This window comes from Pseudomonas persica (assembly GCF_900291015.1).
In the GTDB taxonomy this organism is placed as follows: Bacteria; Pseudomonadota; Gammaproteobacteria; order Pseudomonadales; family Pseudomonadaceae; genus Aquipseudomonas.
Genome location: NZ_OLKL01000039.1, coordinates 54,516 through 110,467, shown reverse-complemented (window position 1 = coordinate 110,467; position 55,952 = coordinate 54,516). Strand labels below are relative to the sequence as shown.

At 63.7% G+C, this 55,952-nt stretch carries 52 protein-coding genes, 1 tRNA gene and 1 pseudogene (2 of these 54 cut by a window edge); 19 read left to right on the top strand and 35 right to left on the bottom strand.

The window, feature by feature from the left end:
* Positions 1 to 136 carry the 5' portion of a DUF6026 family protein gene (locus tag FQ664_RS27310; RefSeq protein ID WP_178091018.1) on the bottom strand. 32 nt of this gene lie to the left of the window's left edge, so 136 of the gene's 168 nt are visible here — the first part of the coding sequence; it begins with the start codon at positions 134 to 136; the stop codon falls past the left edge of the window.
* 201 nt (positions 137 to 337) lie between these two features.
* Between FQ664_RS27310 and gnd the strand changes: the two genes are divergently transcribed.
* The 5 genes from gnd (at position 338) to FQ664_RS18835 (ending at position 5,855) form a co-directional block, all read left to right on the top strand.
* On the top strand, positions 338 to 1,321 hold the full coding sequence (gene gnd / locus FQ664_RS18860; protein ID WP_144174033.1) for a phosphogluconate dehydrogenase (NAD(+)-dependent, decarboxylating): 984 nt from the start codon (positions 338 to 340) through the stop codon (positions 1,319 to 1,321).
* On the top strand, positions 1,318 to 2,823 hold the full coding sequence (zwf, locus tag FQ664_RS18855) for a glucose-6-phosphate dehydrogenase (RefSeq protein ID WP_144174032.1): 1,506 nt from the start codon (positions 1,318 to 1,320) through the stop codon (positions 2,821 to 2,823). Before gnd ends, zwf begins: the two co-directional genes overlap by 4 nt.
* A gap of 144 nt (positions 2,824 to 2,967) precedes the next feature.
* Positions 2,968 to 4,764: a glycoside hydrolase family 15 protein gene (locus FQ664_RS18845; protein ID WP_144174031.1), complete on the top strand. Its 1,797-nt coding sequence runs from the start codon at positions 2,968 to 2,970 to the stop codon at positions 4,762 to 4,764.
* A gap of 114 nt (positions 4,765 to 4,878) precedes the next feature.
* Positions 4,879 to 5,235: a VOC family protein gene (locus tag FQ664_RS18840; RefSeq protein ID WP_144174030.1), complete on the top strand. Its 357-nt coding sequence runs from the start codon at positions 4,879 to 4,881 to the stop codon at positions 5,233 to 5,235.
* Complete coding sequence (locus FQ664_RS18835; RefSeq protein ID WP_144174162.1) at positions 5,235 to 5,855, top strand: TetR/AcrR family transcriptional regulator; 621 nt, start codon at positions 5,235 to 5,237, stop codon at positions 5,853 to 5,855. The genes FQ664_RS18840 and FQ664_RS18835 overlap by 1 nt, the downstream gene beginning before the upstream one ends.
* 148 nt (positions 5,856 to 6,003) lie before the next feature.
* Here FQ664_RS18835 and preA read toward each other — a convergent pair whose 3' ends face one another.
* The 3 genes from preA to hydA form a co-directional block, all read right to left on the bottom strand.
* Complete coding sequence (gene preA, locus FQ664_RS18830; protein WP_144174029.1) at positions 6,004 to 7,278, bottom strand: NAD-dependent dihydropyrimidine dehydrogenase subunit PreA; 1,275 nt, start codon at positions 7,276 to 7,278, stop codon at positions 6,004 to 6,006.
* Complete coding sequence (locus FQ664_RS18825) at positions 7,279 to 8,646, bottom strand: NAD(P)-dependent oxidoreductase (protein ID WP_144174027.1); 1,368 nt, start codon at positions 8,644 to 8,646, stop codon at positions 7,279 to 7,281.
* A 216-nt stretch (positions 8,647 to 8,862) separates the two neighbouring features.
* Entirely contained in the window at positions 8,863 to 10,302 is a 1,440-nt protein-coding gene (gene hydA / locus FQ664_RS18820) for a dihydropyrimidinase (protein ID WP_144174026.1), read from the bottom strand.
* A gap of 341 nt (positions 10,303 to 10,643) precedes the next feature.
* Here hydA and FQ664_RS18815 point away from each other — a divergent pair, with 341 nt between their 5' ends.
* Complete coding sequence (locus tag FQ664_RS18815; protein ID WP_144174025.1) at positions 10,644 to 12,134, top strand: NCS1 family nucleobase:cation symporter-1; 1,491 nt, start codon at positions 10,644 to 10,646, stop codon at positions 12,132 to 12,134.
* Between the two features lie 138 nt (positions 12,135 to 12,272).
* Entirely contained in the window at positions 12,273 to 13,556 is a 1,284-nt protein-coding gene (locus FQ664_RS18805) for a Zn-dependent hydrolase (protein ID WP_144174024.1), read from the top strand.
* Between the two features lie 73 nt (positions 13,557 to 13,629).
* Here the strand turns inward: FQ664_RS18805 and FQ664_RS18800 are convergent, their stop codons facing one another.
* The 6 genes and pseudogenes from FQ664_RS18800 to nhaB form a co-directional block, all read right to left on the bottom strand.
* Complete coding sequence (locus FQ664_RS18800) at positions 13,630 to 14,157, bottom strand: P-loop NTPase family protein (protein ID WP_144174023.1); 528 nt, start codon at positions 14,155 to 14,157, stop codon at positions 13,630 to 13,632.
* A gap of 35 nt (positions 14,158 to 14,192) precedes the next feature.
* Entirely contained in the window at positions 14,193 to 15,152 is a 960-nt protein-coding gene (locus tag FQ664_RS18795) for a ribonuclease Z (protein WP_144174022.1), read from the bottom strand.
* Between the two features lie 16 nt (positions 15,153 to 15,168).
* The gene (locus FQ664_RS18790) at positions 15,169 to 15,630 is read right to left on the bottom strand and encodes an NUDIX hydrolase (protein WP_144174020.1); all 462 of its coding nucleotides are present in this window, start codon (positions 15,628 to 15,630) and stop codon (positions 15,169 to 15,171) included.
* A 69-nt stretch (positions 15,631 to 15,699) separates the two neighbouring features.
* On the bottom strand, positions 15,700 to 16,245 hold the full coding sequence (locus tag FQ664_RS18785) for a lipocalin family protein (RefSeq protein WP_144174018.1): 546 nt from the start codon (positions 16,243 to 16,245) through the stop codon (positions 15,700 to 15,702).
* 88 nt (positions 16,246 to 16,333) lie between these two features.
* A pseudogene (locus FQ664_RS18780) lies at positions 16,334 to 16,621 on the bottom strand (dihydrofolate reductase family protein); the annotation flags it as partial.
* Between the two features lie 194 nt (positions 16,622 to 16,815).
* Positions 16,816 to 18,318: a sodium/proton antiporter NhaB gene (gene nhaB, locus FQ664_RS18770; RefSeq protein ID WP_144174016.1), complete on the bottom strand. Its 1,503-nt coding sequence runs from the start codon at positions 18,316 to 18,318 to the stop codon at positions 16,816 to 16,818.
* A 150-nt stretch (positions 18,319 to 18,468) separates the two neighbouring features.
* Between nhaB and FQ664_RS18765 the strand changes: the two genes are divergently transcribed.
* Together FQ664_RS18765 and nudC are read left to right on the top strand one after the other, a co-directional pair.
* Complete coding sequence (locus FQ664_RS18765) at positions 18,469 to 19,281, top strand: crotonase/enoyl-CoA hydratase family protein (RefSeq protein WP_144174014.1); 813 nt, start codon at positions 18,469 to 18,471, stop codon at positions 19,279 to 19,281.
* Between the two features lie 36 nt (positions 19,282 to 19,317).
* Positions 19,318 to 20,148 (top strand): NAD(+) diphosphatase, encoded by an 831-nt coding sequence (nudC, locus tag FQ664_RS18760; RefSeq protein WP_144174012.1) that lies wholly within the window; start codon positions 19,318 to 19,320, stop codon positions 20,146 to 20,148.
* Here the strand turns inward: nudC and FQ664_RS18755 are convergent.
* The 11 genes from FQ664_RS18755 to FQ664_RS18690 form a co-directional block, all read right to left on the bottom strand.
* Positions 20,116 to 20,895 carry a TSUP family transporter gene (locus tag FQ664_RS18755; RefSeq protein WP_144174011.1) on the bottom strand — a complete coding sequence of 260 codons (780 nt, stop codon included), beginning with the start codon at positions 20,893 to 20,895 and terminating at the stop codon, positions 20,116 to 20,118. The genes nudC and FQ664_RS18755 overlap by 33 nt on opposite strands.
* Positions 20,896 to 21,096: 201 nt before the next feature.
* Positions 21,097 to 21,927: an alpha/beta fold hydrolase gene (locus FQ664_RS18745; protein ID WP_144174010.1), complete on the bottom strand. Its 831-nt coding sequence runs from the start codon at positions 21,925 to 21,927 to the stop codon at positions 21,097 to 21,099.
* 144 nt (positions 21,928 to 22,071) lie between these two features.
* Complete coding sequence (locus FQ664_RS18740) at positions 22,072 to 23,361, bottom strand: NAD(P)/FAD-dependent oxidoreductase (protein ID WP_144174009.1); 1,290 nt, start codon at positions 23,359 to 23,361, stop codon at positions 22,072 to 22,074.
* Between the two features lie 232 nt (positions 23,362 to 23,593).
* The gene (locus tag FQ664_RS18730; protein ID WP_144174160.1) at positions 23,594 to 25,549 is read right to left on the bottom strand and encodes a DNA topoisomerase III; all 1,956 of its coding nucleotides are present in this window, start codon (positions 25,547 to 25,549) and stop codon (positions 23,594 to 23,596) included.
* Positions 25,550 to 25,776: 227 nt separating this feature from the next.
* Positions 25,777 to 26,205, bottom strand: coding sequence for a GNAT family N-acetyltransferase (locus tag FQ664_RS18725; protein WP_144174008.1), 429 nt, complete (start codon positions 26,203 to 26,205; stop codon positions 25,777 to 25,779).
* Positions 26,198 to 27,364 carry a ribosomal protein uL16 3-hydroxylase gene (locus FQ664_RS18720; RefSeq protein ID WP_144174006.1) on the bottom strand — a complete coding sequence of 389 codons (1,167 nt, stop codon included), beginning with the start codon at positions 27,362 to 27,364 and terminating at the stop codon, positions 26,198 to 26,200. Before FQ664_RS18720 ends, FQ664_RS18725 begins: the two co-directional genes overlap by 8 nt.
* A gap of 81 nt (positions 27,365 to 27,445) precedes the next feature.
* Positions 27,446 to 28,816, bottom strand: coding sequence for an adenylosuccinate lyase (gene purB, locus FQ664_RS18715; protein ID WP_144174005.1), 1,371 nt, complete (start codon positions 28,814 to 28,816; stop codon positions 27,446 to 27,448).
* 201 nt (positions 28,817 to 29,017) lie between these two features.
* Positions 29,018 to 29,644, bottom strand: a complete 627-nt coding sequence (gene hflD, locus FQ664_RS18710; protein ID WP_144174004.1) for a high frequency lysogenization protein HflD — start codon at positions 29,642 to 29,644, stop codon at positions 29,018 to 29,020.
* Positions 29,641 to 30,765, bottom strand: a complete 1,125-nt coding sequence (gene mnmA, locus FQ664_RS18705; protein ID WP_075045646.1) for a tRNA 2-thiouridine(34) synthase MnmA — start codon at positions 30,763 to 30,765, stop codon at positions 29,641 to 29,643. The genes hflD and mnmA overlap by 4 nt, the downstream gene beginning before the upstream one ends.
* Before the next feature lie 59 nt (positions 30,766 to 30,824).
* On the bottom strand, positions 30,825 to 31,265 hold the full coding sequence (locus FQ664_RS18700) for an NUDIX hydrolase (protein ID WP_144174003.1): 441 nt from the start codon (positions 31,263 to 31,265) through the stop codon (positions 30,825 to 30,827).
* Between the two features lie 191 nt (positions 31,266 to 31,456).
* Positions 31,457 to 33,682 carry an NADP-dependent isocitrate dehydrogenase gene (locus FQ664_RS18690; RefSeq protein WP_144174001.1) on the bottom strand — a complete coding sequence of 742 codons (2,226 nt, stop codon included), beginning with the start codon at positions 33,680 to 33,682 and terminating at the stop codon, positions 31,457 to 31,459.
* A 504-nt stretch (positions 33,683 to 34,186) separates the two neighbouring features.
* Between FQ664_RS18690 and icd the strand changes: the two genes are divergently transcribed.
* Positions 34,187 to 35,443, top strand: coding sequence for an NADP-dependent isocitrate dehydrogenase (gene icd, locus FQ664_RS18685; protein WP_144174000.1), 1,257 nt, complete (start codon positions 34,187 to 34,189; stop codon positions 35,441 to 35,443).
* A gap of 73 nt (positions 35,444 to 35,516) precedes the next feature.
* On the opposite strand, the gene cspD is transcribed toward icd, so the two are convergent.
* Positions 35,517 to 35,771 carry a cold shock domain-containing protein CspD gene (gene cspD, locus FQ664_RS18680; protein WP_144173998.1) on the bottom strand — a complete coding sequence of 85 codons (255 nt, stop codon included), beginning with the start codon at positions 35,769 to 35,771 and terminating at the stop codon, positions 35,517 to 35,519.
* Between the two features lie 230 nt (positions 35,772 to 36,001).
* Here cspD and clpS point away from each other — a divergent pair, with 230 nt between their 5' ends.
* Together clpS and clpA are read left to right on the top strand one after the other, a co-directional pair.
* On the top strand, positions 36,002 to 36,364 hold the full coding sequence (clpS, locus tag FQ664_RS18675; RefSeq protein WP_013973290.1) for an ATP-dependent Clp protease adapter ClpS: 363 nt from the start codon (positions 36,002 to 36,004) through the stop codon (positions 36,362 to 36,364).
* Between the two features lie 30 nt (positions 36,365 to 36,394).
* A complete protein-coding gene (clpA, locus tag FQ664_RS18670) occupies positions 36,395 to 38,665 on the top strand; it encodes an ATP-dependent Clp protease ATP-binding subunit ClpA (RefSeq protein ID WP_144173996.1) in 2,271 nt (756 codons plus the stop codon).
* Positions 38,666 to 38,748: 83 nt separating this feature from the next.
* Here the strand turns inward: clpA and infA are convergent, their stop codons facing one another.
* The 3 genes from infA to aat all read right to left on the bottom strand — a co-directional run bounded on the left by infA (position 38,749) and on the right by aat (position 40,514).
* Positions 38,749 to 38,967, bottom strand: a complete 219-nt coding sequence (gene infA / locus FQ664_RS18665) for a translation initiation factor IF-1 (RefSeq protein ID WP_002553999.1) — start codon at positions 38,965 to 38,967, stop codon at positions 38,749 to 38,751.
* A 102-nt stretch (positions 38,968 to 39,069) separates the two neighbouring features.
* The gene (locus FQ664_RS18660; protein WP_085621932.1) at positions 39,070 to 39,777 is read right to left on the bottom strand and encodes an arginyltransferase; all 708 of its coding nucleotides are present in this window, start codon (positions 39,775 to 39,777) and stop codon (positions 39,070 to 39,072) included.
* Between the two features lie 56 nt (positions 39,778 to 39,833).
* Positions 39,834 to 40,514, bottom strand: a complete 681-nt coding sequence (gene aat / locus FQ664_RS18655) for a leucyl/phenylalanyl-tRNA--protein transferase (RefSeq protein WP_144173994.1) — start codon at positions 40,512 to 40,514, stop codon at positions 39,834 to 39,836.
* A 322-nt stretch (positions 40,515 to 40,836) separates the two neighbouring features.
* Between aat and FQ664_RS18650 the strand changes: the two genes are divergently transcribed.
* From FQ664_RS18650 to cysG, 6 genes are all read left to right on the top strand, one after another.
* On the top strand, positions 40,837 to 43,389 hold the full coding sequence (locus FQ664_RS18650) for a DNA translocase FtsK (protein ID WP_474707149.1): 2,553 nt from the start codon (positions 40,837 to 40,839) through the stop codon (positions 43,387 to 43,389).
* A gap of 62 nt (positions 43,390 to 43,451) precedes the next feature.
* Positions 43,452 to 44,087, top strand: a complete 636-nt coding sequence (gene lolA / locus FQ664_RS18645; protein WP_144173992.1) for an outer membrane lipoprotein periplasmic chaperone LolA — start codon at positions 43,452 to 43,454, stop codon at positions 44,085 to 44,087.
* Positions 44,088 to 44,099: 12 nt separating this feature from the next.
* The gene (locus FQ664_RS18640; RefSeq protein ID WP_144173990.1) at positions 44,100 to 45,425 is read left to right on the top strand and encodes a replication-associated recombination protein A; all 1,326 of its coding nucleotides are present in this window, start codon (positions 44,100 to 44,102) and stop codon (positions 45,423 to 45,425) included.
* Positions 45,422 to 45,796 (top strand): fluoride efflux transporter CrcB, encoded by a 375-nt coding sequence (crcB, locus tag FQ664_RS18635; RefSeq protein WP_144173988.1) that lies wholly within the window; start codon positions 45,422 to 45,424, stop codon positions 45,794 to 45,796. The genes FQ664_RS18640 and crcB overlap by 4 nt, the downstream gene beginning before the upstream one ends.
* A gap of 30 nt (positions 45,797 to 45,826) precedes the next feature.
* On the top strand, positions 45,827 to 47,107 hold the full coding sequence (serS, locus tag FQ664_RS18630; protein ID WP_144173986.1) for a serine--tRNA ligase: 1,281 nt from the start codon (positions 45,827 to 45,829) through the stop codon (positions 47,105 to 47,107).
* On the top strand, positions 47,108 to 48,499 hold the full coding sequence (gene cysG, locus FQ664_RS18625) for a siroheme synthase CysG (RefSeq protein ID WP_144173985.1): 1,392 nt from the start codon (positions 47,108 to 47,110) through the stop codon (positions 48,497 to 48,499).
* A 314-nt stretch (positions 48,500 to 48,813) separates the two neighbouring features.
* Here cysG and FQ664_RS18620 read toward each other — a convergent pair whose 3' ends face one another.
* The 8 genes from FQ664_RS18620 to FQ664_RS18580 form a co-directional block, all read right to left on the bottom strand.
* Positions 48,814 to 49,773, bottom strand: a complete 960-nt coding sequence (locus FQ664_RS18620) for a glutathione S-transferase family protein (RefSeq protein ID WP_144173984.1) — start codon at positions 49,771 to 49,773, stop codon at positions 48,814 to 48,816.
* A 92-nt stretch (positions 49,774 to 49,865) separates the two neighbouring features.
* Positions 49,866 to 50,870 carry a glycosyl transferase family protein gene (locus tag FQ664_RS18615; protein WP_144173983.1) on the bottom strand — a complete coding sequence of 335 codons (1,005 nt, stop codon included), beginning with the start codon at positions 50,868 to 50,870 and terminating at the stop codon, positions 49,866 to 49,868.
* Complete coding sequence (locus tag FQ664_RS18610) at positions 50,867 to 51,202, bottom strand: TusE/DsrC/DsvC family sulfur relay protein (RefSeq protein ID WP_025339766.1); 336 nt, start codon at positions 51,200 to 51,202, stop codon at positions 50,867 to 50,869. Before FQ664_RS18610 ends, FQ664_RS18615 begins: the two co-directional genes overlap by 4 nt.
* The gene (gene tusB / locus FQ664_RS18605; RefSeq protein ID WP_144173982.1) at positions 51,199 to 51,495 is read right to left on the bottom strand and encodes a sulfurtransferase complex subunit TusB; all 297 of its coding nucleotides are present in this window, start codon (positions 51,493 to 51,495) and stop codon (positions 51,199 to 51,201) included. The genes FQ664_RS18610 and tusB overlap by 4 nt, the downstream gene beginning before the upstream one ends.
* A complete protein-coding gene (tusC, locus tag FQ664_RS18600) occupies positions 51,495 to 51,854 on the bottom strand; it encodes a sulfurtransferase complex subunit TusC (RefSeq protein WP_144173980.1) in 360 nt (119 codons plus the stop codon). Before tusC ends, tusB begins: the two co-directional genes overlap by 1 nt.
* 1 nt (position 51,855) lies before the next feature.
* The gene (gene tusD / locus FQ664_RS18595; protein WP_144173979.1) at positions 51,856 to 52,248 is read right to left on the bottom strand and encodes a sulfurtransferase complex subunit TusD; all 393 of its coding nucleotides are present in this window, start codon (positions 52,246 to 52,248) and stop codon (positions 51,856 to 51,858) included.
* A gap of 203 nt (positions 52,249 to 52,451) precedes the next feature.
* Positions 52,452 to 53,831: a nucleobase:cation symporter-2 family protein gene (locus tag FQ664_RS18590; RefSeq protein ID WP_144173978.1), complete on the bottom strand. Its 1,380-nt coding sequence runs from the start codon at positions 53,829 to 53,831 to the stop codon at positions 52,452 to 52,454.
* A 307-nt stretch (positions 53,832 to 54,138) separates the two neighbouring features.
* A complete protein-coding gene (locus FQ664_RS18580; protein WP_144173976.1) occupies positions 54,139 to 54,810 on the bottom strand; it encodes a Bax inhibitor-1/YccA family protein in 672 nt (223 codons plus the stop codon).
* A gap of 133 nt (positions 54,811 to 54,943) precedes the next feature.
* Between FQ664_RS18580 and FQ664_RS18575 the strand changes: the two genes are divergently transcribed.
* Positions 54,944 to 55,031: transfer RNA gene (locus FQ664_RS18575), tRNA-Ser, on the top strand.
* A gap of 259 nt (positions 55,032 to 55,290) precedes the next feature.
* Here the strand turns inward: FQ664_RS18575 and FQ664_RS28320 are convergent.
* Positions 55,291 to 55,563, bottom strand: coding sequence for a hypothetical protein (locus tag FQ664_RS28320; protein WP_474707148.1), 273 nt, complete (start codon positions 55,561 to 55,563; stop codon positions 55,291 to 55,293).
* A 120-nt stretch (positions 55,564 to 55,683) separates the two neighbouring features.
* A protein-coding gene (locus FQ664_RS18565) for a helix-turn-helix domain-containing protein (protein WP_144173975.1) crosses the window boundary here: on the bottom strand, positions 55,684 to 55,952 show its 3' portion. Its footprint extends 313 nt past the window's final position; only the last 269 of its 582 coding nucleotides appear in the window; the start codon falls outside the window, past its right edge — the gene reads right to left on this strand; the stop codon is at positions 55,684 to 55,686.

Here is a 55,952-nt window from a genome sequence, read left to right as displayed (position 1 = left end):
GTTGCGCCAGCAGCAAGTTCAGTTGGGCGACCTGTTGACGCAGTTGGTCACGTTCGTCCTTCAATTTACGCAGCTCATCACGGCGCACGGAGACATAGAGGGTCTGGGTTGGGGTTGCAGGCATCAAGGTACCCATGAGCACACCTCGCGGTTTTGGCTAGTGACAAGTCAAAGCGTAGACGCTTCACGCGGGCGCATTCTGAATTCTTTCGCAGGCCTTGGGAACTTTTTTGTTTATCGTGGTCTCGCCGTTCGTCGCTGAACCCTCGAGTGGTTCGCTGGACTAATCTGAAAAGCTGGATTGTGTTGTCATTTATTTCAAGGGGAGCATCGGCTCATGCAACTGGGAATCATCGGGCTGGGCCGCATGGGCGGCAATATCGCAAGGCGCCTGATGCGCGCCGGCCACCGTACTGTGGTGCATGACCGCAACCGCGAGGCCATCGATGGCCTGGAGGGCGAGGGCGCCCAGGGCGCGCACGACCTCGGTGCGCTGGTACAGAAGCTGAAAGCACCGCGTGCGGTGTGGGTAATGCTGCCCGCCGGCGAACCCACCGAGCAGACCATCGCCCAACTGGCCGAACTGCTGGAGCCGGGCGATGCGATCATCGACGGCGGCAACACCTTCTACAAGGACGACGTGCGCCGAGCTGCCGAGCTGGCCAAGCGCGGGCTGCATTACCTGGACGTCGGCACCTCCGGCGGCGTGTGGGGCCTGGACCGTGGCTACTGCATGATGATCGGGGGCGAAAAGGACGTGTTCGAGCGCCTGGAGCCGCTGTTCAAGGCGTTGGCCCCGGGCGTGGGTGACATCCCGCGCACCCATGGCCGCAGCGGCGAGCACCAGCGCGCCGAGCACGGCTACATCCATGCCGGCCCAGCGGGTGCCGGGCACTATGTGAAAATGGTGCACAACGGCATCGAATACGGCCTGATGCAGGCCTATGCCGAAGGTTTCGACCTGCTGCGCAGCAAGGGCGGCAACGAACTGCCGGAAGACCAGCGTTTCGACCTGAACGTGGCCGAAATCGCCGAAGTTTGGCGGCGTGGCAGCGTGGTTACCTCGTGGCTGCTCGACCTCACCGCCGATGCGCTGGTGGCCGACCCGCAGCTGTCGCAGTTCAGTGGCTCGGTGTCCGACAGTGGTGAAGGCCGCTGGACCATCGACGCCGCCGTCGAGCAGGCGGTGCCGGTGCCGGTGCTGTCCAGCGCGCTGTTCGCCCGCTTCCGCTCGCGTCAGCAGCAGGGCACCTATGGCGACAAGATTCTCTCAGCCATGCGCCTGGGCTTCGGTGGCCATGTCGAGAAAAAAGGCGAATGACCAGACAGAGCATTCCGCCCGCACCGCCATGCACCCTGTTCCTGTTCGGCGCCAATGGCGACCTGGTCAAGCGCCTGCTGATGCCGGCGCTGTACAACCTCAGCCGTGACGGTTTGCTGGACCGCAACCTGCGCATCGTCGGTGTCGACCACAACCCGGCCACTGCCGAGGAATTCGCCGGGCGCCTGCATGCCTTCATGGTCGAGCGTGACAAAGCTGGGGACGGCACGGCCAAGTGCCTGGACGAGAAGCTCTGGGCACGCCTGGCCAAGCGCCTGGATTACCAGACCGGCGATTTTCTCGACCCGGCCACCTACCAGGCCCTTGCCAAGCGCATCGACACAACCCGCCATGGCAATGCCATCTTCTACCTGGCGACCTCGCCGCGCTTCTTCCCCGAGGTGGCGCAGCGGCTAGGGCAGGCCGGGCTGCTCGACGAGTCGGCCGGGGGCTTTCGCCGCGTCGTGGTCGAGAAGCCTTTCGGCACCGACCTGGCCAGCGCCGAAGCGCTCAACGCCTGCCTGCTGAAGGTGATGGGCGAGCGGCAGATCTACCGCATCGACCATTACCTGGGCAAAGAGACGGTGCAGAACATTCTGGTCAGCCGGTTCTCCAACGGTTTGTTCGAATCGTTCTGGAACAACCATTACATCGACCATGTGCAGATCACTGCCGCGGAAACCGTTGGTGTCGAGACTCGTGGTGCGTTCTATGACAGTACCGGGGCGCTGCGCGACATGGTGCCCAACCACCTGTTCCAGTTGCTGGCGATGGTGGCCATGGAGCCCCCGGCCGCGTTCGCTGCCGATGCCGTGCGCAGCGAAAAGGCCAAGGTGGTTGGTGCCATCCGCCCATGGTCGGCGAAGATGGCCCTGAAAAACTCCGTGCGTGGCCAGTACAGCGCCGGCAAGCAGGGGCGCAAGCAGTTGCCCGGCTACCGCCACGAGGCCAACGTCGCGGCCGATAGCCAGACCGAGACCTATGTGGCGCTGAAGGTGATGATCGATAACTGGCGCTGGGCCGGGGTGCCGTTCTACCTGCGTACCGGCAAGCGCATGAGCGTGCGTGACACCGAAATCGCCATCTGCTTCAAGCCCGCGCCTTATGCGCAGTTCCGCGAGTCGGAGCTGGAGCGGCCCAAGCCCAATTACCTGAAAATCCAGATTCAGCCCAACGAAGGCATGTGGTTCGACCTGCAGGCCAAGCGCCCCGGGCCGGAGTTGGTGATGGAGAATATCGAACTGGGCTTTGCCTACAGGGACTTCTTCAAGATGACCCCGGCGACCGGCTACGAGACGCTGATCTACGACTGCCTGACCGGTGACCAGACCCTGTTCCAGCGGGCTGACAACATCGAGAACGGCTGGCGCGCGGTGCAGCCGTTCCTCGATGCCTGGGCCCAGGGCGGTGAGGTGCATGAGTACCCGGCCGGTGAAGACGGGCCCGAGGCTGGCAATGAATTGCTGGCACGGGACAAGCGCGAGTGGCATCGCCTGGGGTGAGGTTTCTGTAAAGCCTGTGCCGGCCCTTTCGCGGGCACGCCCGCTCCCACAGGGATATCGATGGTTTCAAGGTCTGTGATGTCCCTGTGGGAGCGGGTTTACCCGCGAAGAGGCCAGCACAGGCAGCCACACAAAGGAGCCCCAATGTCTGCCCACATCGAAGACTATGCCCTGCTGGGCAACTGCCGCAGCGCCGCCCTGGTCAGCCGCGATGGCTCGCTCGACTGGCTGTGCTTGCCACGCTTCGACGCCCCCGCGGTATTCGCCGCACTGCTGGGCAACGAGGAAAACGGCCGCTGGCGCCTGGCCCCCTGCGACCCGGTCGAACACAGCAGCCGCCAATATCTGGACGACACCCTGGTGCTGGAAACCACCTGGGTCACCGCCAGCGGCCGCGCCCGCGTGCTCGACTTCATGCCACTGGGCGAGGTCAATTCGCTGGTGCGCATCGTCGAGGGCCTCGCCGGCGAAACCAATTTCGAGATGGACCTGGTGATGCGCTTCGACTATGGCCGCAGCGTGCCCTGGGTAGAACGGCTCGACCCGCTGACCCTCAGCGCCGTCGCCGGCCCCGATCGGCTGATCCTGTGCAGCACCGTCCCTCCGCATGCCCGTGACCAGCACACCGTCGCCCGCTTTCGCGTCGGCGCGGGCGAACGCCAGGTGTTCAGTCTGCGTCACCAGCCTTCGCACCTGCCGGTGCAGCCCGGCGGTGATAGCGACGAAGCGCTGGCGCAGACCATCGACCAATGGCAGGCCTTCGCCGCCCGCTGCCCAGAGGTGGGGCCATACTCTGCCTTGGTGCGCCGCTCGCTGTTGACCCTCAAGGCCATGACCTACGCGCCTACCGGCGGCATCGTTGCCGCCGTCACCACCTCACTGCCCGAGCGCATCGGCCACGAGCGCAACTGGGACTACCGCTTCTGTTGGTTGCGCGATGCGACCATGACCCTGCTGGCCTTCATGAACCTTGGCTACTTCGACGAAGCCCAGGCCTGGCGCGAGTGGCTATTGCGCTCGGTGGCCGGCAACCCCGAGCAGATGCAGATCATGTACGGCCTGGCTGGCGAACGCGACCTGCAGGAATACAGCTTGCCGTGGCTGGCCGGCTACGAACACTCGCAACCGGTGCGGGTGGGTAATGCAGCGTCCCAGCAGAGGCAGCTGGATATCTATGGCGAACTGGCCGACGCCATGACCCAGGCGATCAAGGGCGGCTTGCCCCGCCATCCGCGCAGTGCTGCCATCTCCCGGCTGATTCTGCCTTACGTCGAGCGCATCTGGCGCGCGCCGGACGAAGGCATCTGGGAAGTGCGCGGTGGGCGGCAGCAGTTCGTGCACTCCAAGGTAATGGCCTGGGTCGCCTTCGACCGTGCTGCAGGGCTGGCCGACACCACCGAGGAAGGCCGCGAGCGCGGGCGGCATTACCGCCAGGTCGCTGACGAGATTCACCGTGAAGTATGCGCGCAGGGCCTGGACCCCAGCGGCCGCTTTTTCGTCCAGGCCTATGGCTCGACCGAGATGGACGCCAGTTTGTTGCAGATCGCCCTGACCGGCTTCCTGCCGGCGGATGACCCACGTTTTTTGCGCACGCTTGATCAGATCGAACAGCGCCTGCAGAAAAACGGCCTGCTGCTGCGCTACGACAGTGACAGTTGTAGCGACGGCCTCACGCCCGGTGAGGGCACCTTCCTGGTGTGTTCGTTCTGGCTGGCCGATGTGTATGTATTGCTGGGCCGCCAGGCAGAAGCGCAAGCACTCTACGAACGCCTGACCGGCCTGTGCAACGATCTCGGCCTGCTGGCCGAACAGTACGACCCGGCGGGCCAGCGCATGCTCGGCAACTTCCCCCAGGCGTTCAGCCATATCGGCATCATCAACACCGCACTGAACCTGCACCGCGCACAGTGCCCTGTGCGTGATCGGGCGAGTAGTGGATAGCGTCGCGTCCACCGGCAATCAATGTGTGATTACCCGGTTGTTTCAGGCCGCCTGATATAAAAGTGTGAAACGACCGGAGTAGACTGGGACAAACCCCTTCGGCACGGAGCACACATGGGCATTCGCGGTACTGATCGGCAGATCGACAACATCGAGTTCAATGTCAGCGACATCGCACGGAGCAAGGCCTTCTACGGCAGTGTGTTCGGCTGGGCGTTCACCGACTACGGGCCTTGCTACACCGAGTTCAGCGATGGCCGGCTGACCGGTGGGTTCACCACGGGTGAGCCGGTGCGCCCGGGCGGGCCGCTGGTCATCTTGTACGCCGACGACCTGGAGGCCACGCAGCAGAGGATCGAAGCCGCCGGGGCGAAAATCAGCCGGGCCATTTTTGCTTTCCCCGGCGGGCGGCGCTTCCACTTCATCGACCCGGACGGTTATGAGCTGGCGGTATGGACGGCCCAAGCCTGATGGCCAACCACAAGATCGAAATTCGCCGGCGCAATATCGAGAAGATCCTGCAGGCGGCGGAAAAGGTATTTGCCGAGAAAGGCTACGGCGCTACCTCCATGGGCGATATCGCCGAGCAGGCCGAGTTGCCGCGCTCCAATCTGCATTATTACTTCAGCACCAAGGACGAGCTGTTCCGCGCGGTGCTGCAGGATTTGCTGGATGTGTGGAAGCAGGACGCGCTGTGCTTCGAGAATTTCGACGACCCGCGCGTGGTGTTGACCAGTTACATCCGGGCGAAGATGGGCCATTCACGTTCGCGGCCGCTGGGTTCGAGGATCTGGGCCGAAGAGATGCTGCACGGGGCGCCGGTGCTGGGGGTGAACCTGGATGAAAGCCTGGTGCCCTGGGCCAAGCTGAAGGAAGCCAAGATCCGCCGTTGGGTGGAGGAGGGGCGCATCCTGCCGGTGGAGCCGTCGGCGCTTTTATACATGATCTGGGCCTCGACCCAGCACTATGCCGACTTTGGTTACCAGGTGCAGTTGCTTAATGGCGGCGAGGAACTGTCGGACATGGCATTCGAGAGTGCGGTGCAGACAGTGACCAGTGTGATCTTGCGGGGGATTGGGCTGGAGCCTTGAGATCGGCGATTGCCAGAAAGATTGGGCCGCCGTGCGGCCCTTCGCGGGTCAACCCACTCCTACAGGTGTTTCGCTGCCCTCACCAACAGCGCGGTCCCTGTGGGAGCGGGTTTACCCGCGAAGGGTTGCAAGGCAGCCCCAATGGGTTTCAGCTGGCCTCGCGGTAGGGGTTGCGCGGATCCTGCGTCCAGTTCATGTACGGCTTGCCGGTATCCTGCGCCACCATCTCGATGCAGCTTTCCACCGGGCAGGTGATCTGGCACAGGTTGCAGCCTACGCATTCTTCTTCGATCACACTGTAGGCATGCGTGCCATCCGCCTTCAGGGTACTGGCGATTGCCTGGTGCGATGTATCCTCACAGGCAATATGGCAGCGTCCGCAACCAATGCACGCTTGCTGGTCGATGTGCGCCACCGACTGGTAGTTCATGTCCAGGTACTTCCAGTCGGTGGTATGCCCCACCGCCTGGCCACGGAACGCCTCGATATTGCGGTGCCCATGCTGGTCCATCCAGCGCGCCAGGCCGTCCTTCATGTCCTCGACGATACGGAAGCCGTGCAGCATCGCGGCCGTGCATACCTGCACGGCACCACTGCCCAAGGCCATGAACTCGGCGGCGTCACGCCAACTGCCGATGCCGCCAATGCCGCAGATCGGCAAGCCGCGTGTTTGCGGGTCGCGGGCGATTTCCGCCACCATGTTCAGGGCAATCGGCTTCACCGCCGAACCGCAGTAACCGCCATGGGTGCTCTGGTCACCGACGATGGGGTGGGCGACCATGCGGTCGAGGTCGACGCTGGTGATCGAGTTGATGGTATTGATCAACGACACCGCATCGGCCCCGCCACGATGCGCGGCGCGGGCCGACTGGCGGATGTCGGTGATGTTCGGCGTGAGCTTGACGATCACCGGCAGCGAGCAGTACGTCTTGCACCAGCGGGTGACCATTTCCACGTACTCCGGCACCTGGCCGACTGCCGCACCCATGCCGCGCTCCGGCATGCCGTGCGGGCAGCCGAAGTTCAGTTCGATGCCATCGGCCCCGGTGGCTTCCACCAGCGGCAGGATGAACTTCCAGGACTGCTCTTCGCACGGCACCATCAGCGACACGATCAGCGCGCGGTCGGGCCAGTCCTTCTTCACCTGGGTGATTTCGCGCAGGTTGATCTCCAACGAGCGGTCGGTGATCAGCTCGATGTTGTTGATGCCCTGCACCTGGCGGTTGGGGCCGTAGTGCGCCGAGTAGCGCGACGACACGTTGACCGCCGCCGGGTCTTCGCCGAGGGTCTTCCACACCACGCCGCCCCAGCCGGCCTCGAAGGCGCGGACCACGTTGTAGGCCTTGTCGGTTGGCGGTGCGGAGGCCAGCCAGAAGGGGTTAGGTGCCTTGATGCCGGCAAATTCGATGGACAGGTCGGCCATTTACGCAGCCTCCAGGTTGAGCATGAGTTGGGCATGGATGGCTTCGGCGGCCAGCTTGCCGTGTTGCACGGCCTGGACGGTAAGGTCCTGACCCAGGGCGGTGCAGTCGCCGCCGGCATATACACCTGGCAGGCTGGTTTGCATCGTTTCGTCGACGCGGATGCGCTCACCAATGCGAGCCAGTTGTGCAGCCACCGGGTCATCGAGGCTGGCGTCGTCGAAGCGCTGGCCGATGGCCTTGAAGATGGCATCGGCGGCCAGCTCGAAGGTTTCGCCGGTATCACGCAGGCGGCCGTCTGCCAGCTCGGTGCGGGCAAAGCGCATGCCGCGTACCTTGCCGGTGTCATCCAGCAGCACGGCATCGGGGCGCGCCCAGGTGTGCAGGCGCACCTGGTTGGCCTTGGCGATGTCCTGCTCGTGGCCGGTGGCGCCCATGTCGGCGTGGCCACGGCGGTACACCAGGTTGACGTCGCGGGCACCCAGGCGGCTCATCTGTACGGCCATGTCGATGGCGGTGTTGCCGGCGCCGATTACCAGGCAGCGGTCGGCCAGCGGTAACTGGCTGAGGTCGTCGGCCTGACGCAGTTCGCGGATGTATTCGGTGGCGGCGAGCAGGCCGGGGGCTTCCTCATCCGGCAGGCCCAACTGGCGCACGGCATTCAGGCCGAGGCCGAGGAACACCGCGTCGTACTGGTCGCGCAGCTCGCCCAGGCTGAGGTTGCTGCCCAGGCGCTGGCCATGGCGAATTTCGATGCCACCGATACCAAGCAGGAATTCCACTTCGCGCTGGGCATAGTCGTCCACCAGCTTGTAGCGGGCGATGCCGTACTCGTTGAGGCCACCGGCCTTGTCGCAGGCCTCGAACACCACCACATCATGCCCGTGCATGGCCAGGCGGTGGGCGCAGGACAGCCCGGCAGGGCCGGCACCGACCACGGCGATGCGCTTGCCGGTGGCCGGCGAGCGCTGGAACGGGTGCTCGGTGAAATGGGCGTTGTCCAGGGCATAGCGCTGCAGCTGGCCGATCAGCACCGGTGCGCATTCCTGCGCATTGTTGCGCACACAGGCTTGCTGGCAAAGGATTTCGGTGGGGCAGACGCGGGCGCAACTGCCGCCGAGGATGTTGGCCGAGAGGATGCGTTCGGCGGCGCCTTGCAGGTTTTCGTCGCTGATACGGTGGATGAACGACGGGATGTCGATGTCGCTGGGGCAGGCGTTGACGCAGGGGGCGTCATAGCAATACAGGCAGCGTGCGCTTTCGACGGCGGCCTGGCGGGCGGTGAGGGGTGGGGCCAGGTCGCTGAAGCGCTCGGCCAGCTGGTCGGCGCCGGCCCGGGGGCGCGGCAAGTGGTTCAGGGCGTCGATCACGGTTATAGCCTCTCTATTTTTATATCTGGCTTGGAGTGGGGGCGCTCTGCGCCCCAATCGCCGGCAAGCCAGCTCCCACGGGTACAGTGATGTTTTTGAGAGTGGTGCCATCCCGGTAAAACGGGTTCCTCCAGGACAGCCGCGCCGATGAGCGCAGCACCAATCCCTGTGGGAGCTGGCTTGCCGGCGATGGGCCGCTGAGCGGCCCCAATGGCTTCAGCGCTGCACGGGCGTCGGCCGCTGCACTTCGGCCCTGCGCCCCAGCACCTCATACACCGGCGGATACGCCGGCCGTTCCACATAGCGCCCAGCGCCCTTTTCCGCGCGCAGGTCGCCATCGGCCCAAAGCACCTTGCCCTGGCTGATGGTGTGGCTGGGGATGCCGCGCACGGTGCGGCCTTCGAAGATGTTGAAGTCCACCTGCTGGTGGTGGGTCTTGGCCGATATGGTGCGGGTGCCTTGTGGGTCCCACAGCACCAGGTCGGCGTCGGCGCCAACACGAATGGCACCCTTACGCGGGAACAGGTTGAAGATTTTCGCGGTGTTGGTGGAGGTCAGCGCGACGAACTCATGCATCGACAGGCGCCCGCGGTTCACCCCGGCATCCCACAGCACTGCCATGCGATCCTCGATGCCGGCAGTGCCGTTGGGGATACGGCTGAAGTCGTCGCGGCCCATGGCTTTCTGTTCGGCGCAGAAGCAGCAGTGGTCGGTGGCGGTGGTGTGCAGGTTGCCCGACTGCAGGCCGCGCCACAGCGCCTCCTGGTGTTCGCGCGGGCGGAACGGTGGGCTCATCACGTAGCCGGCGGCGGTGGCCCAGTCCGGGTCCCGGTAGACGCTGTCATCCAGCAGCAGATGGCCGGGCAGGACCTCGCCGTACACCGGCTGGCCCTTGCCCCGGGCATAGGCGATTTCATCCAGCGCTTCGCGGCTGGAAACGTGCACCAGGTACAGCGGTGTGCCCAGCGTTTCGGCAATGCGGATGGCGCGGCTGGCCGCCTCGCCCTCGACCTGGGATGGGCGTGACAGCGGATGGGCTTCCGGCCCGGTCAGGCCCTGGGCCAGCAGTTTTTTCTGCAGGTGGTACACCAGTTCGCCGTTCTCGGCATGTACGGTGGGCACCGCACCCAGTTGCAGGCAGCGCTCGAAGCTGGCCACCAGGGTGTCGTCGGCAGCCATGATCGCATTCTTGTAGGCCATGAAGTGCTTGAAGCTGTTCACTCCATGTTTGGCCACCAGTTCGCCCATCTCTTCGGCCACCTGCTCGCTCCACCAGGTGATGGCGACGTGGAAGCCATAGTCGCTGGCGCTTTTCTGCGCCCAGCCACGCCAGGTATGGAAGGCCTCCAGCAATGACTGCTGCGGGTTGGGGATGACGAAGTCGATGATCGAGGTGGTGCCACCGGCCAGGCCTGCGGCGGTGCCGCTGAAGAAGTCCTCGCTGGCCACCGTGCCCATGAACGGCAGCTGCATGTGGGTGTGCGGGTCGATGCCGCCGGGCATCAGGTACTGGCCGCTGCCGTCGAGGATCTCGCAATCGGTGGGCGGTTCGAGGTTTTGCCCAATGGCGCGGATCAGGCCATCGGCACACAGGACATCGGCGGGGTAACTCTCTTCGTGGGTGACCACGGTGGCGCCACGGATCAACAGGGACATGCCGTTTTCCTCGCAGGCTGACCGGTCTGGGCCGGTTCTTGGAATTGTCTTGGTCCAGGGCGGGCAGGGCAGTTAATCCTGTCAGGCCTGACAAGATTGGAGGCTAGATGCTGATCCTTGATTCAGCAAGAAAATTTCCCCATAAATTTTGCTGTCTTTAACTAATTGAAATTAAAGGTTTAATTTATTTCATGGTGGTGACTGCGGAGCTTTTTGAGACTTTGACTGACTTGACAAGATGAAAATCTGGTCGAGATTTTTAAGCACATAAAGCGTGTGTACTCCGGCCATCGCATTAGCCCGCTGGGCAAACAACTACAAGAACATCTGGAGAAAGCCCCATGCAGCAGAGCAGATCGGAAGTGGTCGAGCAGGATGGCCTGTTCGAGCTGTCCGAGGGCAGCGATGTCCTCGACAGCCCGCGCTACAACCACGACATCGCTCCGACCAAGGTGCACCAGCGCACCTGGAACAAATGGCACATCACCGCCCTGTGGGTGGGCATGTCCATCTGCGTGCCCACCTACACCCTCGGCGGCGTGCTCACCGCCTACTTCGGCCTCAGCGTGGGCGAGGCCTTGCTGGCGATTCTGCTGGCCAACCTGATCGTGCTGATCCCGCTCACCCTCAACGCCTTCCCTGGTACCAAGTACGGCATCCCGTTCCCGGTGCTGCTGCGTTCGTCGTTCGGCATTATCGGCTCCAACGTGCCATGCCTGATCCGCGCCGTGGTTGCCTGTGGCTGGTTCGGCATCCAGACCATGTTCGGCGGCCTGGCCATCCACCTGTTCCTTGGCTCGGTGTTCGACGGCTGGAAGGCCCTGGGCGGTACCGGCGAGGTGATCGGCTTCATGATCTTCTGGTGCCTGAACCTGTGGGTGGTGCTGCGCGGTGCCGAGTCGATCAAGTGGCTTGAAACGCTGTCGGCACCGCTGCTGGTGGCCGTGGGCGTCGGCCTGCTGTTCTGGGCCTTGCCGCACATGTCGATGAGCGAACTGCTGGCCCAGCCGCCCAAGCGCCCGGAAGGCGCCAGCGTGGTCAGTTACTTCTGCGCCGGGCTCACGGCCATGGTCGGCTTCTGGGCGACATTGTCGCTGAACATCCCCGACTTCAGCCGCTATGCCCGCAGCCAGAAGGACCAGATTCTCGGGCAGATCTTCGGCTTGCCGCTGACCATGTTCCTGTTCGCCGCGCTAGGCGTGGTGCTGACCGCTGCTTCGGCGTCGCTGGTAGGCGAGACAGTGTCCGATCCGGTCAGCCTGATCGGCAAGATCCACAGCCCGTTCTGGGTGGCGCTGGCCATGGCACTGATCGTGATCGCCACGCTGTCGACCAACACCGCGGCGAACATCGTGTCACCGACCAACGACTTCCAGAACATCGCCCCACGCCTGATCGGGCGCAACCGCGCGGTGTGGCTGACCGGCTTCATCGGTTTGGCGCTGATGGGCCATGAGCTGCTGAAGAAGCTGGGCTGGATCGTCTCCGACCTGAGCCTGGAGAGTGTGTATTCCAACTGGCTGCTGGGCTATTCCAGCCTGCTGGGGCCGATCGCCGGGATCATGGTGGTGGACTACTTCCTGATCCGCCGGCAGAAGCTGGACCTGGCCGGGCTGTACCGCGACGACGTGTACCCGGCGTGGAACTGGGCCGGGTTTGCCGCCTTTGCGCTGCCGGTGGCGCTGACTGTGATGGCCGTTGGCAACAGCAGTTTCAGCTGGTTCTACGACTACGGCTGGTTCACCGGTTCGCTGCTGGGTGGGGCACTGTATTACCTCTTCGCCGGCGTGGTCGCGCGCAGCCCGGCGCGGGTGGCCAAGCCCTTGCCATGAAATCGCGCTGGCCCCATCGCCGGCAAGCCAGCTCCCACAGGTACCCCACAGTTCTCAAGGCCTGTGGAGGCCCTGTGGGAGCTGGCTTGCCGGCGATAGGGCCCTGACAGACAACAAAAAAGCCTGAAGGAAACTCCCATGACTCCAGTGCAAGACATCATGAAGACCAGCGCCCGGCACATCGACAGCCGCCGCCTGTGGCAATCCCTGATGGACCTGGCCCGCCTCGGTGCCACCGCCAAGGGCGGCGTGTGCCGACTGGCCCTGACCGACCTCGACCGCCAGGCCCGCGACCTCTTCGTGCAGTGGTGCGAGGCCGCCGGTTGCACGGTCAGCATCGACGCCGTCGGCAACATCTTCGCCCGCCGCCCCGGGCGTAACCCCAAGTTGCCCCCGGTGATGACCGGTAGCCACATCGACACCCAGCCCACCGGCGGCAAGTTCGACGGCTGCTTCGGGGTGATGGCCGGACTGGAGGTGATCCGCACCCTCAACGACCTGGGGGTGGAAACCGAAGCGCCGCTGGAAGTGGTGGTGTGGACCAACGAGGAAGGTTCGCGCTTCGCACCGTGCATGATGGGTTCGGGGGTGTTCGCCGGCAAGTTCACCCTGGAGGAAACCCTGGCCAAGCGCGATGCCCAGGGTGTCAGTGTTGGCGAGGCGTTGAACGCCATCGGCTACGCCGGCTCGCGCGCTGTATCAGGCCACCCGGTGGGGGCCTATTTCGAAGCGCATATCGAGCAGGGCCCGATCCTGGAAGACCAGGCCAAGACCATCGGTGTGGTCCTGGGCGCCTTGGGCCAGAAGTGGTTCGACCTGACTCTGCGCGGTGTCGAAGCCCATGCCGGCCCAACACCGATGCACCTGCGCAAGGACGCCCTGGTCGGCGCGGCGGCGGTGGTGGAAGCAGTCAACCGCACCGCCCTCGGCCACCAGCCCCATGCCTGTGGCACGGTGGGTTGTCTGCAGGCTTACCCGGGCTCGCGCAACGTGATCCCGGGCGAAGTGCGCATGACCCTGGATTTCCGTCATCTGGAGGGTGAGCAACTGAATGAGATGATTGCCGATGTGCGCGCGGTGATCGAGGCGACCTGTGCCAGGCACGGCCTGAGCCATGAACTGCTACCCACGGCCGATTTCCCGGCGCTGTACTTCGACCAAGGGTGTGTCGATGCCGTGCGCGAATCGGCGCAGGCGCTGGGCCTGCCGCACATGGACATCGTCAGCGGGGCGGGGCACGACGCGATCTTCCTGGCCGAGCTGGGGCCGGCGGGGATGATTTTCGTGCCGTGCGAGAACGGTATCAGCCATAACGAGATCGAGAACGCCACGCCCGAGGACCTGGCGGCGGGCTGCGCGGTGTTGCTGCGAGCGATGCTGGCGGCGTCGGAGGCGATCGCCAGTGGGCGGTTGGCGGCCTGAGCAGAGATGCAAGGCGCCTGCGCCGGCCCTATCGCCGGCAAGTCAGCTCCCACAGGTGCTGGCTTGCCGGCGATCAGGCCGGAACAGGCAATGAGAGGCTCGCCAGAAACGCCGTAATCCGCTGTCCACCGCGCAAATGCACCACCGGCACCTGCGGCCCGATGGCCTGGCGGCTCGCTTCGATCCCCGGCCGATAGCCCCTGTCGAACGTCCACACGAACTTCAGGAAAGTCAGAAACGCCCGGTCCAGGCGCTCTGTACATCCCGCCGGCAGGTCCGGCCGGGGTTTGTTCAGCACACTGCGCAGGATTACCCGCTTCAGGCAGGTCAGCCTCGGCGTATCCAGCCAGATGACCAGGTCGGCTCGCGGCAGGCGCAGGTCGAACGTGCGGCGGGCATAGTTGCCCTCACACACCCAGGCTTCCCCAGCCACCGCATCGCGCACGCGGGTACGGAAGGCCTCGGCATCCGGCTCAACCCAGCCGGTCTCCCAGAACAACGTGTCGAGGTGTACCACCGGTACGCCCAAACGTGCGCCAATCTGTCGGGCCAGGGTCGATTTACCACTGCCGGAGTTGCCCAGAATCACGATGCGTTGCATGGCCAAGTCCTTTTGGAAAAACCGGCCATGCTAAATCATCCGGCCGGTTCAAGACAGCCATCGCGCCCGATGTGATAGCGCTGCAGGTCCTGCGCCAGGGTCAGTTGCCCGTTGTAGTGGGCAAGGGCTTCTTCACGCACGTTGTCGATGCACGGGCTGCGCCCTGGGTCGTTCTGGTAGCGGGCGCTGAAGTGCGTCAGTACCAGGTTGCGCACGCCCGCAGCTTCGGCAAAGCGGGCCACCGCAGCCGCGGTGCTGTGGCCGAAGCTGACCCCCGTGCGCTCGACCACCGCCTGGGTGAACGTGGCTTCGTGCACCAGCACGTCCGCGCCCCTGGCGACGTCGGCCAGCAGCGCGGGGTTGTCGTTGTCGCCGCACACGATCACCCGCCGTGGCGGGCGCGAAGGGCGCAGGTAGTCACTGCCGTGCAGCAGCTGCCCGCCATGCTGCACCGTCAGGCCCTTGGCCAGGTCACCCCACAGCGGGCCGCGGGGTATGCCTTCAGCTTCCAGGCGCGGGATGTCCAGACGCGGTTCGGGGTTGCGTTCGGTGAACACGAAGCCGACGCTCGGCACCCGGTGCGACAACTGCACGCTGGTCACCTGCACGGTGTCACTGCGCCACTCCACCAGGTCTTCCACGGCCAGCAGACGCAGTTCGAACGGCAGGAAGGTATCGCTGGCCAGCAGGCCCTGGCGTACCCAGCCGTGCAGGGCGGCGGGCAATACGAGGTCCAGCGGCTGGGTGCGCCCGCTCATGCCGGCACTGGCCAGCAGGCCCGGCAGGCCGAAGCAATGGTCGCCGTGGACGTGGGTGATGAAGATGGCGCGCAGGTCGCGGATCGACAGCGGCGTGTGCAGCAGCCGGTGCTGGGTGCCTTCGCCACAGTCGACCAGGTACCAGTGGCTGCCACTGGCTTCGATCACAGCGGTGGCGCTGACGTTGCGTGCCTTGGTCGGCACGCCGGCGGAGGTGCCCAGGAACAGCAGGTCCATGGTCTGGCTCCTTGTTTCAGCCCAGCAGCGACAGGTCGCGCAGCAACGCCTGCAACCCTTGTGGTACCAGCGGGCCGATGCGCGCCAGGTCGGCACTGTCGCACCAGCGGGCGCGGAACGGGTTGCCGTCGGTCTCCTGGCCGTTCAGCCAGGCTTGCTGGTACAGACCGGCGTCATCGAAGCGCGCATCGTACACCTGCACAATCTCATGCCCGGGCTTGCCGGCATAGGTGAACAGGCTCTCCAGGGTGCCGAGCAGGTGCACGTCGCTGATCGGCTGGCCCAGTTCTTCGTCGATTTCCCGGGCGATGGCATCGCGGCCCAGTTCACCGAATTCGATGCCGCCGCCCAGCGGCCGGCACAGGGTCTGGCCGCTGGCCGGGTCGTCGAAGACGTTGACCAGGATCTTGCCCTGGTGGTGGAAAACGCACAGGGCAAGAAAACGGATACGGGGTGCTTGCTGCGGCGCGGTGCTCACGGTCTCGTTCCTTCGAGGTGACAAAGGGCGCACACCTTAGCCTGATTGCCGCATGCCGTCGATGGCCCGCTACTCGGCCTGCCGCCAGATCAGCTTGCTGGTGTCATAGCCCTGTTCACGGGCAATTGTCAGTAGCTGCTCGCGCTGTTGGTCGGTGACCGCAGGCGTGCGTGAAAGCAGCCACAGGTACTCGCGGTTGGGGTGGCCGACCAGTGCCACGCGGTAATCCTGGTCGTGATACAGCACCCAGTATTCGCCCTTGGTCAAGCCCGGCGCGAGGCGGCTGAACCAGTTGTCGAAGCGCACCCAGAGTTTGTCGGTGCTGCCCGGTTGCTGGGCTTCGGCTATGCCGTTGGCTTCATTCCACTGGCCGTCCTTTTCCAGGCAGCGGTTGGTCACGTCGAGACGGCCATCTGCGCGCAGGCCGTAGTGCGCCTCGGACTGCACGCAGTTGCGCTGGAAAAACATCGGCAGCCGCGCCAGTTCGTACCAGGTGCCCTGGTAGCGTTGCAGGTCGACCTGCTGGGTACGCGGCGGCGCCGGGTGATCGTTGCCGGCGCAGCCGAGCAGGGCCAGGGTCATGCAGGAAAGCAGCAGCGTGGTGCGTAGCGCCATGGTGAAGCTCCTTGAAGCGAAATGGTGGCTTACCTGTATTTCGATGCGGGTGCGGGGTAAAAGTTGTATGGGATCGTGCCTTTCAGAACGAACCGGTCTGGACTTCGCCTGCGCGCACCGTTGCGGTAACGTCCGTGCCCAGGGCGTGGCTGTTGTGCCAGTCGAGGGTGGCCGGGGTATGGGTGGCCACGTGCTTGGGCACGCGGTTGAACAGGTTGGCGATGGAAAAGTCTTCCGAGTCGTCTTTTATCTTGGGCCAGTAGCCGGCGAAGATGTCGTAGGTGCGTCGGCCCAGCAGCAGCGCGAAGGGTTGGCTGAACAGGGCCTGCATGACACCGTCGAGACTGATGAAGGCGGCTACGATGAGTTTGCGCATGGGGACTCTCCTGATGGCAGCCGGGGTGGCTGTGGGCATGGGATAGTCGAATGGCAGGCAGCAGAATTGACAGCGTAAACCTGTGCCGGCCCTTTCGCGGGTAAACCCGCTCCCACAGGTACTGCACAGCCTTTGAGCTTGGCGCAATACCTGTGGGAGCGGGTTTACCCGCGAAGAGGCCGGTACAGGCTACATCACAGCCAGTAGGTCACCGCCCACCAGCCCAGCCCGCCCATCACTACGGTATAGGGCAGGGCCATCCACACCATCCGCCCATACGATAGCCGGATCAGCGGCGCAATCGCCGACGTCAGCAGAAACAGGAACGCCGCCTGTCCATTCGGCGTCGCCACGCTGGGCAGGTTGGTACCGGTGTTGATCGCCACCGCCAGCGTTTCGAAATGCTCACGGTTCATGCCGCCATCGAGGAACACCTGCTTCACTTCGGTGATGTAGATAGTGGCAACGAATACGTTGTCGCTGATCGCCGACAGCAGGCCGTTGGCCAGGTACAACATGCCCGGTTGCTGCTCGGCCGGCAACGCCAGCACCCAGGCAATCAACGGGATGAACAGGTGCTGCTGATGAATCACTGCCACCACGGCGAAGAACACCACCAGCAATGCGGTGAACGGCATGGCGTCCTGGAAGGCACGCCCCAGGCGGTGTTCGTCAGTGATGCCGGTACATGCCGTGATCAGCACGATCACCATCAGGCCGATCAGGCCGACCTCGGCAACGTGCAGCCCCAGGCAGATGATCAGGATCAGCGCAGCGAACCCTTGCACCCACAGCGCGATGCGCTGGGCCTGGGTACGCGCAGCATCGTCCTCGGCGGCGTAGGCGGCCAGCACCTGGCGCACCGGTTCGGGCATCAGCGTGCCGTAACCGAACAGGCGCAGCTTCTCCAGCAGCACGCAGGTCAGCAGACCGGCGCCCAGCACCGGCAGCGACACAGGCGCCACCTTCAGGAAGAAATCGGCAAAGTGCCAGCCCATCTCATGGCCAATCAGCAGGTTCTGCGGTTCGCCCACCAGCGTGCACACGCCGCCCAGTGCGGTACCCACCGCGCCATGCATCAGCAGGCTGCGCAGGAAGGCGCGGAACTGGTCGAGGTCTTCACGGTGCAACTGTGCGATCTGTTGGTCGCTGTCCAGCGCACTGTCTTCGCGCGGGTTGCCCCCGGAGGCGACGCGGTGGTACACCGCATAGAAGCCGACGGCGGCGCTGATGATCACGGCGGTGACGGTCAGCGCATCAAGGAACGCCGAAAGGAATGCCGACAGCACGCAGAACAGCAACGCCAGGGTCGCCTTCGAGCGCACCCCCAGCAAGATGCGCGAGAACAGGAACAGCAGCAGTTCCTTCATGAAGTGGATGCCGGCGACCATGAACATCAGCAGCAGGATTACCGGGAAGTTGTGTTGCAATTCTTCGTACAGGGCTTGCGGGGTGGTCATCTGCAACAGCAGGGCTTCGATCAGGAGCAGGCCACCGGGCATCAGCGGGTAGCACTTCAGGGCCATGCCCAGGGTGAAGATGAACTCGAGCACCAGTGCCCAGCCGGCCACGACCGGGCCGACGGTCAGCAGCAGCAGCGGGTTGAGTACCAGAAACAGGCAGATGACTGCCTTGTACCAAAGCGGCGACTTGCCCAGAAAGCTGTGGGCGAGGGCGCCGGTCAGGGAGCGCGACATGAATTTGTATCCTTATGATTCGGCGATGGCGCACGGTGCCGGATCAGCGCGTCTTAGGCAAGGTGTACAGTCCCGTTTTTGGCACAAGTGCGGTCATCGGGCTGAGTTACCATCCGTGCCATGAACCCTTCACCCGCAGGAGTGCCGCCCGTGACCGAGTACAGCGCATTCAAGGTCGAACTGACCGACAGCATTGCCCACGTTCAGATCAACCGCCCGGAAAAGCTCAATGCGATGAACGCGGCCTTCTGGGAAGAGATCATCGACATCTTCCAGTGGGTCGACGATACCGACGAGGTACGGGCGGTGGTGATCAGCGGTGCCGGCAAGCATTTTTCCGCCGGTATCGACTTGATGATGCTGGCCTCGCTGGCTGGGCAGATGGGCAAGGATGTGGGCCGTAATGCGCGCTTCCTGCGCAGCACCATCCTGCGCCTGCAGGCGTCGTTCAATGCCGTGGACAAGTGCCGCAAGCCGGTACTGGCCGCTGTGCAGGGTTACTGCATTGGCGGTGCCATCGACCTGATCTCGGCCTGCGACATGCGTTACTGCAGCAGCGATGCGCAGTTCTCGATCAAGGAAATCGACATGGGCATGGCCGCCGATGTCGGCACACTGCAACGTTTGCCTCGTATCATCGGAGACGGCATCATGCGTGAGCTGGCCTTCACCGGGCGCAATGTCGAGGCCGAAGAGGCGCTGCGCATTGGCCTGGTCAACCGGGTCTATGATGATCAGGCCGCGCTGATGGACGGGGTCTTTGCCATCGCCCGCGAGATTGCCGCAAAATCGCCGATCGCCGTGGCCGGCACCAAGGAAATGCTCAGCTACATGCGTGACCATCGCATCGACGATGGCCTGGAATACATCGCCACCTGGAACGCCGCGATGCTGCAGTCCGAAGACTTGCGCGTGGCCGTGGCGGCGCACATGAGCAAACAGAAACCGACGTTCGCCGACTGATCAGGCCGGGGGGCGCGCAGTAAAGGAACCCCCGACATGTCAGCACGCTGGACTACCGCAGTACTTGATCCGCAGATCACCGGGGGGCTGGCCGTGGCCCGCAGCCCGGAAGGGTTTCTGGTGGACGACAACGGCGCGCTGTTCCCCCGCGACTGGCTCAAGCGCCAGGACCTCGACGTGCTGTGCGAGCACGGCATCGGCCACTTCGACGGCCAGCCGGTGTTCCTGCTGGAGCTGCGCAGCGCCACCGACGTGCCCGGCTGCGCCTGGCGAGGCCTGCGCGCATTCATGCTCGAAGGTGACTTCGACACCTACAAAGTGCTGGGCTATGCCGCGCAGATCGGCACCTGGGCCCGCGAGCATCGCTTCTGCGGCAGCTGTGGCCAGGCGATGACGCAGATTCGCTGGGAGCGGGCGATGTACTGCCAGCCCTGCGACCTGCGCAGCTACCCGCGCATTTCGCCGAGCATGATCGTGCTGGTGACCCGTGGCGACGAGATTCTGCTGGCGCGCTCGCCGCGTTTCGTCGCCGGGGTGTACAGCACCCTGGCAGGCTTCGCCGAACCGGGCGAATCGGCCGAGGACTGCCTGGTGCGCGAAGTGCGTGAAGAGGTGGCGGTGGAAGTGCAGAACATCCAGTACGTCGGCAGCCAGTGCTGGCCGTTCCCGCACTCGATGATGCTCGGCTTCCATGCCGAGTACGCGGGGGGTGAGATCGTCATGCAGCCGGACGAAATCGAGGATGCCAGGTGGTTCAGCGTCCACGACCTGCCGCCGCTGCCGGCCGGGCGGTCGATTGCCCGGTATCTGATCGACCTTTATGTCGCCAGTCGCTTAGGGCTGCCCGAACCAGTGTTGCCACGCTAGGCGTATAGTCAGTGCCAGCACCACGGTGATGAACATCGGGCGGATGAACTTGCTGCCGCCGCTGATCGCCGTGCGTGCGCCGAAGAAGGCGCCGACCATCACCGACAGGCCCATGCACAGGCCGACGATGTAATCCACCTGCCCGGAAATGATGAACACCGTCAGCGCTGCAATGTTGCTGACGAAGTTCATGCTGCGCGCCACGCCGCTGGCACGGACCAGATCGATGGGGTAGAGCAGCAGGGTGCTGACCGTCCAGAACGCCCCGGTGCCCGGGCCGGCCACGCCGTCATAGAAGCCCAGGGTGAAGCCTTGCGGCATCTGCCACTTCTTCCTGATGGGGGCGTCGGCATCCAGCGGCGCCTTGGGCGTGCCGCCGAACAACAGGTAGATGCCGCAGGCAAAGACGATGACCGGTAGCATCTTGTTCAGCCATTCGGCTGGCATGTAGTGGGCGATGACAGCGCCCAGCAATGCTCCGGTCAAGGTGGCGAACAAGGCCGGGCGCCATTGTGCCGGGTGGAACAGCTTGCGCTTGTAGTAGGTGAAGCCGGCGGTGGCCGAGCCGAAGGTGGAGCTGAGCTTGTTGGTGCCCAGTACCAGGTGTGGCGGCATGCCGGCGGTGAGCAGCGCCGGGGTGGTGAGCAGGCCGCCGCCGCCGGCGATGGCATCGATGAAGCCGGCGACGAAGGCGACCAGGGCCAGGATCAGCAGGGTGAGGGGTTCTACGGTGAGTTCGAAGGGCATGGGGTTTTGGCAGGCAGGGAGGCAGGGAGGCGGCAAAGGGCCGCACTAGAAGGGTGACATGGTAATCCTGGGGGAAGTGTGTTGCCAGTGCCGGCCCTTTCGCGGGTAAACCCGCTCCCACAGGTTCCTGCACATTTCAAGACCTGTGCAGTACCTGTGGGAGCGGGCGTGCCCGCGAAGAGGCCGGTACAGGCGATCACATCAGCTACGGATAAACGCCAGCAAATCCGCATTGATCACCTCGGCGTGGGTGGTCGGCATGCCATGCGGGTAGCCCTTGTAGGTTTTCAGGGTGCCATTGGGCAGCAGCTTGGCCGACAGCACCCCGGAATTTTCATACGGTACGATCTGGTCATCGTCGCCGTGCATCACCAGCACCGGTTGGGTGATGCCCTTCAGGTCTTCAGTGAAGTCGGTTTGGGAAAACGCCACGATGCCATCGTAATGGGCCTTGGCACTGCCAATCATGCCCTGGCGCCACCAGTTGCCGATGATGCCTTCGCTGGCTTCGACACCGGGGCGGTTGTAGCCGTAGAACGGCCCAGCCGGCACATCCCGGTAGAACTGCGCGCGGTTGCTGGCGACCTGGGCCTGGAAGCCATCGAACACCGACTTGGGCAGGCCGCCGGGATTACCGGGCGTTTGCACCATCAGTGGCGGTACCGCGGCGATCAGTACTGCCTTGAACACCTTGTCTTCAGGGTACCGGGCCATATAGCGCACCACTTCACCTCCACCGGTCGAGTGGCCGACATGCACAGCGCCCTGGATGCCCAGGTGAGCGACGACCGCCGCCACGTCGTCGGCATAGTGGTCCATGTCGTGGCCGTCCCAGACCTGACTGGAGCGGCCATGGCCACGGCGGTCGTGGGCGACCACGCGATAACCGTGGGCGAGGAAGAACAGCAGCTGGGCATCCCAGTCGTCGGCACTGAGCGGCCAGCCATGGTGGAAGTGGATGACCGGCGCATCGCGCGGGCCCCAGTCCTTGTAGAAGATCTGTACGCCGTCCTGCGTGGTTACATAGCTCATGGTCGTGTCTCCTGTTGCAGGCACCGAAGGGAGCTATTGAGAATAGGAGGGATTTTGGCGGGTATCGGGAAGTTGTATCGCCTGTGCAGGCCTCTTTGCGGGTTCACCCGCGAAGAGGCCTGCACAGGCGATACAAACGCCCTTTCAGACGCGGTCGCGCAGCCGGTACCAGGCTTTGGCTGCGGCTTCCAGCGGTGCCGCCAGCAGATCGCCGCCGGGGAAGCGGCCGTTGTCGATACTTTGGTACAGCGTCAGCAGGTCGTTGTCACCGAGGATGGCATCGCTGACCGCCCGCGCCGCCGCCAGGGTCGGCAGCACGCCGTGGCCGGAGAACCCCTGCAGCCAATAGCGCTGGCCCTCGCAGCCCACGTCCGGAGTGCGCTGCATGCTGCAGTCGATATGGCCACCCCAGGCATAGTCGATGGCCACCCCGGCCAGCTGCGGGAACACCCGCTCCAGATAGGGGCGGGTAGCGCTGGCGACATCTTTGGGAATGCCGCCCAAATAGGTGCAGCCGCCACCGAACAGCAGGCGGTGGTCTGGGGTCAGGCGGAAGTAGTCGGGTACGAACTGGTTGTCGATCACGCAACTGTTACGTGGCAGCAGCGAGCGGGCGAAGTCGGCGTCCAGTGGTGCGGTGGCCACCTGGTAGGAGCCGACAGGTAGCAGGCGGCGTGACAGCTTGCGGTCGAGGCGGTCGATGTAGGCGTTGCAGGCCAGCACCAATACCTGGCAGCGAACTTCGCCACGGTCAGTACGGGCGACATAGCCTTCGCCAGCCTGTTGGTAGCTGAGCACCTGGCTCTGTTCGTAGATGCGTCCGCCGGCTGCTTCTATGCTGCTGGCCAAGCCTTGGGCCAGTTTCAGCGGGTTGAGGTGGGCACCCTTGGCGTCGTACAGCGCGGCCTGGTAGCGCGGACTGTCGATCCATTGCGGCAGCTCGTCGCGGCCAATCAGGCGCAGGGCATCGTAGCCCCATTTGTGTTCGGCTTCGTGCAAGGCTTCTTCGAGCATCTTCACCCGGCGCGGCAGTACGGCAGTCCACAGGCTGCCCAGCCGGTAGTCGATGTCGAAGCCATGGCGCCCGGGCAGTTCGCGCATTTCGTCAGCGGCCCAACACATGCTGGCCCACAGGCGTTGGGTACGCTCGACGCCCAGGGCCTTTTCCAGCGGGGGCATATCGCAGGACCAGCCCAGCAAGGCCTGACCACCGTTACGACCGGAAGCGGCCCAGGCCACGCGGCTGGCTTCCAGCAGCGTCACGCGCTTGCCGGCCTGGGTCAGGCGCAGGGCGGTGTGCAGGCCGCTGAAACCGGCGCCGATGATCAGTACATCGGTATCGTGGCTGCCTTGCAAGGTGGGGCGCAGGGGAATGCTGGCGGGGTAGGTCTGGGCGTAGTAGCTGGCGACGTGCTGGGCGGATTGTTTGAACATGCAGGGGCTCATGAAAATTATTTTGATTATTTTCATGAAAATTTAGCATGAAAAATTCATGCTGCCAGTATATTGGTCGGGTTTTGTGGTTTGTCTGAATTCTCTGTATTCCTGGCCTGGCCCTATCGCCGGCAAGCCAGCTCCCACAAGTCCTGCGCAGGTTTTGAAAGCTGTGTGGTACCTGTGGGAGCTGGTTTGCCGGCGATAGGGCCTCAACGACAGTGCAAAAGCCTCAGGTTGAAGCTTTTCTCTTGGGCTGCCGCGGCTTGCTGGCAGCCTTGCTGCCAGTCGCTTTACTCTTCCCACTCCCTCGACGCTTTTTCTTCCACGGCGCCGCCGCCCCGGCCGCCGGCCCGCTGATGGTCATGCGCATCCCGCTGCACCGCTCCACCAGCTTGCCCATCCACGCCGACTGCCGGGCGACGAACTCTTCCAGGGTCATCTCGCCACTTTGCACCATGTCTAGCGCCTGCTCCCAGATTGCCGTGGTACCAGGGTCGGCAATGGCGCGTGGCACGGCGTCGATCAGGCTGAAGGCCGCAGGCGTGGCGGACAGTGCCTTGCCGTTCTTTACCAGGTAACCACGGTCAAGCAGGCCCTGGATGATGCTGGCGCGGGTGGCTTCGGTGCCGATGCCGGTGGTTTCCTTGAGCTTCTGCTTCAGCCGCGGGTCATCCACCAGTTTGGCGACGTTCTTCATTGCCTTGATCAGGTCACCTTCGGTAAACGGCTTGGGCGGCTGGGTCCACAGGTCTTTCAGTTGCAGGCCCTGCACGCTGCAGCCCTGGCCTTCGCGCAGCGCTGGCAGCACCTGGGCCGGTGGCGCTTCACGGCCCTTGGCCGGGGTCAGCGCTTCGGGCAGGGCGCGGCGCCAGCCTGGTTCGACAATCTGCTTGCCTACCGCGCGCAGGGCATGGCCGGCGCAGTCGAAGTCGGCCTGGGTACGGTCGTACTCGTGGTTGGGCAGGAACTGCGCCAGGTAGCGGGCGCGGATCAGGGTGTACACCGCCTTGTGCTTGGCCGGCAGGCGCGACGGGTCGCTGGCGGCGGCAGTGGGGATGATGCCATGGTGGGCGCTGACCTTGGCGTCGTTCCACGCCCGTGAGCGGCGCTGCGGCTCGAGGTAGGGCTGCAGTGGTGCCAGGCTGGCATCGGCCCGTTGCAAGGCAGCGAGGATGGCCGGCGCTTCGGCGTGCTGGCTTTGCGGCAGGTAGCCGCAGTCGCTGCGCGGGTAGGTGATCAGTTTGTGGGTTTCGTACAGTGCCTGGGCGATGTCGAGGGTTTCCTGGGCGCCGAGGCCGAACTTTTTCGAGCACAGCTCCTGCAGGGTGCCCAGGTCGAAGGGCAGGGGCGCGGCTTCACGCACGCGCTCGGTGGCCACTTTGACGGCCCGGGCAGTGCCGGCATTGCCAATGTCGGCGGCAGCCTGCTGCGCCAGGGCCTGGTTCAGGCAGCGGCCCTGATCGTCGCAGGCGTCTTCGGCGGCACGCCACTGGGCGTTGAAGCCAAAGCCTGCGTGTTCGAGCTGCACATCGATAGCCCAGAACGGCACCGGCACGAAGTCGGCGATGCTGCGGTCGCGGTCGACCACCAGGCGCAAGGTGGGCGTTTGCACCCGGCCCACCGGCAGCACGCCCTGGTAGCCGGATTGCCGGCCCAGCAGGGTGAACAGCCGGCTCATGTTCATGCCAATCAGCCAGTCGGCGCGGGAGCGGCCCAGCGCCGAATGGTACAAGTTGAAGGTTTCGTGGCCGGGCAGCAGGCGTGCCAGGGCCTTGCGGATGGAGGCGTCGTCCAGTGCCGACAGCCACAGGCGCTGCACCGGGCCGCGATAACGACAATGCTCGACCAGTTCGCGGGCGATCATTTCGCCTTCGCGGTCGGCGTCGGTGGCGATAACCAGTTCGCGCGCTTCGCCAAGCAGGCGCTTGACCGCCTTGAACTGGCTGGCGGTCTTGGGCTTGACCAGCATCTTCCACTGTTCCGGGATGATCGGCAGATCGGCCAGGTTCCAGCGCTTGTAGCGCTCGTCGTAGCTGTCGGGCGGGGCGGTTTCCAGCAGGTGGCCGATGCACCAGGTCACGCAGACGTCGGTGCCTTGCCAGCAGCCATCGCCCTTGCGGTTGGCGCCGAGCACTTTGGCGATGTCTTTTGCCTGGGAGGGTTTTTCGCAGAGGAACAGGCGCATGGCCGGGGACGCTTCATCGGGGGTGATGGGCACTAGAATGCGCAAGCGGGGGCGCGGAGGCAAGTTTTATCTGGATGGATGTACAGGTTTTGTCAGGGGAAGTGTCTTGAGCCTGTACCGGCCTCTTCGCGGGTGAACCCGCTCCCACAGGGACCACACAGCATCTGGAAGCTGTGGGGGCCTGTGGAAGCGGGTTTACCCGCGAATGGGCCGGTCCAGGTTATGGATCAGGCGCGAGAGTCGCGCACCATGTCCACGTGCGGGATGCCGGCTTCGAGGAATTCCTCGCTGACTACGCGAAAGCCCAGCCGCTCGTAGAACGGCGTGGCCTGCACCTGGGCGCTGAGCATCTGCTGCTTCAGGTCGCGGTTCTGGGCTTCGACAATAACTGCGTTCATCAGCGCGTCACCCACCTTCAGCCCGCGCCAGTCCTTCAGCACCGAGACCCGGCCGATGGTGCCGTCAGGCAGCAGGCGTGCGGTGCCGATCGGGTAGTCGCCTTCCAGGGCCAGGAAGTGCGCGGCGGTCGGATCATCCGAGTCCCACTCCAGCTCCGGCGGCACGTGCTGTTCGGCAATGAACACTGCTTCGCGGATGCGGCGGATGTCGGCGTTGTCCTTGTGCCAGTCGGCAAGGCGCACACGAATCTTATTCATTGGCGAATCCCAGGCTTCCTTGTTTGACCAGCTGCTGTACCAGCAGAAGGCCATCTTCATCCTGCAGCCATTCGCCCAGGTTGTCGATGTGCAGGGCGTCGGCCGCGCAAACCAGCTTCAGCAGCTCGCGCAGTTTGCCCGGCAGCGGGCAGCTGCGACCGCTGGCGAACAGCAGCAGGTCCTCTTCGAATTCCGACCAGGCCAGGCGCGCGCTCGGGTTGCGGATCAGGATGGCGCCCTGTTCCAGGGCATCGATCAGCTCTTCCTCGGACAGCTCTTCACCGACGATCTGCTCGGGGTAGCGCGGCTCGGTCATGAACTGGCCGAACCAGGTCAGCAGCAGGTCCTTGTCGCCCATGTGCTTGTCGAGCAGCGCCTTCAGGCGGTCGAGGGCATCGTGCTGGATCTGGTGCGGGTCGCTGACCGGCTGGGCGTCGGCGTCGCTGTAGCGCTCTTCGTCGGGCAGGAACTGGCCGAGAAAATCGGTGAAGTGGGTCAGCACTTCGGCGGCGCTTGGCGCGCGGAAGCCGACCGAGTAGGTCAGGCAGTCGTCCACGGCCACGCCGTAGTGGGCCAGGCGCGGTGGCAGGTAGAGCATGTCACCCGGCTCCAGGGTCCACTCATCGCTCTGCTCGAATTCGGCGAGGATGCGCAGGTCGGCGTGCTCCAGCAGTGAGCTGTCGCTGCTGCACATCTGGCCGATTTTCCAGTTGCGCTGGCCGTGGCCCTGCAGCAGGAACACGTCGTAGTTGTCGAAGTGCGGGCCGACGCTGCCACCGGGGGCGGCGAAGCTGATCATCACGTCATCGATGCGCCAGCTGGGCAGGAAGCGGAAGTTTTCCAGCAGTTCGGCCACTTCCGGGACGAACTGGTCGACAGCCTGCACCAGCAGGGTCCAGTCCTTTTCCGGCAGCTCGGCGAAGGTGTCTTCGGTGAACGGGCCGCGGCGCAGCTCCCAAGGGTGCGCGCCGTGCTCGAGCACGATACGCGACTCTACTTCCTCTTCCAGGGCCAGGCCGGCCAGCTCGTCGGGGTCGATCGGGCTGATGAAGTCCGGGAATGCCTGGCGCACCAGCAGCGGCTTCTTCTGCCAGTAGTCGCGCATGAATTCGCGGGCCGAGATGCCGCCGAGCAGCTGCAGTGGAGTATCAGGATTCATGTTCAACCTATTGAAAAAATGTAATTTTCGTCCGGGAATAAAAACGCCCGGCCAGGCCGGGCGTTGAACGCGACGGTCAGCTTAGATGCGTTTGGCCTGTGCTGCCGCGTTGCCGATGTAGGTGGCAGGGGTCAGCTGCTTGAGCTCGGCCTTGGCGTCGGCTGGCATGTCCAGGCCGTCGATGAAGGTCAGCAGCGCTTCCGGGGTGATGCCCTTGCCACGGGTCAGCTCTTTGAGCTTCTCGTAGGGGTTTTCGATATTGAAGCGGCGCATCACGGTCTGGATCGGCTCGGCCAGCACTTCCCAGCAGGCGTTCAGGTCGGCGGCGATGCGGGCTTCGTTGACTTCCAGCTTGCCGATGCCTTTCAGGCTGGCTTCGTAGGCGATGACGCTATGGGCAAAGCCCACGCCCAGGTTGCGCAGCACGGTGGAGTCGGTCAGGTCACGCTGCCAGCGCGAGATCGGCAGCTTGCTGGCCAGGTGCTGGAACAGCGCGTTGGCGATACCCAGGTTGCCTTCGGAGTTTTCGAAGTCGATCGGGTTGACCTTGTGCGGCATGGTCGACGAGCCGATTTCGCCGGCAACGGTCTTCTGCTTGAAGTAGCCCAGCGAGATGTAGCCCCACACATCGCGGTCGAAGTCGATCAGGATGGTGTTGAAGCGGGCGATGGCGTCGAACAGCTCGGCGATGTAGTCGTGCGGTTCGATCTGGGTGGTGTACGGGTTGAACTGCAGGCCCAGCTCGTCTTCGATGAAGGCGCGGGCGTTCTGCTCCCAGTCGATTTGCGAGTAGGCCGACAGGTGGGCGTTGTAGTTGCCCACGGCGCCATTGATCTTGCCCAGCAACGGCACGGCGGCAACCTGGGCGATCTGGCGCTCCAGGCGGTACACGACGTTGGCCAGCTCTTTACCCAGGGTAGTCGGCGAAGCCGGCTGGCCGTGGGTGCGCGACAGCATCGGCACGTCGGCGTGGGCGTGGGCCAGGGCGCGGATGGCATCGGCGATCTGGCGCATCAGCGGCAGCAGCACTTCGTCACGGCCGGCACGCAGCATCAGGGCGTGGGACAGGTTGTTGATGTCCTCGCTGGTGCAGGCGAAGTGGATGAATTCGCTGACCTTGGCCAGCTCAGGCAGCGTGGCGGCCTGCTCCTTGAGGAGGTATTCGATCGCCTTGACGTCGTGGTTGGTGGTGCGCTCGATTTCCTTGACGCGTTCGGCGTGCTCGAGCTTGAAGTCGGTGGCCAGGCTGTCCAGCAGGGCATTGGCTTCGGCGGAGAACGCCGGCACTTCGCCGATCTGCGGGTGGGCGGCCAGGCGCTGCAGCCAGCGCACTTCGACCAGGGCGCGGAAACGGATCAGGCCGAATTCGCTGAAAATGGGGCGCAAGGCCTGGGTTTTGCCGGCATAACGGCCGTCTACAGGGGAAACCGCAGTGAGCGAAGAGAGCTGCATGGGGTGTTCTCGGACAGTCAGGCTTTTGGAAGGGCGCATATCATACATGAAAATTGCGCCCGAGTCTGGTGGCTGACCAAAGGTCGGGCCATTAAAAACGTGTCGCGGCCCTTGTGGGCGCGGGTTTACCCGCGAATACGTCGGTAGATCCAGCATCGCATTCGCGGGTGAACCCGCTCCCACAGGGTTGGGTGTCGCCTGTCAGGAAGGCGAACGCATCATGTCGTACAGTTCGTTGAGCAACTTGCGCCGGCTGAACACCAGCTGCCAGCGGTGCCCGCCCAGCTGACGCCACAGGCGTGCGGCGCGGATGCCGGCCAGCAGCAGGGCGCGGATCTTCGAGGCGTTGCTGGCCTGCTGCAGGAAGCGCATGTCGCCGTGTACCTGGATGCGCTGGCGCAAGGTGCTCAGGGTGTCCTGGTACAAGGCTCCACTGGAAGCGATGACGTTTTCGTGAACCAGGCCAAAATGCTCGGCCTGGGACTGGATTTGCGGCAGGCGGTTGCCGATGGTGTCGAGCAGGTCGCCGCGCTTGTTCAGCTGGCGCTCCAGGCCCAGCATCGACAGGGCGTAGCGCAGCGGCTCGCGCTGCAGGCTGCTGGGGTCGCGCTCCAGCGCGCCGACCAGCGCGCGGTAGCCGTCGCGCAGGTTCAGGTCGTCACCGCCGAACACCTCCAGGGTGTCCTTGGGGTCACGAACCAGCAGGCTGCCCAGCATGCAGCCGATGTTGGCCTCGCTGGCCTGGCCGGTGCGGGCGATGCGGTCGACCAATACAGCGGCCTGGAACACACCGCCCAACGCAATCAACTGCTCCTGCAGCTTGCTCATGCGCGCGGGCTCCACGGCTCGGCGGCTTCGATCACGCCGCCGCCCAGGCACACTTCGCCGTCGTAGAACACCACCGACTGGCCTGGGGTAACGGCGCGCTGCGGCTCGTCGAACACTGCGCGGTAACCGCTTTCGGTAAGCTCCAGGGTGCACTGCTGGTCGCTCTGGCGGTAACGCACCTTGGCAGTGAGTTGGCGCGGGCTGCCGAGGTCTACCGGGTTGACCCAGAAAATTTCCGAAGCCAGCAGGGCGCGGGAGAACAACCACGGGTGTTCGTTGCCCTGGCCGACCACCAGCACGTTGCGGGTCAGGTCCTTGTGCAGCACGTACCACGGCTCGTCGCCGGCGTCCTTCAGGCCGCCAATGCCCAGGCCCTGGCGCTGGCCGATGGTGTGGTACATCAGGCCGTGGTGGCGGCCGATCACTTCACCGTCGGTGGTTTCGATGTTGCCTGGCTGGGCCGGCAGGTACTGCTTGAGGAAGTCGCTGAAGCGGCGCTCACCGATGAAGCAGATGCCGGTGGAATCCTTCTTCTTGGCGGTGGCCAGGCCGTGCTTTTCGGCAATGGCGCGTACTTCGGGCTTTTCCAGCTCGCCAACCGGGAACAGGGTGCGGGCGATTTCCTTGCCGCCGACGGCGTGCAGGAAGTAGCTCTGGTCCTTGTTCGGGTCCAGGCCCTTGAGCAGTTCGGTGAGCTCGCCGGTGTCGCGGCGGCGTACGTAGTGGCCGGTGGCGATCAGGTCGGCACCCAGCGACAGGGCGTAGTCGAGGAACGCCTTGAACTTGATTTCGCGGTTGCAGAGGATGTCGGGGTTGGGCGTACGGCCGGCCTTGTACTCCTCAAGGAAGTGCTCGAACACGTTGTCCCAGTATTCGGCGGCGAAGTTGGCGGTGTGCAGCTTGATGCCGATGCGGTCGCACACGGCCTGGGCGTCGGCCAGGTCTTCACGGGCGGTGCAGTATTCGGTGCCGTCGTCTTCTTCCCAGTTCTTCATGAACAGCCCTTCCACCTGGTAGCCCTGCTCCATGAGCAGAAGGGCGGAGACGGAAGAGTCCACGCCGCCGGACATGCCGACGATGACGCGGGTCTTGGCGGGGTCTTTGAGTGCTGGGCTGGTCATGGTTACCGGTGTGTATCAAGGGGGAAAAACGCCGATTCTATCAAACCTGCGGCGGCGCGTCAGTCGCGCAGCAGGTCGAGGCTGTGCAGGGGGCCTTTGAGGTAGTCGTCGAGGCAGCGTGGCACCAGCTCGCTGCGCCAGCGGGCGGGGTCGGCCAGCAGTTCGTCGCGGGTCAGCCACACGGCGCGAACAATGTCGCTGTCCAGCGCCAGGTCGGCGTGATGGCGCACGGGGCGGGCGGCGAAGCAGATGCGCTGGTAGGTCACGCCGTTGCTCGGGGCGGTGTACAGGTAGATGCCGACTACCCCGGTGAGCTCGACTTCCCAGGCGGTTTCTTCGAGGGTTTCGCGCAGGGCGGCCTGGGGCAGGGTCTCGTCCGGTTCGAGGTGGCCGGCGGGTTGGTTGAAGACGTGCTGGCCAGCCTTGAATTCTTCGACGAAGAGGAATTTACCGTCTTGCTCGACAATGGTGGCGACGGTGATGTGGGGTTGCCAGGTCATGAACAGCTCCTTAGGGGCCTGCACAGCCCTTGTGGGAGCGGGTTTGCCCGCGAATGCGTCAGTGGATTCGCCATCGCATTCGCGGGTAAACCCGCTCCCACAGGGGCCGCGCTGGCGGCCAGAAATCGTTTGTCCAGAAAGCACAAACCCCGGTGCGTGGCCGGGGTTTGTACTGTTACTTCAAGCGAACCTTACAGGGCGGCAATGGCGCTGTTCAGGGTCTGGCTTGGGCGCATCACCTTGGCAGTCAGCTCGGCATCCGGGGCGTAGTAGCCACCGATGTCGGCCGGCTTGCCCTGGACGGCGTTGAGCTCGGCGACGATGGTCTCCTCGTTCTCGGTCAGGGTCTTGGCCAGTGGTGCGAAGCGTGCCTGCAGGGCAGCGTCGTCGTTCTGCGCAGCCAGGGCCTGGGCCCAGTACAGGGTCAGGTAGAAGTGGCTGCCGCGGTTGTCGATACCACCGACTTTGCGCGACGGCGACTTGTTGGTGTCGAGGAACTTGCCAGTGGCCTGGTCCAGGGTGTTGGCCAGCACTTTGGCGCGCGGGTTGTCGTAGGTGTTGCCCAGGTGCTCCAGGGAAGCGGCCAGGGCCAGGAATTCACCCAGCGAGTCCCAACGCAGGAAGTTCTCTTCCACCAGCTGCTGCACATGCTTCGGTGCCGAACCGCCGGCGCCGGTTTCGAACAGGCCACCGCCGCTCATCAGCGGTACGATCGACAGCATCTTGGCGCTGGTGCCCAGTTCCATGATCGGGAACAGGTCGGTCAGGTAGTCACGCAGCACGTTGCCGGTCACCGAGATGGTGTCCTTGCCTTCGCGGATGCGGGCCAGGGAGAACTTGATGGCGTCGACCGGTGCCAGGATGCGGATGTCCAGGCCAGTGGTGTCGTGATCCTTCAGGTACTTCTGCACCTTCTCGATCATCACGCCGTCGTGGGCGCGGGCCGGGTCCAGCCAGAACACTGCCGGCGTGTTGCTCAGGCGGGCGCGGTTGACGGCCAGCTTGACCCAGTCCTGGATCGGCGCGTCCTTGACCTGGCACATGCGGAAGATGTCACCGGCTTCGACGTTCTGCTCCAGCACCACGCTGCCCTTGCTGTCGACCACGCGCACGACGCCGTCGGCCTTGATCTGGAAAGTCTTGTCGTGGGAGCCGTACTCTTCGGCCTTCTGTGCCATCAGGCCGACGTTAGGTACGCTGCCCATGGTGGTCGGGTCGAAGGCGCCGTTGGCCTTGCAGTCTTCGATGGTGGCCTGGTAGATGCCGGCGTAGCAGCGGTCCGGGATGATCGCCTTGGCATCTTGCAGTTCGCCGGCGGCGTTCCACATCTTGCCCGAGTCACGGATCATGGCCGGCATCGAGGCGTCGACGATGACGTCGCTCGGTACGTGCAGGTTGGTGATGCCTTTGTCGGAGTTGACCATGGCCAGGGCCGGGCGCTGGGCGTACAGGGCCTGGATGTCGGCTTCGATCTCGGCCTGCTTGTCGGCTGGCAGGTCTTTGATGCGGGCGTACAGGTCGCCGATGCCGTTGTTGGCGTTGAAGCCTACTTCAGCCAGCGCGGCGGCGTGCTTGGCCAGCACGTCGTTGTAGAATTCTTCGACAATGACACCGAACATGATCGGGTCGGAGACCTTCATCATGGTGGCTTTCAGGTGCACCGACAGCAGCACGCCGGAGGCCTTGGCGTCGGCGATCTGCTCGGCGATGAAGGCTTTCAGGGCCTTGCGGCTCATGGTGGCGCAGTCGATGACTTCGGCGGCTTTTACCGCGGTCTTTTCTTTCAGTACGGTGGTGCTGCCGTCTTTGCCGACCAGCTCGATGCGCAGGCTGTCGTCAGCTTCGATCAGTGCAGCTTTCTCGCTGCCGTAGAAGTCGCCCTGGGTCATGTGGGCAACGTGCGACTTGGAGTCGGCAGCCCAGGCGCCCATCTTGTGCGGGTGCTTGCGGGCGTAGTTCTTGACCGACAGCGGCGCGCGGCGGTCGGAGTTGCCTTCGCGCAGTACCGGGTTCACGGCGGAGCCCTTGATGCGGTCGTAGCGGGCGCGGGATTCTTTCTCTTGCGCGGTGGCCGGCTCGTCAGCGTAGTCCGGGATGTTGAAGCCCTTGCCTTGCAGTTCCTTGATCGCGGCTTTCAGCTGCGGTACCGAGGCGCTGATGTTCGGCAGCTTGATGATGTTGGCTTCAGGGGTGGTAGCCAGCTGGCCCAGTTCCGCCAGGTGATCGCCTACTTGCTTCTCTGCGCCCAGTTGCTCCGGGAAGGCGGCGAGGATGCGGCCAGCCAGGGAGATGTCGCGGGTTTCGACGGCGATGTCAGCCGAAGCGGTGAACGCTTCGATGATCGGCAGCAGCGAGTAAGTGGCGAGGGCGGGGGCTTCGTCGGTGAAGGTATAGATGATCTTGGAACGGGTGGGCATGCGGGTTAACTCTCTGTGTGCTGAGCGTGCTCGAGTCTCGTGGTGCGCAGGGTAGGCGCATCGCCCTGGCAGCGCCATAAGCGGAAAGTCGAGAGGCTGCGAGCGGTGATGGTGGATGCATCAGTCGAGCGTCAAGTGCTGAGCTGCGGTAACAGTCCAGGCTTCGTGGCCAGGCTTTGTGTCCATTCATGGCCAAGGGCGGTCCGCATTTTTCCAAGGGATCGCCCCAATGACCCTTCGGTCGCGGCGCAGTATACCAAACCATTCGGGCTAATCAGCAAGGCCAAGTGATATCGGCCCACTTATAAGACCAAAGACTAAGCGGCAATGTGGCGGGTTGTCGCAGGCCTGAGGATGGCTGCGCGCTTTCGCGGGGGCTGGTTTGCCGGTGATCGGGCCGGTGACGTCAATGCAAAACTCCCATGCTTGCGCGTCGGCAGATGTGGTTTAGGCTCAGTGGATCGCATGATGTCCAATCACACCCGACAGCGGAGTAGTGCAAGCATGGGATACCAGAAAATCAAGGTTCCGGCCGACGGCGCCAAGATCACCGTCAATGCCGACCATTCGCTCAACGTTCCTGACAACCCGATCATTCCTTATATCGAGGGCGACGGGATTGGCGTCGATGTCTCGCCGGTAATGATCAAAGTGGTCGACGCCGCCGTGCAAAAGGCCTACGGCGGCAAGCGCAAGATCGCCTGGATGGAGGTGTACGCCGGTGAAAAAGCCACCCAGGTGTACGATCAGGACACCTGGCTGCCACAGGAAACCCTCGATGCCGTGCGTGATTACGTGGTGTCGATCAAGGGGCCGCTGACTACCCCGGTGGGCGGTGGCATCCGCTCGCTAAACGTGGCCTTGCGCCAGCAACTCGACCTGTATGTGTGCCTGCGCCCGGTACTGTGGTTCCAGGGCGTGCCCAGCCCGGTGAAAAAACCTGGCGATGTGGACATGGTGATCTTCCGCGAGAACTCCGAGGACATCTATGCCGGTATCGAGTGGAAGGCCGGTTCGCCCGAGGCGAACAAGGTGATCAAGTTCCTCAAGGAGGAAATGGGTGTTACCAAGATCCGCTTTGACCAGGACTGCGGCATTGGCATCAAGCCAGTGTCCCGCGAGGGCACCAAGCGCCTGGTGCGCAAGGCCCTGCAGTATGTGGTGGACAACGACCGCGAGTCGCTGACCCTGGTGCACAAGGGCAACATCATGAAATTCACCGAGGGTGCCTTCAAGGACTGGGGTTATGAAGTGGCACGCGACGAGTTTGGTGCCGAGTTGCTCGATGGCGGCCCGTGGATGAAGTTCAAGAACCCCAGGAGCGGCCGCGAGGTCATCGTCAAGGACGCCATCGCCGACGCCATGCTGCAGCAGATCCTGCTGCGCCCGGCCGAGTACGACGTGATCGCCACCCTCAACCTCAACGGTGACTACCTGTCCGATGCCCTGGCGGCGGAAGTGGGCGGTATCGGCATTGCGCCGGGTGCCAACCTGTCCGACACCGTGGCCATGTTCGAGGCCACCCACGGCACCGCGCCCAAATATGCCGGGCAGGACAAGGTCAATCCGGGCTCGGTGATCCTGTCGGCGGAGATGATGCTGCGGCACATGGGTTGGACCGAGGCGGCCGACCTGATCATCAAGGGCACCAACGGCGCGATTGCCGCCAAGACCGTGACCTATGACTTCGAGCGCCTGATGGACGGCGCCAGGCTGGTGAGCAGTTCAGGCTTTGGCGATGAAATGATCAAGCATATGTAAGGCAATGGAAAACCGGCCGCTTCCGGTAAGGAAGCGGCCGGTTTTTTCGTATACCGGCAGACGGCGCGGCTAATCAGGCATCGGCAGTGCTGCCGGTTTGCTGTGCGCTCACGGCTGTGGTGGCAGTGGCGCTGCTGATATTCACCGCGTGGAGGCCTTTGGGGCCCTGGACGATGTCGAAGCTCACGGCCTGGCCGGCTTTGAGCGTCTTGTACCCGTCCATCTGGATGGCTGAATAATGAGCGAACAAGTCGTCAGTCTTGCCCTCTTCATTGATGAATCCGTAGCCCTTGGCATTGTTGAACCACTTGACTTTACCGCTTGCCATCCCTATGTCCCTCTGCAAAGGACTCCATCACTGGAGTATCATCCACTTCATCCGCATACGAACCATGCGAAAAATCTGGTTGACTGCGCGGATCTTTATCGACCACGGTGGGTTCTTATTGGTTGTAACACCGTTTTGCCGATAGTCAAGGTCGCCCGGCGCCTGCGCTGGCCGTGCCCTTCGCAGTCAACCCACAACCTTAACCTGTCGCTCATGATGAAATTCTTTCCATGCATGCACCTAGTGAGATTCGACTAACATTCAATCAGGATCGCCCGCAATCGAATGAGGACGACGGCTCAGGTCTTGCAGTTCAGGAAGCCAAGCCGATCCTGCAGGCGCCACCGATGTACAAGGTGGTTTTGTTCAACGATGACTACACGCCAATGGATTTCGTCGTCGAAGTGCTCGAGACGTTCTTCAATCTGAACCGCGAGCTGGCGACCAAGATCATGCTGACCGTCCATACCGAAGGGCGGGCAGTGTGCGGATTGTTTACCCGTGACATCGCCGAAACAAAGGCTATGCAGGTCAACCAATACGCCAGGGAAAGCCAGCATCCGCTACTCTGTGAAATCGAGAAGGACGGTTAATCGCCGACCACTTGGGTATGAGGTGAAGCTATGTTAAACCGCGAGCTCGAAGTCACCCTCAATCTGGCCTTCAAGGAGGCTCGTTCGAAGCGTCATGAGTTCATGACCGTCGAACATCTGCTGCTGGCACTCCTTGACAATGAGGCTGCCGCGACCGTTCTGCGCGCCTGTGGCGCCAATCTCGACAAGCTCAAGCACGACCTGCAAGAGTTCATCGATTCCACCACGCCCCTGATCCCGGTCAACGACGAAGACCGCGAAACCCAGCCGACCCTGGGCTTCCAGCGTGTACTGCAGCGTGCCGTGTTCCACGTGCAAAGCTCCGGCAAGCGTGAAGTCACCGGTGCCAACGTGCTGGTGGCGATCTTCAGCGAACAGGAAAGCCAGGCCGTGTTCCTGCTCAAGCAGCAGAGCGTGGCCCGCATCGACGTGGTCAACTATATCGCCCATGGCATCTCCAAGGTGCCGGGCCATGGTTCGCATTCCGAAAGCGACCAGGAAATGCAGGACGAAGAGGGCGGCGATACTACCTCTTCGAGCAACCCGCTGGATGCCTATGCCAGCAACCTGAACGAGCTGGCCCGTGCCGGCCGTATCGACCCGCTGGTAGGCCGCGAGCAGGAAGTGGAGCGCGTGGCGCAGATTCTTGCCCGTCGGCGCAAGAACAACCCGCTGCTGGTGGGTGAGGCTGGCGTGGGCAAGACCGCCATCGCCGAAGGCCTGGCCAAGCGCATCGTCGATGGCCAGGTGCCCGACCTGCTGGCGCAGAGCGTGGTGTATTCCCTCGACCTCGGCGCACTGTTGGCCGGTACCAAATATCGTGGCGACTTCGAGAAGCGCTTCAAGGCGCTGCTGGGCGAGCTGCGCAAGCGCCCGCAGGCAATCCTGTTCATCGACGAAATCCATACCATCATCGGTGCCGGTGCGGCGTCGGGCGGGGTGATGGATGCGTCCAACCTGCTCAAGCCACTGCTGTCGTCCGGTGAAATCCGTTGCATCGGTTCGACCACCTTCCAGGAGTTCCGCGGCATCTTCGAGAAGGACCGTGCCCTGGCGCGGCGCTTCCAGAAGGTCGATGTCAGCGAGCCGTCGGTCGAAGACACCGTGGGCATCCTGCGTGGCCTGAAAGGGCGCTTCGAAAGCCACCACAACATCGAGTACAGCGACGAAGCCCTGCGTGCCGCTGCCGAGCTGGCCTCGCGTTACATCAACGACCGGCACATGCCGGACAAGGCCATCGATGTGATCGACGAAGCCGGTGCCTACCAGCGCCTGCAGCCGGAGGCCAACCGCGTCAAGCGCATCGACGTGCCGCAGGTCGAAGACATCGTCGCCAAGATCGCGCGGATTCCGCCGAAGCACGTCACCAGCTCCGACAAGGAGCTGTTGCGCAACCTCGAGCGTGACCTGAAGCTGACCGTATTTGGTCAGGACCAGGCGATCGATTCGCTGGCTACCGCCATCAAGCTGTCCCGTGCCGGCCTCAAGTCGCCAGACAAGCCCGTTGGTTCGTTCCTGTTCGCCGGCCCGACCGGCGTCGGCAAGACCGAAGCAGCGCGGCAGCTGGCCAAGGCACTGGGCGTGGAGCTGGTGCGCTTCGACATGTCCGAGTACATGGAGCGCCACACCGTGTCGCGCCTGATCGGTGCGCCACCTGGTTATGTTGGCTTCGACCAGGGTGGCTTGCTGACCGAGGCGATCACCAAGCAACCACACTGCGTATTGCTGCTCGACGAAATCGAGAAGGCCCATCCGGAAGTCTTCAACCTGCTGCTGCAGGTGATGGATCACGGTACCCTGACCGACAACAACGGGCGCAAGGCCGACTTCCGTAACGTGATCCTGATCATGACCACCAACGCTGGCGCAGAAACCGCCGCGCGGGCCTCGATCGGCTTCACCCATCAGGACCATGCGTCTGATGCCATGGAAGTCATCCGCAAGAGCTTCACGCCGGAGTTCCGCAACCGCCTGGATACCATCATCCAGTTTGGCCGCCTGAGCCACGAGACGATCAAGAGCATCGTCGACAAGTTCCTTATCGAACTGCAGGCGCAGCTGGAAGACAAACGTGTGCTGCTGGAAGTCAGCGATGATGCACGCGGCTGGCTGGCGGCCTCGGGCTACGACGTGCAGATGGGCGCGCGGCCGATGGCGCGGTTGATCCAGGACAAGATCAAGCGGCCGCTGGCCGAGGAGATCCTGTTTGGCGAGCTGGCCGAGCATGGTGGCGTGGTGCACGTCGACCTGCGCGATGGCGAGTTGGTGTTCGACTTTGAAACCACGGCTGAGGTTGCATGATGGCTGGGGCCGCAAGGCGGCCCCCTGCAATCTTGAAGGCACAAAAAAGCCCGGCACATGCCGGGCTTTTTCATGGCTTGAGCTTAACGCGCACGGTAAGTGATGCGGCCCTTGCTCAGGTCGTAGGGCGTCAGTTCGACGCGGACCTTGTCGCCAGTGAGAATACGGATGTAGTTCTTGCGCATCTTTCCGGAGATGTGCGCGGTTACGACGTGCCCGTTTTCCAACTCCACGCGGAACATGGTGTTGGGCAGGGTGTCGACGACAGTGCCTTCCATTTCGAAGCTGTCTTCTTTCGACATGCAGTAGAGCCCTCGGATCCAGTGTTGGCCCGACGCATAACCGCACCGGGCAAAAAAGTGGCGTGGATTATGCCCGAAAAGTGTGTATCAAGCCAATGCCTTTCAGTTGAGGGTGACCCAGCGCTGATTTATCAACAGCTCGATAGGCCGATACTGCGTCTTGTAGTTCATTTTCTTGCAGTTCTTGATCCAGTAACCCAGGTAAACCGCTTCCAGGTTCTGGCGCAGGGCTTCGGTGATCTGCCAGAGGATGGCGAAGCGGCCCAGGCTGCGGCGTTCTTCGTCCGGCTCGTAGAAGGTGTACACTGCCGACAGGCCGTTGGGCAGCAGGTCGCACACTGCTACCGCCATCAGGCGGCCTTCCAGGCGGAACTCGTAGAACCAGCAGAACGGCAGGTCGCGTACCAGGAAAGTGGAAAACTGGTCGCGGCTGGGCGGGTACATGTCACCGTCGGCGTGGCGTGTTTCGATATAGCGCCGGTACAGCTCGAAGTATTCTTCCTTGAACGCCGGGCGTGCCGCGCTCACGGTCAGGTCGGCGTTGCGCTTGAGGATGCGCCGTTGCTGGCGGTTGGGGATGAAGCGCGCCGCCGGGATGCGTGCCGGCACGCAGGCATTGCAGTTCTGGCAGTGCGGGCGGTACAGGTGGTCGCCACTGCGACGAAAGCCCATTTCCGACAAGTCGGCGTACACGTGCACGTCCATCGGCTGGCTGGGGTCGAGGAACAGCGTGGTTGCCTGTTCGTCGGGCAGGTAGCTGCAGGAGTGGGGCTGAGTGGCATAGAACTTCAACCGCGCCAACTCTGTCATGATCAACCCCCTCGGTGAGACTTTGCTTTAAGTGTAAGCCAGCTATGGGAACTCGCCTAGGGAAGCCATGTGGCGCTGTTGGGTTGGTCGAGGTGGCGTGCCAGGTAGCTGGCGAACTCGGCGCGGCTGATGGCGTGGGCGCCCAGGCTGTGCAGGTGGTTGGTCGGCATCTGGCAGTCGATGAGGACGAAGCCGGCCTGGCGCAGGTGGTTGACCAGGCTCACGAAGCCGACCTTGGAGGCGTTGTCGGCGCGGCTGAACATCGATTCGCCGAAGAATAGCTGGCCCATGGCCAGGCCATACAGGCCGCCGACCAGCTCGCCGTCCTGGCGCACCTCCACCGAATGGGCGATGCCGCGCCGGTGTAGTTCGCAGTAGGCGGCGCGCATGGTGTCGGTGATCCAGGTGCCGTCGGCGTAGTCACGTGGCGCGGCGCAGGCGGCGATCACCGCCGGGAAGTCGGTGTCGAAGCTGACCTGGTAACGGCCCTGACGCATCAGCTTGGCCAGCGAGCGCGACACGTGCAGCTGGTCCGGGAACAGTACCGTGCGCGGGTCGGGTGACCACCAGAGGATCGGCTGGCCGTCCTGGTACCAGGGGAAGCAGCCATGGCGATAGGCCTGCACCAGACGCTCGGGGCTCAGGTCACCGCCGGCGGCGAGCAGGCCGTTGGGGTCGTGCAGGGCCTTTTCCAGGGGCGGGAAGGTCAGCGAGTCGCGGGTCAGCCAGGTGAGCATGGTCTTTCGTGCGGTGGGGGAGGGGAGAGGGCAGCATGGCGCGGGTGCAAAGCAGGGTCAATCTCTTTGGTCTCTTCGCGGGCGAGCCCGCGATGAGGCCGGCGCAGGCGATGAAAGTAGACAATTTCCTACACATTCATGAAACCGCAGGCACCATCCGCTACATTTGCTGTCACACCTGTGCAAAAACACAGCATAAGCCTTTGTCACAGAAGACAATGCGTGCTCAAATTGCAGGTATACGAAAGTCGCCCCCACTCAAGCTCCTTACGGCGTGCCGTCATGGCAGTGGGCGGGCAGTAATGTTAAAAGTAGTGGTTCATTGGCCGCACCGTCGGCCGATCACTATTGGACGCGCAGCACGCGCAGGAATAGACGCGTTTTGAAGAAATCCACCGCAACTCCAGCTCCCTTGCCCGTGCCCCTGTGGCGGCAGCAGCTGCATTATCGCCTCAAGGAAGGTGCGTTGATCGCTGTCGGCGCCCTGTGCCTGTACCTGTGGATGGCGCTGCTGACCTACGACACGTCGGACCCGGGCTTCAGCCACACCAGCAATGTCGACCAGGTGCAGAACGCCGCCGGGCGTGCCGGTGCCTACTTCGCCGACATTCTGTTCATGGTGCTGGGTTACTTTGCCTACATCTTCCCGCTGTTGCTGGCGATAAAGACCTGGCAGATCTTCCGCGAACGCCACCAGCCCTGGGACTGGAGCGGCTGGCTGTTCTCCTGGCGGCTGATCGGTCTGGTGTTCCTGGTGCTGTCTGGTGCGGCGCTGGCGCATATCCATTTCCATCCGCCGGCGAGCATGCCGTTCTCCGCCGGAGGCGCACTGGGCGAGAGCCTGGGCGACCTGGCGCGCAACCTGCTGAACGTGCAGGGCAGCACGCTGATGTTCATTGCCCTGTTCCTGTTCGGCCTGACCGTGTTCACCGACCTGTCGTGGTTCAAGGTGATGGACCTGACCGGCAAGATCACCCTCGACCTGTTCGAGCTGGTACAGGGCGCCGCCAATCGTTGGTGGGAAGCACGCAACGAGCGCAAGCGCCTGGAGGCGCAGCTGCGCGAGGATGAACCGGTGCTGGTCAAGGCCGCGCCGATGGCTGCCGACAAGCGTGAGCCGGCCAAACCGGCGCTGCGCGAGCGCATCTTCAAGCGTGAAGAGGCACCTGCCCAGCGTGTCGAGCCACGTGAGCCAACCCTGGCACGCGAGCCTGTGGTACCACGCGAGTCGCTGGCAGCACGTGAGCCGATAATCTCCCGCGAACCACCTGTCGCGGCGCCGATGATCGTGCCGCCGACACCCGCCAAGGCGCCGGAGCCGAGCAAGCGGGTGATGAAGGAGAAGCAGGCGCCGCTGTTCGTCGACAGCGCGGTGGAAGGCACCTTGCCGTCGATCTCCATCCTCGACCCGGCCGAACAGAAGAAGATCGAGTACTCCCCGGAATCCCTGGCCGGTGTCGGCCAGCTGCTGGAAATCAAGCTCAAGGAATTCGGCGTGGAAGTGACGGTGGACTCGATCCACCCGGGCCCGGTGATTACCCGCTACGAAATCCAGCCGGCCGCCGGCGTGAAGGTCAGCCGCATCGCCAACCTGGCCAAGGACCTGGCGCGTTCGCTGGCAGTGACCAGTGTGCGTGTGGTCGAGGTCATTCCCGGCAAGACTACCGTGGGTATCGAGATCCCCAATGAAAACCGGCAGATGGTGCGCTTCTCCGAAGTGCTGGCCACGCCGCAGTACGACGAGCAGAAATCGCCGGTCACCCTGGCCCTGGGCCACGACATCGGCGGCAAGCCGGTGATCACCGACCTGGCCAAGATGCCGCACCTGCTGGTGGCCGGTACCACCGGTTCCGGTAAGTCGGTGGGTGTGAACGCGATGATCCTGTCGATCCTGTTCAAGTCCAGCCCGGAAGACGCGCGGTTGATCATGATCGACCCGAAAATGCTCGAACTGTCGATCTACGAAGGCATTCCGCACCTGCTGTGCCCGGTGGTCACCGACATGAAGGACGCCGCCAACGCCCTGCGCTGGAGCGTGGCCGAGATGGAGCGGCGCTACAAGTTGATGGCGGCCATGGGCGTGCGTAACCTGGCCGGCTTCAACCGCAAGATCAAGGACGCCGAGGACGCCGGCGAAATCATCCATGACCCGCTGTACCGCCGCGAGAGCATGGATGACGAGCCGCCAGCGCTGAAAACCCTGCCGACCATCGTGGTGGTGGTCGACGAATTCGCCGACATGATGATGATCGTCGGCAAGAAGGTCGAAGAGCTGATCGCCCGTATCGCCCAGAAGGCACGTGCGGCCGGTATCCACCTGATCCTCGCCACCCAGCGCCCGTCGGTGGACGTGATTACCGGCCTGATCAAGGCCAACATCCCGACCCGCATGGCGTTCCAGGTGTCGAGCAAGATCGACTCGCGGACCATCATCGACCAGGGTGGTGCCGAGCAGTTGCTGGGCCACGGTGACATGCTGTACATGCCGCCGGGCACCAGCCTGCCGATTCGTGTGCACGGCGCGTTCGTCTCCGACGACGAGGTGCACCGCGTGGTGGAAGCGTGGAAGCTGCGCGGCGCCCCGGACTACAACGACGACATCCTCAACGGTGTCGAAGAGGCCGGCAGCGGCTTTGAAGGCGGCGGCGGTGGTGGCGATGGCGAAGATTCGGAAAGCGACGCCCTGTATGATGAGGCCGTGCAGTTCGTGCTGGAAAGCCGCCGCGCCTCCATCTCGGCTGTGCAGCGCAAACTGAAGATCGGCTACAACCGCGCCGCCCGCATGATCGAAGCCATGGAAATGGCCGGCGTGGTCACCCCCATGAACAGCAACGGCTCGCGGGAAGTGATTGCCCCGGGCGGCCCGCGCGACTGATGAACACCTTGCCGGGCGCCAACGGTGGCGCCCGGTCTTTTCAATGCTCGATGAGGACTCCCATGCGCGCGATTCGCATGCTGTTGGTTTCTGCCCTGGCCGCGGCTTCTGTGTCGGCTACCGTTTCGGCTTATGCCGGTGAGCAAGATGTACAACGCCTGACCCAATTGCTGGAAAAGTCGCAGACCATCGAGGCCAACTTCTCCCAGCTGACCCTGGACGCCGGTGGCACCAGCCTGCAGGAAACCTCCGGCAAGATGACCGTCAAGCGCCCGGGCCTGTTCTACTGGCACACCGATGCACCGCAGGAGCAGGTGGTGGTCTCCGACGGCAGGAACGTCACCCTGTGGGACCCGGACCTGGAGCAGGCCACCATCAAGAAGCTCGACCAGCGCCTGAACCAGACCCCGGCGCTGCTGCTGTCCGGTGATGTGTCGAAGATCAGCCAGAGCTTCGACATCAGCTCGAAGGAGCAGGGCGAAGTGATGGACTTCACCCTCAAGCCGAAGACCAAGGACACCCTGTTCGACTCGCTGCGCGTGTCGTTCCGCAAGGGCCTGATCAACGACATGCAACTGATCGACAGCGTCGGCCAGCGCACCAACATCCTGTTCAATGGCGTGAAAGCCAACCAGGCGGTGCCGGACAGCAAGTTCAAGTTCGACATCCCCGAAGGCGCGGACGTCATCAAGGAGTAACCAGAGCTCGCCATGGACCTGTTTCGAAGCGAACCTGTCGCCCAGCCCCTGGCCGCTCGCCTGCGCCCGTCCAACCTGGACGAGTACGTCGGCCAGGAGCACCTGCTGGCGCGCGGTAAACCGCTGCGCGAGGCGCTGGAGCAGGGTGCGCTGCACTCGATGATCTTCTGGGGGCCGCCGGGGGTAGGCAAGACCACCCTTGCGCGGTTGCTGGCGCAGTTCTGCGATGCGCACTTCGAAACGGTGTCGGCGGTGCTGGCCGGGGTGAAGGAAATCCGCCAGGCGGTCGAGGTGGCCAAGCAGCAGGCTGGCCAGTACGGCCGCCGCACCATCCTGTTCGTCGACGAAGTGCACCGTTTCAACAAGTCGCAGCAGGATGCCTTCCTGCCCTATGTGGAAGACGGCACCCTGCTGTTCATTGGCGCCACCACCGAAAACCCGTCGTTCGAGCTGAACAACGCACTGCTGTCGCGGGCGCGGGTATATGTGCTCAAAAGCCTGGACGAGGCGGCGCTGCGCAAGCTGGTCAACCGCGCGCTGACTGAAGAGCGCGGCCTGGGCAAGCGCAACCTGCGGGTTGGCGACGACGCGTTCAAGATGCTGATGGCTGCCGCCGATGGCGATGGCCGGCGTATGCTCAACTTCCTCGAGAACGCCTCGGACCTGGCGGAAGACGGCAGCGAGATCGACATCGAGATGCTGCAGAGCCTGCTCGGTGACAGCCGTCGCCGCTTCGACAAGGGCGGCGAGGCGTTCTACGACCAGATTTCCGCGCTGCACAAATCGGTGCGTGGCTCCAACCCCGATGGCGCCCTGTACTGGTTTGCGCGCATGCTCGACGGTGGCTGTGACCCGCTGTACATCGCCCGTCGCGTGGTGCGCATGGCCAGCGAAGACATCGGCAACGCCGACCCGCGCGCGCTCAGCCTGTGCCTGGCGGCCTGGGATGTGCAAGAGCGTCTGGGCAGCCCCGAGGGCGAACTGGCGGTGGCCCAGGCCATCACCTATCTCGCCTGTGCACCGAAGAGCAACGCGGTGTACATGGGCTTCAAGACCGCCCTGCGCGAGGCTGCCGAGCATGGCTCGCTGGAAGTGCCGCTGCACCTGCGCAACGCCCCGACCAAGCTGATGAAGCAGTTGGGCTATGGCGACGAGTACCGCTATGCCCACGACGAGCCCGACGCCTATGCCGCCGGCGAAGATTACTTCCCCGATGAGCTCGAGCCGCGCCAGTACTACCAGCCGGTGCCCCGCGGCCTGGAGCTGAAGATTGGCGAGAAGCTGCGCCACCTGGCCGACCTTGACCGCAACAGCCCCCGCCAACGGAGAAAGCCGTGATTGCACTGATTGCCGCCGTCAGCGCGGGCGGTATTGCCGGTACCTTGTTGCGTTTTGCTGCCACCAACTGGGTGGCTACCCACTGGCCACGGCACTTCTATCTCGGTACGCTGGCGGTCAACCTGATTGGCTGCCTGCTGATCGGCCTGCTTTATGGCCTGTTCCTGCACAAGCCGATCGTGCCGGTCGAGCTGCGCGCCGGGCTGATCGTCGGTTTCCTCGGCGGCCTGACGACTTTTTCCTCCTTTTCGCTGGATACCGTACGCCTGCTGGAAAGCGGGCAAGTGCCCCTGGCTTTGGGCTATACCGGTATCAGCGTGGTGGGCGGGCTGCTCGCGACCTGGGCCGGCCTGTCCCTGACCCGATTCTGAACCAACACCTACACATAACGAGAGAACGATATGCTCGATTCCAAACTGTTACGCGGCCAACTTCAGGAAGTGGCGGATCGCCTGGCCTCCCGTGGCTTCAGCCTGGATGTCGCGCGCATCGAATCCCTGGAAGAGCGCCGCAAGGCGGTGCAGACCCGCACCGAGCAGCTGCAGGCCGAGCGTAACGCCCGTTCCAAGTCCATCGGCCAGGCCAAGGCCAAGGGCGAAGACATTGCGCCGCTGATGGCCGACGTCGAGCGCATGGCCAATGAGCTGGCTGCCGGCAAGACCGAACTGGACGGCATCCAGGCCGAACTGGACGCCATCCTGCTGACCATCCCCAACCTGCCTGACGCCAGCGTACCGGTCGGTGCCAGCGAAGACGACAACGTCGAAGTGCGCCGTTGGGGCACACCGAAGGCCTTCGACTTCGAAATCAAGGACCACGTCGCCCTCGGCGAAGTCAGCGGTGGCCTGGACTTCGAAGCCGCCGCCAAGCTGTCCGGCGCGCGCTTTGCCGTGCTGCGTGGCCCGATCGCCCGCCTGCACCGCGCCCTGGCGCAGTTCATGATCAACCTGCACACCGGCGAGCACGGCTACGAGGAACACTACACCCCGTACCTGGTGCAGGCCCCGGCCCTGCAGGGCACTGGCCAGCTGCCGAAGTTCGAGGAAGACCTGTTCAAGATCAGCCGCGAAGGCGAAGCCGACTTCTACCTGATCCCGACTGCCGAAGTGTCGCTGACCAACCTGGTGGCCGGTGAAATCCTCGACGCCAAGCAGCTGCCGCTGAAGCTGGTTGCACACACACCGTGCTTCCGCAGCGAAGCCGGTGCTTCCGGCCGTGATACCCGCGGTATGATCCGCCAGCACCAGTTCGACAAGGTCGAGATGGTGCAGGTAGTCGAGCCGGCCAAGTCGATGGAAGCCCTGGAAGGCCTGACCGCCAACGCCGAGCGCGTGCTGCAGTTGCTGGAGCTGCCGTACCGCGTGCTGGCCCTGTGCACCGGCGACATGGGCTTTGGCGCGGTGAAAACCTACGACCTGGAAGTGTGGGTGCCGAGCCAGGACAAGTACCGCGAAATCAGCTCGTGCTCCAACTGCGGCGACTTCCAGGCGCGCCGCATGCAGGCCCGCTGGCGCAACCCGGAAACCGGCAAGCCAGAGTTGGTGCACACCCTCAACGGCTCCGGCCTGGCCGTAGGCCGTACCCTGGTTGCGGTGCTGGAAAACTACCAGCAGGCCGACGGTTCGATCCGTGTGCCGGAAGTGCTGAAGCCGTACATGGGCGGCGTCGAGGTCATCCGCTAAATGGATTACCTGCCGCTGTTCCACAAACTGCAGGGCGGCCGCGTGCTGGTTGTCGGCGGCGGTGAGATCGCCTTGCGCAAGGCGCGCCTGCTGGCCGATGCCGGCGCCGCGCTGCGCGTGGTGGCACCGGATGTCGACGGCCAGTTGGCGGCGCTTGCCCGGGAAGCTGGCGGCGAGGTGCTGGTGCGTGGCTATCAGGCAGCCGACCTGGTCGGTTGCCGGCTGGTGATCGCGGCCACCGACGACCCTGGGCTCAATGCCCAGGTGTCGGCGGATGCGCAGGCGCTGAGCCTGCCGGTCAACGTGGTGGATGCGCCGGCCCTGTGCACGGTGATCTTCCCGGCGATCGTCGACCGTTCGCCATTGGTGGTGGCGGTGTCCAGTGGCGGTGATGCCCCGGTGCTGGCGCGCTTGATTCGCGCCAAACTGGAGGCGTGGATCCCGTCCGCCTATGGCGAACTGGCCGGCCTGGCCGCACGTTTCCGCGACAAGGTCAAGGCCCTGTACCCGGACGTCAACCAGCGCCGCGGCTTCTGGGAAACCGTGTTCCAGGGGCCGGTTGCCGAGCGCCAATTGGCTGGGCAGGGCGCCGAGGCCGAGCGCCTGTTGCAGGCGATGGTCGATGGTGCACCGGTGCAGCAGGGTGGTGAGGTGTACTTGGTGGGTGCGGGACCGGGCGATCCGGACTTGCTGACCTTCCGCGCCTTGCGCCTGATGCAGCAGGCCGACGTGGTGCTGTACGACCGCCTGGTGGCACCGGCGATCATCGAGATGTGCCGGCGTGATGCCGAGCGCATCTACGTGGGCAAGCGTCGCGCCGATCATTCCGTACCGCAGGACCAGATCAACCGCCTGCTGGTCGATCTGGCTCGGCAGGGCAAGCGGGTGCTGCGCCTGAAGGGCGGCGATCCGTTCATCTTCGGCCGCGGTGGCGAAGAGATCGAGGAGCTGGCCGAGCATGGCATCCCGTTCCAGGTGGTGCCGGGCATTACCGCGGCCAGCGGGTGTTCCGCCTATGGCGGGATTCCGCTGACTCACCGCGACTATGCCCAGTCGGTGCGTTTCGTGACCGGGCACCTGAAGGATGGCACCAGTAACCTGCCTTGGCATGACCTGGTGGCGCCGGCGCAGACCCTGGTGTTCTACATGGGCTTGGTGGGCTTGCCGACCATCTGTGCCGAGCTGATTCGCCATGGCCGTGCGGCCAGTACCCCGGCGGCGTTGGTGCAGCAGGGGACTACGCGTAATCAGCGGGTGTTCACCGGAACCCTGGCGGATTTGCCGGACCTGGTGGCCCAGCATGAAGTGCATGCACCGACCTTGGTGATTGTCGGGGAGGTGGTGCAGTTGCGTGACAAGCTGGCCTGGTTCGAAGGCTCGCAGAACAGCTGAAATCGTTGCGGCCCATCGCAGGCAAGCCCGCTCCCACAGGTATCTCACATGCCCGAAGCCTTGTGCAGTACCTGTGGGAGATGGCCCAGCCCTTTGGTCTGCGCTGTCGCATAGAGAACTGAATTCGCAAGCGGTCCGTGCATCCTGTGGGAGCGGCTTTAGCCGCGAAGAATCCAACGCGGTGCATGGCACCGGCTGCGCCGGTGTTCGCGGCTAAAGCCGCTCCCACAGGGGCCCTGCTAATTCAACGAGTTATGTGCAGTTCTATGAGAGCTGGCTTGCCTGCGATGGGCTGCAAAGCAGCCCCGGCGATCTCAAACCTGCCAGATTCCTTTGCCTGCCAACCGTTGCCGATCATGCGGCAGGTTGAAGTCCTGCAGTGGCCCCTTGGGCACGATCCCGTTCGGATTGATGGTCTTGTGGCTCATGTAGTAGTGCTTCTGGATATGCTCCATGTCCACTGTACCCGCCACCCCCGGCCACTGATACAGCTCGCGCAGCCAGTTCGACAGGTTGTGGTAATCGCTCAGGCGCCGCAGGTTGCACTTGAAGTGCCCGTGGTACACCGCATCGAAGCGTACCAAGGTGGTGAACAAACGCACATCGGCCTCGGTCAGGTATTCCCCGGCCAGGTAGCGGTTGCGGCTCAGCAAGTTTTCCAGGTAATCCAGCTCGTTAAACACATCGTCGAATGCCGCTTCGTAGGCTTCCTGCGTAGTGGCAAAGCCTGCGCGATACACGCCATTGTTCACCGCCGGGTAGATGCGCTCGTTCAGCGCCTCGATGGTCGGGCGCAGCGGCTCTGGGTACAGGTCCAGCGTATTGCCGGTCAGTTCGTTGAACGCGCTGTTGAAAATGCGGATGATCTCCGACGACTCGTTGTTGACGATGCGCTTTTCTTTCTTGTCCCACAGCACCGGTACAGTCACGCGGCCGGTGTAGTGCGGGTCATCCTGGGTGTAGCGCTGGTGCAGGTACTGCAGTGCGTCGAGGTGGTCGCCGCTGGAGCCTTGCTGCTGGTCGAAAGTCCAGCCTTGGTCCTGCATCAGCCAGCTGACCACGGACACGTCGATCAATGGCTCCAGGCCCTTGAGTGCGCGGAAGATCAGGGTGCGGTGGGCCCACGGGCAGGCCAGCGAGACGTACAGCTGGTAACGGCCGGCTTCGGGAGCGGGCAGCTGATTGCGGCGTTGGGCGTTTTCGCGCTTGAACGTGCCGTCCTTGCCGTTTTCATACCACTGGTCATGCCAGCGGCCGTCGATCAAAAGGCCCATGGTGAGCTCCTCAGAACAAAGTTGTTTGTCGTTGGAGCCCAGTCTAGGGGAAATCGTTCGAATAACTAGCGCAAAGACCGCACTCTTACCATCTAGTTATTCGATTGGTTTCGTGCGCTCCAGTAATCACGTGCCATGGCGAAAGCCTGCTCACGGCCTTGGCCCAGGCCGCGCAGGGCCAAGGCCATGGTCGCGACCACGGCCATTTCACCGTAGCTGTCCTCGGCCTCGCCGCGCCAGACCGCCAGCAATTGCTCGGGCTGCAGGCTTGGCGGCTTCACGTGGCGGCGTTCGCTCAGCGCTGGCCATTCCTCGTCCCAGGCTTCGCCGGCGGTGGTGCCGTACAGATGGCTGATCACATCGGGGTTGACCTCGAGCTCGCCGCCATCACCCTTGATCACCACGGCATGGTCGCCCAGCAGGCGGCTGGCCTCGCGGTGCACCGCCTGGTAACCGGGGTGGAAGATGCTCTGCAGGCCACAACGCGCAGCCAGCGGGTTGAGCACCCGGGCCAGCGAATGGATGGGCGAACGCAGGCCCAGGGTGTTGCGCAGGTCGATCATGCGCTGCAACTGCGGTGCCCAGTCCTGCAGCGGGAAGAAGGCCAGGCGCTGTTGGTCCAGGGCCTGGCTGACCGCAGCCCAGTCACGGCACAGCGGAATTTCCAGCAAAGACAGCAACTGCTCGGTGTACATGCGCCCGGCGGTGTGTGCACCGCCACCGTGCATCAGGATACGCACGCCATTGTTGGCCAGGCATTTGGCAGCCAGCAGGTACCACGGCAGGTGGCGCTTCTTGCCGGCGTAAGTGGGCCAGTCCAGGTCCACGGCGAGGCGCGGCGCCTGCAGGTGCGCGCGCAGGGCCTCGGTGAAGCCGGCCAGTTCTTCGGCGCTTTCTTCCTTGTGTCGCAGCAGCATGAGGAAGGCACCGAGTTGGGCATCTTCGACCTTGCCTTCCAGCAGCAGGGTCATGGCCACACGGGCTTCTTCACGGGTCAGGCCGCGCGCGCCGCGCTTGCCTTTGCCGAGAATGCGCACGAATTCGGCGAACGGATGTTCGGCGGGGGTTTCCAGGGTAAGCGGGCGAGGTTCTGTCATATGCAGTTGGTCGGCTTGGGCAGGCCCGCCAGCTTGGCGGCCAGTTTGGCGGGAGTGCCGTTGAACAGGCGGTTCAGGTGCGGGCTGTTGCCCTTGTCCGGGCCCAGTTTGAGGGCCGTGTACTTGATCAGCGGGCGTGTGGCCGGGGACAGCTGGTACTCCTGGTAGAACTGGCGCAGCAGTTCGAGGATTTCCCAGTGGTCCGCCGTCAGTGGGATGCCCTCGCGCGCGGCCAAGGCCTCGGCGGCGGCATGGGACCAGTCTTGCAGGTCGACCAGGAAGCCGTCCTTGTCCAGGGCGATCGCCTGATCGCCAACGTTGAGGGTATTCATAGCCAGCTGTTGACCTTGTCGTAATGCAGCGACAGTTCGACGAACCCGGCGTAGTCCACGGCCTTGGCCAGCGCGTTGCCGACCGCGCGGGCCTGCACGTCTTCTTCCAGGGCGAACAGGCGCTGGGCCAGGCCGGCGGCCTGCAACTGGCGGTGCGCCTCGCTGCCGCTGCGCAGGGCATATACCGCATCGCCGCACAGCAGCAGAGCGTCGTCGCTGCCGAGCAGGCGCAGGCAGCTGGCCAGGCGCTCGTCGCCAAACGGGGAGTGGGCAATTACATGCAGGGTCGTCATCAGAGCGTTACCACCTGGTCGAAACGGGCGATCAGCGCGGCCAGGGCCGCGTCGTCCAGCACTTGCACCGGCAGCGCCAGGGTGTCGGCTGCCAGGCCACGGCGGGCGAGGCTGTGGCTGCAGGCGAACAGTTCCTCGACGCCGAACATTGGCAGCGCTTGCAGGTTGGCGGCCAGGTTCTTCTGTTGCACGGCGGTGGGCTGCTGGTCCGCAGCGAGCTGGAATACACCGTCATCGAGGAACAGCATGCCCAGCGGCAAATCGAACGCGCCGCCAGCCAGGGCGATGTCCAGCGCCTCACGGGCCGATGGGCCGTTCCAGGGGGCCTGGCGGCTGATGATCAACAAGGATTTGGCCATTTCAGTCGCCTCCGAAGCAGACAAGGCGATCGGCAACCTGCGCTGCCTCATGCAACTGGCCAAGCCCCGACAGCTCCCAGGGTTTGGGCAGGTTCACGGCCGGGCGTTGGTAGCGGTTGGCCTCGGCCTCGTCGAGCACGCCACGGCGCAGGGCGGCGGCGATGCACACCACCGCGTCCAGCTGGTTGGCTTCGATGAAGGCGCGCCATTGGCCAGCCACATCCAGTTCGTCCTGGGGCGCGACCACGTTGGCCGAGGCACTGTGTACCCCGTCCTGATAGAAGAACAGCCGGGCAATCTCATGCCCGCCGGCCAGCACCGCCTCGGCGTAGCGCAGGGCGCGCCGCGATGAGGGCGCATGGGCCGGGGAGAACACCGCGATAGCGAATTTCATGGATAACTCATGCAAAAGGAATGGTGCCATGATAAAGCAAAAAAGCCCGCGGCCGCTTGTGCAAGCGGCCGCGGGCTTTCTATTCAATTCCCTGGCCTACGGTGATTGCGCAAGGTCCGGGGCCGATGCGGTCGGTGTAGCAGCTGGCTTGCCTGCGAGGGGCTGCGCAGCAGCCCCGTGGCCCTGAATGATGGACACCAGGCTCAAGCCTGTTCCTTGCTCTCCGGCAGGAACCAGTTCAGCACCAAGGCACAGATGCCCCCGGTAGCCACACCCGACTCCAGCACATTGCGAATCGCCGCCGGCATATGAGCCAGGAACTCCGGCACCTGCGCCACACCCAGGCCCAAGGCCAGGGACACAGCGATAATCAGCAGGGCACGACGGTCCAGCCGAGTGCTGGCCAGGATATTGATACCCGAAGCCGCAACCGCGCCGAACATGACCATGGCCGCGCCACCCAGCACCGGCTCCGGCACTGCCTGGATTACCCCGGCTACGGTCGGGAACAGGCCCAGCAGCACCAACATCACCGCAATCCACATACCGATATGGCGGCTGGCGATCCCGGTCAGCTGAATCACCCCGTTGTTCTGCGCAAAGATCGAGCTCGGGAAGGTGTTGAACAGGCCGGCCAGCAGCGAGTTGGCACCGTTGACCAGCACACCACCCTTGATCCGCTGCATCCACACCGGGCCTTCGACCGGCTGGCGCGATACCTTGCTGGTGGCGGTGACATCACCGATGGCTTCCAGCGAAGTCACCAGGTAGATCACCAGCATCGGGATGAACAGCGCCCAGGAGAAGCTCAGGCCGAAGTGCAGCGGTGTTGGCACCTGGAACAGCTCGGCCTGGTGCATGCCGGTGAAGTCCAGGCGGCCCAGGTAGCCGGCCAGCGCATAGCCGACCGCCAGGGCGATAACGATGGCGCAGCTGCGCATCCACACCACCGGGATGCGGTTGAGGATGACGATGATCGCCAGCACCACGCCCGACAGCAGCAGGTTCTCGCCATTGGCGAAGGTGCCGTTGGCCATCGCGCCGAAGCCGCCGCCCATGCTGATCAGGCCGACCTTGATCAGGGTCAGGCCGATCATCAGCACCACAATGCCGGTCACCAGCGGAGTGATCAGGCGTTTGACGAAGGGCAGGATGCGCGACACGCCCATCTCGACGAACGAGCCGGCGATTACCACACCAAAGATGGCCGCCATCACGCCCTCTACCGGCGTGCCTTGCTTGACCATCAGCGCTCCGCCGGCGATCAGTGGGCCGACGAAGTTGAAGCTGGTGCCCTGAACGATCAGCAGCCCGGCGCCGAACGGCCCGAAGCGTTTGCACTGGACGAAGGTGGCGATACCCGAGATTACCAGCGACATGGAGACGATCAGGTTGGTATCACGTGCAGAAACACCCAGCGCCTGGCAAATCAGCAGGCCAGGGGTGACGATTGGCACGATGATAGCCAGCAGGTGCTGTAACGCTGCCAGCAGGCCGATCAACAGCCTTGGCTTGTCCTCCAGACCCAGCACCAGTTCATTGGTAGGCGCCGCCGCGCCTGGGCTGTGTTCGTGTGAGCTCATTGCAGAAAGCTGCCCCGGAAGAAAAAAGGATCGCATTCTACGGGGTGATGGCAGATTGGGGTAGAGAAAAGCGCGATGGCAGTATGATCGACGACCATTTGCCTAATTATCTGACTTTAAGGTCAGTTATTGGCGCTGTTTGTTCAAAAAGGTAGTGCGAGCCTGAAACTTGTGCGGCCCCTGTGGGAGCGGGTTCACCCGCGAAGAAACCAAAGCGGTGCTTGGCACCGGCTGTGCCGGTGTGCGCGGTTGAACCCGCTTCCACAAAAAAAGCCCGCCTAAGCGGGCTTTCTCATACAGCAATCAATCAGTCATCACGACCCATGATGCCAAACAGCTGCAGCAGGCTGACAAACAGGTTGTAGATCGACACATACAGGCTGATGGTCGCCATGATGTAGTTACGCTCGCCACCATGAATGATCGCGCTGGTCTGGAACAGGATGCAGACCGACGAGAACAGCACGAAGCCAGCGCTGATCGCCAGTTGCAGGCCGCTGATCTGGAAGAAGAAGCTGGCCACGACAGCACCGAGCAGAACAAAGAAGCCCGCAGTGATGAAGCCGCTGAGGAAGCTCATGTCCTTGCGGGTGATCAGCACATAGGCCGACAGACCACCGAACACCAGTGCAGTCATGGCAAACGCCGAGCTGACCACCTCAGCGCCACCGGCCATGCCCAGGTAACGGTTGAGGATAGGGCCGAGGATAAAGCCCATGAAGCCGGTGAGGGCGAAGGTGGACACCAGGCCCCAGGCCGAATCACGCAGTTTGTTGGTAAGGAAGAACAGCCCGTAGAAGCCGATCAGCACCACGAACACGTTCGGGTAGCCGACGCGCATCTGCTGGGCCACGAAGGCCATGACACCGCTGAAGGCGAGGGTAAGTGCCAGCAGGCTGTACGTATTGCGCAGGACCTTGCTGATCTCCTGCCGCTCGACCTGCTGGCCGTGGTGTACGGCGTAATCCTGTTCGCGCATGGCGACACTCCTTGGTAAACCTGTGGTTTCAAACGTTCAGATGCTAGGAGTCTATCAGAGCTCCCGCAACCCGCGACACAGAGAGTTTGACAGCTTGTTTCATTACGGTATGATGGCGGCCGCAAAACGAGCTGGAAGCGTGGCCGAGTGGTTTAAGGCAACGGTCTTGAAAACCGTCGATGGGCAACTATCCTAGAGTTCGAATCTCTACGCTTCCGCCACATTCAAAGCCCTGATTATTCAGGGCTTTTTGCGTTTCTGGGGTATAGAAAAACTACCCATGAGGACACCCTTGGGAATGTTGCTGCGATCATTGTATTAGGGCGCGTCGTAAAACTTTGCTCATTTGGTCGGCTTGGCGAATGCTCCGACGCGTCGGTAAACCCTTTCGGTGATGTCTTGTTTCGTGTGGCCAGGTGCGCTTCAAGATTTCTTCGATTAGGACGCCCAGGCCGCTGGCCAATCCGGCCAGCAGGCTTCTCAGCTTCTTGTGAGTCTTCTTTTCACGGCGAGGGCCTTGTCCTTGATGTCGTCCTTCCTCATCACCAGCACGTCCGCAGGGCGCCGGCCCGTCAAGTACGCCAAGTCCATGGCGACCTTCAACTCTTCAACCGCCTTTGCGTAAGCCGCCTTCTCCCTGTTTGCCCGGACCGGCGCTGATCGGGCGTCCCGGTACTGAGCTGCCAATGCCGGCGTGATCGCATCGCAAGGCTCTCGGCGGTCCACGTTGAGAATGCGGTCGTTCTCGATCACTGGGCGTCAATGATCGAGACCGGCCTCGTTCTGTGCATCTTCGACTGTCGTGCTGCGTTTGCCTGAGGGGATACCACGGGTAGGCGGGAACGCGCGGCTGCACTGCGCGCCCGCGAACGCTCAGGGGTGTTCGATCACCATTACCGCCGTGGTGTCCGCCTCGAACGCCTCGAACACATGAGGCAGGTTGGCCGAGTAGCTGATGTAGTCACCGGCATGCAGCAGTACCGGCTCGTTGGCAGGGCCGACATTGGCGCTGCCGCTGCACAACACCACGTGTTCGACCGTGCCTGGCAGGTGCGGTTGCGACAGACGCGCCTCCCCGGGCTGCACCTTCAGCCGATAGATATCGCGCTGTACGCCCGCGGGGCAGTCGGCGAGCAGGGTGG

What these genes read in the sequence shown, in the direction of transcription:
- gnd (WP_144174033.1), top strand. Translation starts at nt 338, where the DNA reads ATGCAACTGGGAATCATCGGGCTGGGCCGCATGGGCGGCAATATCGCA.
- zwf (WP_144174032.1), top strand. Translation starts at nt 1,318, where the DNA reads ATGACCAGACAGAGCATTCCGCCCGCACCGCCATGCACCCTGTTCCTG.
- FQ664_RS18845 (WP_144174031.1), top strand. Translation starts at nt 2,968, where the DNA reads ATGTCTGCCCACATCGAAGACTATGCCCTGCTGGGCAACTGCCGCAGC.
- FQ664_RS18840 (WP_144174030.1), top strand. Translation starts at nt 4,879, where the DNA reads ATGGGCATTCGCGGTACTGATCGGCAGATCGACAACATCGAGTTCAAT.
- FQ664_RS18835 (WP_144174162.1), top strand. Translation starts at nt 5,235, where the DNA reads ATGGCCAACCACAAGATCGAAATTCGCCGGCGCAATATCGAGAAGATC.
- preA (WP_144174029.1), bottom strand. Translation starts at nt 7,278, where the DNA reads ATGGCCGACCTGTCCATCGAATTTGCCGGCATCAAGGCACCTAACCCC.
- hydA (WP_144174026.1), bottom strand. Translation starts at nt 10,302, where the DNA reads ATGTCCCTGTTGATCCGTGGCGCCACCGTGGTCACCCACGAAGAGAGT.
- FQ664_RS18815 (WP_144174025.1), top strand. Translation starts at nt 10,644, where the DNA reads ATGCAGCAGAGCAGATCGGAAGTGGTCGAGCAGGATGGCCTGTTCGAG.
- FQ664_RS18805 (WP_144174024.1), top strand. Translation starts at nt 12,273, where the DNA reads ATGACTCCAGTGCAAGACATCATGAAGACCAGCGCCCGGCACATCGAC.
- FQ664_RS18800 (WP_144174023.1), bottom strand. Translation starts at nt 14,157, where the DNA reads ATGCAACGCATCGTGATTCTGGGCAACTCCGGCAGTGGTAAATCGACC.
- FQ664_RS18795 (WP_144174022.1), bottom strand. Translation starts at nt 15,152, where the DNA reads ATGGACCTGCTGTTCCTGGGCACCTCCGCCGGCGTGCCGACCAAGGCA.
- FQ664_RS18785 (WP_144174018.1), bottom strand. Translation starts at nt 16,245, where the DNA reads ATGGCGCTACGCACCACGCTGCTGCTTTCCTGCATGACCCTGGCCCTG.
- nhaB (WP_144174016.1), bottom strand. Translation starts at nt 18,318, where the DNA reads ATGTCGCGCTCCCTGACCGGCGCCCTCGCCCACAGCTTTCTGGGCAAG.
- nudC (WP_144174012.1), top strand. Translation starts at nt 19,318, where the DNA reads ATGTCAGCACGCTGGACTACCGCAGTACTTGATCCGCAGATCACCGGG.
- FQ664_RS18755 (WP_144174011.1), bottom strand. Translation starts at nt 20,895, where the DNA reads ATGCCCTTCGAACTCACCGTAGAACCCCTCACCCTGCTGATCCTGGCC.
- FQ664_RS18745 (WP_144174010.1), bottom strand. Translation starts at nt 21,927, where the DNA reads ATGAGCTATGTAACCACGCAGGACGGCGTACAGATCTTCTACAAGGAC.
- FQ664_RS18740 (WP_144174009.1), bottom strand. Translation starts at nt 23,361, where the DNA reads ATGTTCAAACAATCCGCCCAGCACGTCGCCAGCTACTACGCCCAGACC.
- FQ664_RS18730 (WP_144174160.1), bottom strand. Translation starts at nt 25,549, where the DNA reads ATGCGCCTGTTCCTCTGCGAAAAACCCTCCCAGGCAAAAGACATCGCC.
- FQ664_RS18725 (WP_144174008.1), bottom strand. Translation starts at nt 26,205, where the DNA reads ATGAATAAGATTCGTGTGCGCCTTGCCGACTGGCACAAGGACAACGCC.
- FQ664_RS18720 (WP_144174006.1), bottom strand. Translation starts at nt 27,364, where the DNA reads ATGAATCCTGATACTCCACTGCAGCTGCTCGGCGGCATCTCGGCCCGC.
- purB (WP_144174005.1), bottom strand. Translation starts at nt 28,816, where the DNA reads ATGCAGCTCTCTTCGCTCACTGCGGTTTCCCCTGTAGACGGCCGTTAT.
- hflD (WP_144174004.1), bottom strand. Translation starts at nt 29,644, where the DNA reads ATGAGCAAGCTGCAGGAGCAGTTGATTGCGTTGGGCGGTGTGTTCCAG.
- mnmA (WP_075045646.1), bottom strand. Translation starts at nt 30,765, where the DNA reads ATGACCAGCCCAGCACTCAAAGACCCCGCCAAGACCCGCGTCATCGTC.
- FQ664_RS18700 (WP_144174003.1), bottom strand. Translation starts at nt 31,265, where the DNA reads ATGACCTGGCAACCCCACATCACCGTCGCCACCATTGTCGAGCAAGAC.
- FQ664_RS18690 (WP_144174001.1), bottom strand. Translation starts at nt 33,682, where the DNA reads ATGCCCACCCGTTCCAAGATCATCTATACCTTCACCGACGAAGCCCCC.
- icd (WP_144174000.1), top strand. Translation starts at nt 34,187, where the DNA reads ATGGGATACCAGAAAATCAAGGTTCCGGCCGACGGCGCCAAGATCACC.
- cspD (WP_144173998.1), bottom strand. Translation starts at nt 35,771, where the DNA reads ATGGCAAGCGGTAAAGTCAAGTGGTTCAACAATGCCAAGGGCTACGGA.
- clpS (WP_013973290.1), top strand. Translation starts at nt 36,002, where the DNA reads ATGCATGCACCTAGTGAGATTCGACTAACATTCAATCAGGATCGCCCG.
- clpA (WP_144173996.1), top strand. Translation starts at nt 36,395, where the DNA reads ATGTTAAACCGCGAGCTCGAAGTCACCCTCAATCTGGCCTTCAAGGAG.
- infA (WP_002553999.1), bottom strand. Translation starts at nt 38,967, where the DNA reads ATGTCGAAAGAAGACAGCTTCGAAATGGAAGGCACTGTCGTCGACACC.
- FQ664_RS18660 (WP_085621932.1), bottom strand. Translation starts at nt 39,777, where the DNA reads ATGACAGAGTTGGCGCGGTTGAAGTTCTATGCCACTCAGCCCCACTCC.
- aat (WP_144173994.1), bottom strand. Translation starts at nt 40,514, where the DNA reads ATGCTCACCTGGCTGACCCGCGACTCGCTGACCTTCCCGCCCCTGGAA.
- lolA (WP_144173992.1), top strand. Translation starts at nt 43,452, where the DNA reads ATGCGCGCGATTCGCATGCTGTTGGTTTCTGCCCTGGCCGCGGCTTCT.
- FQ664_RS18640 (WP_144173990.1), top strand. Translation starts at nt 44,100, where the DNA reads ATGGACCTGTTTCGAAGCGAACCTGTCGCCCAGCCCCTGGCCGCTCGC.
- serS (WP_144173986.1), top strand. Translation starts at nt 45,827, where the DNA reads ATGCTCGATTCCAAACTGTTACGCGGCCAACTTCAGGAAGTGGCGGAT.
- cysG (WP_144173985.1), top strand. Translation starts at nt 47,108, where the DNA reads ATGGATTACCTGCCGCTGTTCCACAAACTGCAGGGCGGCCGCGTGCTG.
- FQ664_RS18620 (WP_144173984.1), bottom strand. Translation starts at nt 49,773, where the DNA reads ATGGGCCTTTTGATCGACGGCCGCTGGCATGACCAGTGGTATGAAAAC.
- FQ664_RS18615 (WP_144173983.1), bottom strand. Translation starts at nt 50,870, where the DNA reads ATGACAGAACCTCGCCCGCTTACCCTGGAAACCCCCGCCGAACATCCG.
- FQ664_RS18610 (WP_025339766.1), bottom strand. Translation starts at nt 51,202, where the DNA reads ATGAATACCCTCAACGTTGGCGATCAGGCGATCGCCCTGGACAAGGAC.
- tusB (WP_144173982.1), bottom strand. Translation starts at nt 51,495, where the DNA reads ATGACGACCCTGCATGTAATTGCCCACTCCCCGTTTGGCGACGAGCGC.
- tusC (WP_144173980.1), bottom strand. Translation starts at nt 51,854, where the DNA reads ATGGCCAAATCCTTGTTGATCATCAGCCGCCAGGCCCCCTGGAACGGC.
- tusD (WP_144173979.1), bottom strand. Translation starts at nt 52,248, where the DNA reads ATGAAATTCGCTATCGCGGTGTTCTCCCCGGCCCATGCGCCCTCATCG.
- FQ664_RS18590 (WP_144173978.1), bottom strand. Translation starts at nt 53,831, where the DNA reads ATGAGCTCACACGAACACAGCCCAGGCGCGGCGGCGCCTACCAATGAA.
- FQ664_RS18580 (WP_144173976.1), bottom strand. Translation starts at nt 54,810, where the DNA reads ATGCGCGAACAGGATTACGCCGTACACCACGGCCAGCAGGTCGAGCGG.